The sequence below is a fragment of the Pseudomonas sp. NY15374 genome, from assembly GCF_048068255.1.
GTDB classification, from domain to species: Bacteria; Pseudomonadota; Gammaproteobacteria; order Pseudomonadales; family Pseudomonadaceae; genus Aquipseudomonas; species Aquipseudomonas machongensis.
Window position 1 is genome coordinate 230176 of the sequence record NZ_JBLUPZ010000002.1, and the last position, 57671, is coordinate 287846.

Below are 57671 nucleotides of genomic sequence, written 5' to 3' on the forward strand. Positions count from 1 at the left end.
GGTGAGCAGATCCCCGAAGCGCTGTACCTGACTATCGCCGAAATCATTGCCTTCGCCTGGCAACTGCGTGGCAAGGTACCGGAGAACTTCGACGACTCGGCGCCAGGCGAGCGTGACATCACCCCTGGCAACCCGCTGCTGCCGTAGAGCCATTGAGCTCGCCGGTGCAGGGGCACCTATATCTAACAGCCGGTTTCTATCGCCATATCGCCCGGCTCAGACGGATGACCGGGCCTGCCGCTGTTGAATACGCTGCGCGAGATAAACAACTTGAGTGGTATCCAGCGCCTCAACTTATGGCTGTTCGTTGACCTGGCACAGGCACTACGGCTGATGGACGAGCTGTTACCGCCAGGACCGGTGGTACGGGTCGGAGGCAGCCAATCCTGGCTGAGGGAATGAGGGGAGAAACGGGGCCGCAAAGCGACCCGCGATGACAAGCTCGAATAAGTGCCGTTCGACACTCAGTCGCGCCGATGCAACTTGCTCATCAACTCAGCTTCGGCCTGGGTCAGCCCGCAGCTTTCAGTGAGTTCGGACACGCTTGCGCCCATCCCCACCAACTTGGCCGCCTGGGAGAAGGTGACATTGTTGGGGTCGCGCTGCTCCAGTTGCAGGAGCCTGTCAGGCAGCGGCGCGACCGCCGCGCGCAGTTCATGGATGGCTTCCCCCATGCGCACGGTGACGTTCTGGTAGTCATCCAGGCGTTTGGCCAGGTCCCTGATGCGCTGGTCACGCAGCGCATCGCCCTGGGCCTGCTGACTGGCCAGCTCGCGCTGGCGCTTGCTGTAGTTGAGGAAGAACCACAGGCTCAGCGCCCACAACAGCGCCAGGAGGATTACCGCAGCCTCGAAGATCACCTCAGATGTTCTCCAGCTCCGACCACTCTTCCTCGGTCATCATCTTGTCCAGCTCGACCAGGATCAGCAGCTCGCCGTTCTTGTTGCACACGCCCTGGATGAACTTGGCCGACTCTTCGTTACCGACGTTCGGCGCAGTCTCGATCTCCGACTGACGCAGATAGACCACTTCGGCCACGCTGTCGACCAGGATGCCGACCACCTGCTTGTCCGCCTCGATGATCACGATACGGGTGTTGTCGGTGACGTCCGAGGGCATCAGGCCGAAACGCTGGCGGGTGTCGATCACGGTGACCACGTTGCCGCGCAGGTTGATGATACCAAGCACATAGCTCGGCGCACCCGGCACTGGAGCGATTTCGGTATAGCGCAGGACTTCCTGCACCTGCATGACGTTGATGCCGTAGGACTCGTTGTCCAGACGGAAGGTGACCCACTGCAGGATCGGATCTTCGGAACCTTGTGCAGACGACTTTTTCATTCCCCTAGCCCTCTTGTACCGCCGTTGGCGGTGTGCTCGTTGAGGCCGCGGCAGATGCGGCGCCCATGTCAGTTGTGTTTGGTATTCAGCTGCTTGACCGCACCACTGGCGATCAGCTCGGCCAGCTCGGCGACGTCGAGCAAGGCGCACATGTGTTCAATCACCGTGCCCGCCAGCCACGGGCGTTGACCACGCTGGCTGCGCCACTTGATCTCGGCCGGGTCCAGGCGCAGCGAGCGGCTGACCTGATGCACCGCCAGCCCCCACTCGTAGCCCTGCACGGAAATCACGTACTGCAAGCCTTGGCGGAAATCCTCGCGGTAGCGGTCAGGCATGACCCAGCGTGCGGTGTCCAGCACCTTCAGGTTGCCGGCCTGGCAACTGAGGATGCCGAGGAACCAGTCCGGTTGGCCGAACAGCGGCGTGAGCTCCTGGCCGGCCAGGCTGTAGATCGAACCCAGGCACACCAGCGGCACCGCCAGGGTCAGCCCGGCGACGTCGAACAGCAGGCATTCGAAAGGCTCCGCTGCCCAGGCCGGACGCCCGTCGACGGTAGCCGGCGGCACCGGTGCAGCAGGTGACGGCAGGTGGACTTCGACCAGCGGGGCGACCGGCTCTATGGCTTGGGTCTGGGTCAGCACCGGAATCGAAGCCTCGGCCAGCACTTGCTCTTCGACCACGCTGACCACCGGCTCCACCGGCGGCAGCAGCGTCGGCAGGATCCTGGGCGCAGGCTCGGCAAAGGGTTTGAGCGCCACCACCGACTCAGGCTGGCGGACGGCATCGCGGGCTTGTTCTTCACGAACCGCAGCGGCGAATTCGTCGCTGGGCTCGGCTGCCTGTGGCTGCACTGTCGGCAGCGGCGCCTCAGGCACTTCAACCGGCTCGGTGGCTTCCTGCAACAGGCCGTCGAGGTACGACTGCAAGGCCAGTTGCGGCTTGCTGGTGATCTGCGGGGCACGGTTCATCAGGCCACCTGCAATGCGTTGCGGTAGGTCAGCAGGTGCTTGAGCAGCGCCCGGTAGGCGATCACACCGCGGCTCTTGCCGTCGAACTGCGAGGGCGTGACACCGTTGCGGCTGGCATCGCGCAGGCGCGTGTCGACCGGAATGTAACCCTGCCAGACCTGCTCGCCGTAGGTGTCGCGCAGCACTTTGAGCGTGCCGAGCGAGGCCTGGGTACGGCGGTCGAACAGGGTCGGGACGATCTGGAAGGGTAGCGCCTGCTTGCGTGAGCGGTTGATCATCGCCAGGGTGCCGACCATCCGCTCCAGGCCCTTGACCGCGAGGAACTCGGTCTGCACCGGGATCACCAGTTGTTGGCTGGCCGCCAGGGCGTTGACCATCAGCACACCCAGCAAGGGCGGGCTGTCGATCAGGGCAAAGTCGAAATCCTGCCACAGCTGCGCCAGACTCTTGGCGATTACCAGGCCCAGGCCATTCTGGCCCGGCGACTGGCGCTCCAGCACCGCCAGTGCAGTGCTCGAGGGCAGCAACGAGATACGCTCATGGCTGGTCGGCAGCAGCAACTGCCCCGGCAGCCCTTCGGGCACCACGCCCTTGTGCAGGAACAGGTCGTAGCAGCTGTGCTCCAGGGCGTCGGGATTGTGCCCGAAATAGCTGGTCATCGAGCCGTGCGGGTCGAGGTCGACGACGACCACGCGCTTGCCCGCCTCGGCCAGCAGGCCGGCCAGGGCGATGGTGGTGGTGGTCTTGCCGACGCCACCTTTTTGATTGGCTACTGCCCAGACTCTCATCGTGCGTTGCTTCCTCCCAGCATGGGCGAAATGTCCCGCCGGGAACGGTTCTATAGATTCGGTGACGGAGATTTGACGGGATTGCTCCCGACCGTCGTGGCTGGCGTAGCTGGTGCACTTTGTGTGCCAGCACGGCGCAACGCTGCGTCCGGGGTGGCGTTGGCGCTGCCGGAGCCAGTCAGGCTGCGGCGCACTTCGAGATTGCGCGAAATCACCAGCACCACGCGACGATTGCGCGCCCGGCCATCGGCGGTATCGTTGCTGGCGACCGGTTGATACTCGCCGTAACCCACCGAGGCCATGCGCGCCGGGTTCACCCCTTCCATTGCCAGCAAGCGCACGATGCTCGCCGCGCGCGCCGACGACAACTCCCAGTTGGTCGGGTACTGGGCAGTGCGGATCGGCAGATTGTCGGTGAAGCCTTCGACATGCACCGGGTTGGCGAACGGCTTGAGGATCCGGGCCACCTTCTCGATGATCTCGAAGGCGATGTCGCTTGGCATGGCATCGCCGCTGCCGAACAACAATGCCGAGTTGAGTTCGATCTCCACCCACAGCTCATTGCCACGCACGGTCATCTGGTTCGACTTGATCAAGTCGCCGAAGGCATCGGCCACCTGGTCGGTGATGGTCTTGAGCGGGTCGACGCTGGTCTGTCCCAGGCCTGCATCGACCTGGTCACTGTCCTTGATCAAGGGTTCTGCCGGCTTGATCGTCAGCGGGCGCTCATCGCCGATCGGGATCGGCTTGAGGCTGCGCTCGGGGTCGTTGAACACTCCGATCAGCGCCTGGGAAATGACCTTGTACTTGCCCTCGTTGATCGAGGAAATCGAGTACATCACCACGAAAAAGGCGAACAGCAAGGTGATGAAGTCGGCGTACGAGACCAGCCAGCGCTCGTGGTTCTCATGCTCCTCGGTATGGCGACGACGACGCATGGCTTACTCCATGAAGCCTTGCAGCTTCAGCTCGATCGAGCGTGGGTTCTCGCCTTCGGCGATCGACAGCAGCCCCTCGAGCAGCATCTCGCGATAACGCGACTGGCGCATGACGATGGCCTTGAGCTTGTTGGCCACCGGCAGCAGGATCAGGTTGGCACTGGCCACACCATAGATGGTGGCGACGAAGGCCACGGCGATGCCGTTACCCAGTTGCGACGGATCGGCCAGGTTGCCCATCACATGGATCAAGCCCATCACCGCACCGATGATACCGATGGTCGGCGCGTAGCCGCCCATGCTCTCGAAGACCTTGGCAGCCTGGATGTCACGGCTCTCCTGGGTGAGGAAGTCGACCTCGAGAATGCTGCGGATCGACTCAGGCTCCGCGCCGTCGACCAGCAACTGCAAACCTTTGCGTGCGTATGGGTCCGGTTCGGCATCGGCGACGCCCTCCAGCCCCAGCAGGCCTTCCTTGCGCGCAGTCAGGCTCCAGTTGACGACACGATCGATGCCGCCAGCCAGGTCGACCCGAGGCGGGAAGAAGATCCAGCGCAGGATCTGCAACGCACGCTTGAACGCCGACAGCGGCGACTGCAGCAGCGCCGCGGCCAGGGTGCCGCCGATGACGATCAGCCCGGCAGGGCCGTTGAGCAGCGCACCGACATGCCCGCCTTCGAGGAAGTTGCCGCCGACGATGGCGACGAACGCCAGGATCAGGCCGATAAGGCTAAGAACATCCATCAGACACAGGCCTCTACCAGGTGCTTGCCGATCTCGTCCAGGCTGTACACGGCGTCGGCCAGGTTGGCTTTGACGATCGCCATGGGCATGCCGTAGATCACGCAGCTTGCCTCGTCCTGGGCCCATACGGTGCTGCCGCCCTGCTTGAGCAGGCGAGCACCTTCGCGTCCGTCGGCACCCATGCCGGTCAGCACGACCGACAGCACCTTGTCACCGTAGGTCTTGGCCGCCGAGCCGAAGGTGATGTCCACGCAGGGTTTGTAGTTCAGGCGTTCGTCCCCCGGCAGGATCTTCACCGTGCCACGGCCATCGACCATCATCTGCTTGCCTCCCGGGGCCAGCAGCGCGAGGCCTGGACGCAGCACATCACCGTCCTCGGCCTCCTTGACGCTGATCTTGCACAGCTTGTCGAGGCGCTCGGCAAAGGCCTTGGTGAACGCCGCAGGCATGTGCTGAATCAGCACGATGGGGGCCGGGAAGTTGGCGGGCAGTTGCGTCAGCACCCGCTGCAGGGCAACCGGGCCGCCTGTGGAGGTGCCGATGGCCACCAGCTTGTAGGGCTTGCGCTTGGGCGCCGGCGAATGGCTGGCGGCAGGCGCAACGCTGCGTACCGGCGCCGCAGGGCGTGTCGGTGCAGCGCTGCCCAAGGTGCTGGCCGGGACGTGGCTGGTGCTCGACGCAGCGCTGGCAACCGGGCTTGGCGCGTGGCTGGCGAAGCTGCTGAAACGGCGATTGCTGCGCGAGATGGTATGGACCTTCTCGCACAGCATCTGCTTGACCTTCTCGGGGTTGCGCGAAATATCCTCGAAGTTCTTCGGCAGGTAGTCCACCGCCCCTGCGTCCAGCGCATCGAGGGTGACACGCGCACCTTCGTGGGTGAGCGAAGAGAACATCAGGACCGGTGTCGGGCAGCGCTGCATGATGTGCCGCACGGCGGTAATGCCGTCCATCATCGGCATCTCGTAGTCCATGGTGATCACGTCAGGCTTGAGCGCCAGCGCCTGATCGATCGCTTCCTTGCCGTTGGTCGCGGTGCCGACCACCTGGATGGTCGGGTCCGCCGAGAGGATTTCCGAGACACGGCGGCGGAAGAAACCGGAATCATCCACCACCAGGACCTTGACTGCCATAAACACTCCGTTAGGCGGCGCAACCGCCAGGTCGCGCCGCCGAAATCAAATACGCCGGGCGGCATAACGCTTGAGCATGCTCGGGACGTCGAGGATCAGCGCGATACGACCGTCACCGGTGATGGTGGCGCCGGACATGCCCGGGGTGCCCTGCAGCATCTTGCCCAGCGGCTTGATCACCACCTCTTCCTGGCCCACCAACTGGTCGACCACGAAGCCGATGCGCTGAGTACCGACCGACAGGATCACCACATGCCCTTCGAGCTGCTCCTCGTGCTGCTGGTCCTGGACCAGCCAGCGCTTGAGGTAGAACAGCGGCAGCGCCTTGTCGCGCACGATCACCACTTCCTGGCCATCGACCACGTTGGTGCGCGACAGGTCGAGATGGAAGATCTCGTTGACGTTGACCAGCGGGAAGGCGAACGCCTGGTTGGCCAGCATCACCATCAGCGTCGGCATGATTGCCAGCGTCAGCGGCACCTTGATGACGATCTTCGAGCCCTGGCCCTTGGCCGAGAAGATGTTGATCGAGCCATTGAGCTGGGAAATCTTGGTCTTCACCACATCCATGCCCACACCGCGGCCGGACACGTCGGAGATCTCGGTCTTGGTCGAGAAGCCCGGGGCGAAGATCAGGTTGTAGCAATCCGACTCGCTCAGGCGGTCGGCTGCATCCTTGTCCATCAGGCCCTTCTCGACCGCCTTGGCGCGCAGGACGTTCGGGTCCATGCCTTTGCCGTCGTCGGAGATCGACAGCAGGATATGGTCACCCTCCTGCTCGGCCGACAGCACCACCCGACCGGTACGCGCCTTGCCGGAGGCCTCGCGTTCCTCGGGGGTCTCGACGCCATGATCGACCGCGTTGCGCACCAAGTGCACCAGCGGGTCGGCCAGGGCCTCGACCAGGTTCTTGTCCAGGTCGGTCTCTTCGCCGACCAGCTCCAGGTTGATCTCTTTCTTGAGCTGGCGGGCCAAGTCGCGTACCAGGCGCGGGAAGCGGCCGAAGACCTTCTTGATCGGCTGCATGCGAGTCTTCATGACCGCGGTCTGCAGGTCGGCAGTGACCACGTCGAGGTTGGACACGGCCTTGGACATGGCCTCGTCGCCGCTGTTCAGGCCCAGGCGCACCAGGCGGTTACGCACCAGCACCAGTTCGCCAACCATGTTCATGATTTCATCCAGGCGCGCAGTATCGACCCGCACCGTGGTTTCCGCCTCGCTGGCGCCGTGCTTGTCGGCAGCCGGCGCTGCAGCGCGTGCCGGTGCCGGAGCAGCGGCCGGCTTGGCAGCCGCGGCGGGGGCAGGCGCCGGCTTGGCGACAGGCTTGCTTTCGACCTTGGCAGCAGGCGCGGCAGCCACGGCAACGGCAGGCGCTTCAGCCGCGACGGCATCGCCACTGAACTTGCCCTTGCCATGCAGTTGGTCCAGCAGGGCCTCGAACTCGTTGTCGGTGATGTGATCGCCGACAGGTTCGGCCGCTGGCGCAGTGGCGGTGGCTTCGACGCTCGGCAGTGCATCGGCGGCAAAAGCGCCCTTGCCATGCAACTGATCGAGCAGCGCCTCGAACTCTTCGTCGGTGATCTCGTCACCGGCCGGCGTCGCGACTGCAGCCTCCGGCTCGCTCGCCGCGACTTCCGGCGAGAACTGACCCTTGCCATGCAGTTGGTCGAGCAGCGACTCGAACTCGGCGTCGGTGATCTCGTCGGCACTGCCGGAAACGGCTTCGCCCTGCGACTGCTCGGCCGCCTCGGCCTGGGCCTTGACCGCGTCGAGGGAGTCAAGCAGTTGCTCGAACTCGGTATCGGTGATGTCCGCCTCGGCAGCCGGGGCCTCGACGACCGCCGCCACGGCAACCGGTGCCACGGCATCGGCGCTGGCCGGTTCGGCCAGGCGCGACAGCGCGGCGAGCAGCTCTGGCGTAGCCGGGGTGATGTCGCTGCGCTCGCGAACCTGGCCAAACATGCTGTTGACCGTGTCGAGCGCTTCGAGCACCACATCCATCAGTTCGGCATCGACCCGGCGCTCTCCCTTGCGCAGGATGTCGAAGACGTTCTCGGCAATGTGGCAGCACTCCACCAGCTCATTGAGCTGAAGGAAGCCGGCGCCCCCTTTTACAGTGTGAAAACCGCGAAAGATCGCATTGAGCAGGTCCGCATCATCAGGTCGGCTTTCCAGCTCGACCAGTTGCTCGGACAGTTGCTCGAGGATTTCGCCGGCTTCTACCAGGAAATCCTGAAGGATTTCTTCATCGGCGCCGAAGCTCATTAAACGTGCTCCCTAAAAACCCAGGCTGGACAGCAGATCGTCGACATCGTCCTGACCGGACACGACGTCTTCACGCTTATCGGCATGAATCTGCGGACCTTCACCCCGAGTTGGATGTTTTTCTTCATCTTTTTCAGCGCGCAATTGATCGTGGTCATGTTCGATGCCGGCAAAGCGGTCGACTTGACTTGCCATCAACACGAGCTTGAGCAGATTGCTTTCGACTTCGGTGACCAGCGCGGTCACCCGCTTGATCACCTGCCCGGTCAGGTCCTGATAGTCCTGAGCCAGGAGAATATCGTTGAGATGGCCGGCCACCTTGCGGTTACCTTCGGCGCTGTGCGTCAGGAAACTGTCGACGCGCTTGACCAACTCACGAAATTCAGGCGCTGCCACCTCGCGGCGCATGAAGCGCTGCCAGTCGGCAGACAGGTTCTGGGCTTCGGATGCCAGATCGTTGAGCACAGGCGTGCTTTGCTCGACCAGGTCCATGGTGCGATTGGCCGCGTTCTCGGTCAGCCGGACCACGTAGGACAGCCGTTCGGTGGCGTCGGTGATCTGCGACACTTCCTCGGCCTGCGGCATGCGCGGATCGATCTGGAAACTGACGATAGCGCTGTGCAGCTCGCGAGTGAGCTTGCCCACTTCCTGATAAAGGCCGCGGTCACGGGTCTGGTTGAGCTGGTGAATCAGCTGCACCGCCTCGCCGAACTGGCCGCGTTCCAGGCTTTGCACCAGCTGCTCGGCGTGCTTCTTCAGGGTCGACTCGAACTCCCCCAGAGAATCGTTTCTTGATTCCATAGCGCCCCCAGACATGGCTCAGCCGTTGACGCGTTCGAAGATCTTTTCGATCTTTTCTTTGAGTACCTGCGCGGTGAAAGGCTTGACCACATAGCCGTTGACCCCGGCCTGGGCCGCCTCGATGATCTGGTCGCGCTTGGCCTCGGCGGTCACCATCAGCACCGGCATGCCCTTGAGACGGTCGTGGGCGCGCACCTTGCGCAGCAGGTCGATGCCGGACATGCCAGGCATGTTCCAGTCGGTCACCAGGAAGTCGTAGTGACCGCTTTCGAGCATCGGCAGAGCCGTGGTGCCATCGTCGGCTTCGTCGGTGTTGGTGAAGCCCAGATCACGCAACAGGTTCTTGATGATCCGCCGCATCGTCGAGAAGTCGTCAACGATGAGGATTTTCATATCTTTGTTCAATTAGACCTCCAAGCAGTCTTAAACGCGCTCGTCTCACAAGCGCGCGCTCAATCAATTCGGCACCACGTAAAACGACTGCATCGAACCCGGGTTCACCGCGCTCGCCATTCACCCAACCGACTGCGCAGACGCGCCGCGCACTGGCTGTGCAACTGGCTGACACGCGATTCGCTGACCCCCAGCACTTCCCCGATTTCCTTGAGGTTCAACTCTTCGTCGTAGTACAGCGCCAGGACCAGGCGCTCGCGCTCCGGCAGGTTGGCGATCGCATCGGTCAGTGCAGCCTGGAAGCGTTCGTCTTCCAGGTCACGCGACGGCTCGACCTGGCCGCTGACACCGTCCTCGTGCAGCCCTTCGTGTTCGCCGTCCTGCAGCAGGTCGTCGAAACTGAACAGGCGGCTGCCCAAGGTATCGTTCAGAATCCCGTAATAATCGTCGAGACCCAATTGGAGTTCGGCAGCAACCTCGTGATCTTTAGCGTCACGACCGGTTCTTGCTTCGACGGCGCGAATCGCGTCACTGACCATGCGCGTGTTGCGGTGCACCGAACGCGGCGCCCAGTCGCCCTTGCGCACCTCGTCGAGCATGGCGCCACGGATACGGATGCCGGCATAGGTCTCGAAGCTCGCACCCTTGCTGGCGTCGTACTTGTTGGCCACTTCCAGCAGGCCGATCATGCCGGCCTGGATCAGGTCCTCGACCTGCACGTTGGCCGGCAGGCGTGCCAACAGGTGATAGGCAATCCGCTTGACCAGCGGGGCATAGCGCTCGACCAGCTCGTACTGAGCGTCCTTGGACGCCTTGCTGTACATCTTGAATCCGCTCGCACTCATAGCACCGGCCCCGCACTGGTGGGCTGTACCAGGCGCTCGACGAAGAACTCCAGGTGCCCGCGCGGGTTGGCCGGCAGCGGCCAGCTGTCGACCTTCTGCGCAATGGCCTTGAACGCCAGGGCGCATTTGGAGCGCGGGAAGGCCTCGTACACTGCGCGCTGCTTCTGCACCGCCTTGCGCACGCATTCGTCGTACGGCACGGCGCCCACGTACTGCAAAGCCACGTCGAGGAAGCGGTCGGTAACCTTGGTCAGCTTGGCGAACAGGTTGCGCCCTTCCTGAGGGCTCTGCGCCATGTTGGCCAGGACGCGGAAACGATTCATGCCGTAATCGCGGTTGAGCAGCTTGATCAGGGCGTAGGCGTCGGTGATCGAGGTGGGCTCGTCGCACACCACCAGCAACACTTCCTGCGCCGCGCGAACGAAACTGACCACCGAGTCACCGATACCTGCAGCGGTGTCGATCACCAATACATCGAGGTTGTCGCCGATCTCGCTGAACGCCTGGATCAGCCCGGCATGCTGGGCTGGCGCCAGGTGCACCATGCTCTGGGTACCCGAGGCCGCCGGCACGATGCGCACGCCGCCCGGCCCCTGCAACAGCACGTCGCGCAGCTCGCAGCGTCCTTCGATGACGTCGGCCAGGGTACGTTTGGGGGTCAACCCCAGCAGCACGTCGACGTTGGCCAGACCCAGGTCGGCGTCCAGCAGCATGACCCGGCGGCCGAGTTCAGCCAGCGCCAGGGACAGGTTCACTGAAACGTTGGTCTTGCCGACGCCACCTTTGCCACCGGTGACGGCGATCACCTGTACGGGATGCATGCTACCCATGTCTGTTCTTTACCTTGTCTCGCGTGGGACCTGCCCACTTGAAGGGCCGCTGTCGACCCCCTGCGCCGTTCATCTTCAACCCGCGCGCTTATCGGGATTGTGGTAGAGATCAGCGAACATGTCGGCCATGGCCTCTTCGCTGGGCTCTTCCTGCAACTGCACGCTGACCGCGCGGCTCACCAACTGATGCTTGCGCGGCAACTGCAGGTCGTCAGGAATGCGCGGACCATCGGTGAGATAGGCCACGGGCAGTTCGTGACTGATGGCCAGGCTCAGCACTTCGCCGAGGCTGCCCGTTTCATCGAGCTTGGTCAGGATGCAACCGGCCAGGCCACAGCGCTTGTAGCTGTGATAGGCGGCGGTCAGCACCTGTTTCTGGCTGGTGGTGGCCAGTACCAGGTAGTTCTTGGCGGCGATGCCGCGGCTGGCGAGCGATTCGAGCTGCATGCGCAGCGCCGGATCGCTGGCCTGAAGGCCGGCGGTGTCGATCAGCACCACGCGCTTGCGCAGCAGTGGTTCCAGGGCCTGGGCCAGCGACTGGCCCGGATCGACATAGGTCACCGGCACATTGAGAATGCGCCCGAGGGTCTTGAGCTGCTCCTGGGCACCGATGCGGTAGCTGTCCATGCTCACCAGCGCCAGGTGCTGCGAGCCGTACTTGAGCACATAGCGCGCGGCGAGCTTGGCCAGGGTGGTGGTCTTGCCCATGCCGGCCGGGCCGACCATGGCGATGACCCCGCCCTCCTCGATCGGCTCTACCTCAGGCACCTCGATCAGGCGCGCCAGGTGTGCCAGGACCATGCGCCAAGCCTGACGCGGGTCTTCGATCTCACCGGCCCGCTCAAGCAGATCACGAGCGATCGGGCCAGACAGCCCCAGGCGCTGCAAGCGACGCCAGAGGTTGGCCTGCTGCGGCTTGTTGCCCTGCAATTGGCCCCAGGCAAGCGAGCCAAGCTGCACTTCGAGCAGCTCGCGCAAGCCCGAAAGCTCCGAACGCATGGCGTCGAAGACGCGCTTGTCGACCGTCGGGGCCGCAGGGGCCGGCGCAGGCGCCGGAACATCCACATGCGGCTCGACCAGCGGCTCGGACGCGGTCAGCGACAGGCCGGCAAACAATTGCCGGTTGCCGAGTTCGGCGTCACCACGCCCATCCAGCTCGGCCTGGGCGGTGGCGATGCGCGAATGGGTCTTGCGCAGCTCGTCCTCGAGCTCGACATTCGGCACGCGTGGGGCCAGGGCGGACAGCTTGTAGTCCAGCGCGGCCGTCAGTTCGACACCGCCGGCGATACGCCGGTTGCCGATGATTGCGGCATCGGCGCCAAGCTCATCACGGACCAGCTTCATGGCCTGACGCATATCGGCGGCGAAAAAACGCTTAACTTGCATAACCCACTACCTCAGCCGTTAGGGCCCACGGTGGCAACGATGGTGACTTGCTTGTTGTCCGGTATTTCCTGGTACGCCAGCACATGCAGGTTGGGCACGGCCAGACGACCGAATCTCGACAGCATGGCACGGATCGGGCCGGCGACCAGGAGGATGGCCGGCTGGCCTTGCATCTCCTGGCGCTGCGCCGCCTCGATCAGCGAACGCTGCAGCTTCTCGGCCATGCTCGGTTCAAGAAGAACACCGTCTTCCTGACCCTGCCCGGCCCTTTGCAGACTATTGAGCAAGATCTGTTCCAACCTTGGCTCAAGGGTGATCACAGGCAGCTCGGACTCAACGCCGACAATGCTTTGCACGATGGCGCGTGACAAGCCGACCCGCACCGACGCCACCAACGCGGCGGTATCTTGACTCTTGGCGGCATTGTTGGCGATGGCCTCGGCAATGCTGCGGATGTCACGCACGGGCACCTGCTCGGCAAGCAGGGCCTGCAGGACCTTGAGCAACCCCGACAAGGAAATGACACCTGGCACCAATTCCTCGGCAAGTTTCGGCGATGCCTTGGACAGCACCTGCAGCAACTGCTGGACCTCTTCATGGCCGATCAGCTCGTGGCAGTGCTTCTGCAGGATCTGGTTGAGGTGAGTAGCGACCACGGTGCTGGCATCGACCACCGTGTAACCCAAGGACTGCGCCTGGGCGCGCTGGGCCACATCGATCCACACCGCCTCCAGGCCAAAGGCCGGGTCGCGCGCGGCGATACCATTGAGAGTGCCGAACACCTGTCCAGGGTTGATCGCCAGCTCGCGGTCGGGGTAGATCTCGGCCTCGGCCAGGATCACCCCCATCAGCGTCAGGCGATAGGCACTGGGCTGCAGGTCGAGGTTGTCGCGAATGTGCACGGTGGGCATGAGAAAGCCCAGGTCTTGCGAGAGTTTCTTGCGCACGCCCTTGATCCGCGCCAGCAACTGGCCGCCCTGGTTGCGGTCGACCAGCGGAATCAGGCGATAGCCGACTTCCAGGCCGATCATGTCGATCGGCGTGACGTCGTCCCAGCCCAGCTCCTTGGTTTCCATGGCGCGCTGCGGCGATGGCAGCAGATCCTGTTGGCGCTGCGCTTCCTGCACAGCCAGGAGCTTGGCCTTCTGCTGCTTCTTCCACACCATGTAGGCGCCGCCGCCGGCCAGCACGCCGAGGCTGAGGAAGGCGATGTGTGGCATACCCGGCACCAGCCCCATCACCACCATCAGCGCGCCGGAAACGGCTAGCGCCTTGGGCGAATCGAACATCTGCCGGTTGATCAGCTTGCCCATGTCCTCGGAGCCCGAGGCGCGGGTGACCATGATCGCGGCCGCAGTGGACAGCAGCAGCGAGGGCAACTGCGCCACCAAACCGTCACCGATGGTCAACAAAGCGTACACCTTGCCGGCGTCGCTGAAGGTCATGCCATGCTGCAGCATGCCGATGAGCATGCCGCCGATGAGGTTGATGAACAGGATGAGCAGGCCGGCGATGGCGTCACCACGCACGAACTTGCTGGCACCGTCCATCGAACCATAGAACTCGGCCTCCTGGGCGACCTCGGCACGACGCGCCTTGGCCTGGGCCTGGTCGATCAGGCCGGCGTTGAGGTCGGCGTCGATGGCCATCTGCTTGCCGGGCATGGCGTCGAGGGTGAAGCGCGCGCTCACCTCGGAAATACGCCCGGCACCCTTGGTCACCACGACAAAGTTGATGATCATCAGGATGGCGAAGACCACCGCACCGACCACGTAGTTGCCGCCGATCACCACCTCACCGAAGGCCTGGATCACCTTGCCCGCCGCTCCGTGGCCCTCCTGGCCGTGGAGCATGACCACGCGGGTCGAGGCGACGTTGAGCGCCAGGCGCAGCAGCGTCGCCACCAGCAGGATGGTCGGGAACGCGGCGAAGTCCAGCGGGCGCAGGGCGTAGACGCAGACCAGCAGGACCACGATCGACAGCGCGATGTTGAAGGTGAAGAACACATCGAGCAGGAACGGCGGGATGGGCAACATCATCATTGCCAGCATCACCAGCAGCAACAGCGGCACACCCAGGTTCCCCCGACCGAGACCGGCCAGGTTGTTACGGGCGTTGCTGATTAACTGTGCGCGATCCACCGGGTATCCTCTTCAAGCAAAACTTTGACGCCTGGACGGCGCTTGGGCGTGGCTTTGCAAGAAGCTTTCCAACTTTGCCGGGGTATGGGGCCAGGCGCTCTGTTGCGGTGTTTTCGCGATCCACGGCGGTGTTCTTTTCGCGGGCAAGCCCGCGCCTACAGAATCAACTGTCGCGCTGCAGGTCCGGCGGGATCGGCAGATCCTTCTTCAGCGGCTCGGGCGGCTTGCCCTTGCCCGAGCGGTACTGGCGAATCTGGAACACGTACGCCAGCACCTGCGCCACTGCCAGGTACAGACCGGCCGGAATCTCGTGCTCAAGCTCCGTGGAGTAGTAGATCGCCCGTGCCAGCGCCGGCGATTCGAGGATCTGTACCTTGTGCTCCTGGCCGATCTCGCGGATCTTCAAGGCCAGGAAGTCGGTGCCCTTGGCCAGCAGCAGCGGCGCCGCACCGCCCTTCTCCGGGTCGTACTTGAGCGCCACGGCATAGTGCGTCGGGTTGGTGATGATCACATCGGCCTCGGGCACCGCCGCCATCATCCTGCGCTGCGACGCCTCGCGCTGCAGTTGGCGAATGCGCTGCTTCACCTCCGGCTTGCCCTCGGTATCCTTGTATTCGTCGCGCACTTCCTGCTTGGTCATCTTCAGCTTCTTGTGCGTCTGCCAGAGCTGGAACGGCACATCGACGATGGCGATCAGCAGCAGACCCGCCGCCATCCACAAGGCGCTCCAGCCCACCACCTGCACGCTGTGGATGATCGCCTGCTCGAGCGGCTCCTTGGCAATCGCCATCAGCGCCTCGCGGTCGTTGGCCAGCACCACCAGCGCCACCACCAGCACCAGGAAGAACTTGGCCACCGCCTTGAGCAGTTCGGTCAGCGAGTTCAGCGAGAACATGCGCTTGATCCCGGACAGCGGGTTCATCCGGCTGAACTTGGGCTGCAGCAAGGAGCCGGAAAACAGAAAGCCGCCCAGGGCGATAGGGGCCACGAACGATACGACGAACAGCAGCACCAGCACCGGCTGGGTGGCCCAGATGGCCATCTTGCCCGAGGCCATCAGGAAGGCGCCCATGGCCCGCTCGTCGACTATCACTTCGCGCGACAGGCTGAAGTTCACGCGCATCAGCGTCATCAGGGTTTCGGCAAGGTGGCCACCGAAGGCCAGCAAGGCGCCGGCGCCCCCCAGGGTCACCGCGAAGGTGTTGAGCTCTTTGGAACGGGCGATGTCACCCTTTTCCCGTGCGTCGCGCTTGCGCTTCTCGGTAGGTTCCTCTGTCTTGTCCTGACCGCTCTCGCTCTCTGCCATGCTCAGGGCGCCCGTGCCAGCTCACGCAGCCACTGCAAGGCCTCGCTGGCCAGTTGCTGGTAGTGCGAGAGGATGTCGGCAAGCCCGACCCAGAAGATGGCCAGCCCCAGCACCAGGGTCAGCGGGAAACCAATGGAGAAGATGTTCAGCTGTGGCGCGGCTCGGGTCATCACACCAAAGGCGATGTTGATCACCAACAGGGCTGCGATGACTGGCAGGATCAGCACCAGCCCCGCTCCCAGCACCCAGCCCAGGCGTCCGGCGATCTCCCAGAAATGCGCGACCACCAGGGCATTGCCCACCGGCAGCGTGGTGAAGCTTTCGGTCAGTACCTCGATCACCACCAGGTGGCCGTTCATCAGCAGGAACAGCACACTCACCAGCATGGTCAGGAACTGCCCGACCACCGCTACGTTGACGCCGTTGGCCGGGTCGATCATCGAGGCCATCGCCATGCCCAACTGAATCGCCACGATCTGCCCGGCGACGACGAACGCCTGGAACAGCATCTGCAAGGAAAACCCGAACAGCGCGCCGACGATGATCTGTTCGGCGCACAGCAGCACGCCACGCACGCTCAAGGGCTCGAACTCGGGCAGCGGTGGCAGGCCGGGCACGATCACCACGGTGATCGCGACCGCTACATACAGGCGTATGCGCGCCGGCAGCATGCGCGTCCCGAACACCGGCATGGTCATCAGCACCGCTGCCACGCGAAACAGCGGCAGGATGAAGGTGGCGACCCAGGTGCCGATCTGCGCGGCGCTCAGCTCGAGCATGGGCTCATCATCCGATCAACTGCGGAATGCCGCTGTACAGGCCGGTCATGTATTCCATGAACTTCTGCACCAGCCACGGACCGACCACGATCAGGGTGATCAGCATCACCAGCAGGCGCGGCAGGAAACTCAGGGTCTGTTCGTTGATCTGCGTGGCCGCCTGGAAGATCGCCACCAGCAGGCCGACCAGCAGGCTCGGCACCACCAGCACCGCCACCATCAGGGCCGTCAGCCAGAGCGCATCGCGGAACAGGTCGACGGCAACTTCAGGGGTCATCGAAAACTCTCCTTGAGCGGCCTCAGACGCCGCCGAAACTGCCGGCCAGCGTACCCATGATCAGCGCCCAGCCATCGACCAGGACGAACAGCATGATCTTGAACGGCAGCGAGATGATCAGCGGCGACAGCATCATCATACCCATCGCCATCAGCACGCTGGCGACCACCATGTCGATGATCAGGAACGGGATGAAGATCATGAAGCCGATCTGGAACGCGGTCTTGAGCTCGGAGGTGACGAATGCCGGCACCAGGATGGTCAGCGGCACCTGGTCGGGGCCGGCGATGTCGGTGCGCTTGGACAGGCGCATGAACAGGTCCAGATCGCTTTGCCGGGTCTGCGCCAGCATGAAGTCCTTCAGCGGCCCCTGGGCTTTGTCGATGGCCTGTTGCGCGGTCATCTGTTCGTTCAGGTAGGGCTGCAACGCGTCACGATTCACCCGATCGAACACCGGCGCCATGATGAACATGGTCAGGAACAGGGCCATGCCGGTGAGCAACTGGTTCGACGGTGTCTGCTGCAGGCCCAGGGCCTGGCGCAGGATGGAGAAGACGATGATGATGCGGGTGAAGCTGGTCATCAGGATGACGAACGCCGGAATGAAGCTCAGCGCCGTCATGATCAGCAGGATCTGCAGGCTGACCGAATATTCCTGCTGGCCGTCAGGCCCATTGGACAAGGTGATGGCCGGGATCGACAACGGATCGGCGGCCAGGGCCACGGGCGCGGCCAGCAGCAGCGCCAGGGTCAACAGTAAGCGCAGCGCGCCGCTCATCACTTCTTGTCCTTCTGGTCCTTGCCCATCAGCTCGAGCAGCCGCTGGGCGAATTCCGGTGCCGCCTGACGCGCGCCGACAGGCACCTCCACGGGCTCGGCCATGACGTGCAACGCTTCGATGCTGCCAGGGCTGTGGCCGATCAGGATCTGTTCCTTGCCCACCTGCACCAGCAGCAGGCGATCGCGCGGGCCGAGGGCTCGGCTGCCGACGATCTCGATCACCTGCCCGCCGCGCGGCTGTGCCACCTGCAGGCGGCGCAACAACCAGGCGAGCAGGAAGATGGCGCCCACCACCACGAGCAGACCGAAGACCATCTGCGCCAGTTGTCCACCCATGCCGCCGGGCGCGGACGTGCTGGCCGACACCGACGCGGGATCAGCCGCGCCGATCACCACCTCGCTGGCGAGCAATGTGCCCAGGGCGGCGACGCCGCGTATCAGGCCCTTCACTCAGCGCAGCTTCTTGATGCGTTCGCTGGGGCTGATCACGTCGGTCAGGCGAATGCCGAACTTCTCGTTGACCACCACCACTTCGCCATGGGCGATCAGCGTGCCATTGACCAGTACATCCAGCGGTTCGCCTGCCAGGCGATCAAGCTCGATGACCGACCCCTGGTTCAGTTGCAGCAGGTTGCGAATGCTGATTTCCGTGGCGCCCACCTCCATGGAGATGCTCACTGGAATGTCCAGGATCACGTCCAGGTTCGGCCCTTCCAGGCCGACGTTCTCGCTCGGCCGCGGGGAGCTGGCGAACTCTTCCATCGGCAGGCGACCTGCGCCAGAGGAGCGACCATTGTCAGCTGCCAGCAGCGCATCGATGTCCGCCTGGCCGGCATCACCGGTTTCTTCCAGGGCTGCCGCCCACTCATCGGCCAGGGCCTGTTCCTCTGGGGAGGTGATCTCGTTTTCGTTAGCCATAAAGTCCTCGACAGGCTTTCAATTCGTAGTGCGACCGGCTCGCCGTCAGCGGCGCTCGATCGGGTCGATGATCTGCAGCGACAGGGTGCCCTTGTGCGAGCCCAGGCGCGCCTTGAACGACGGCACGCCGTTGGCGCGCAGTACCAGGTGTTCGGGCAGCTCTACCGGAATCACATCGCCCGGCTGCATGTGCAGGATGTCGCGTAGCTTGAGCTGACGACGGGCAACGGTGGCCGAGAGCGGAACATTGACGTCCAGCACGTCCTCGCGCAGGGCCTTGACCCAACGCTCGTCCTGGTCGTCCAGGTCGGACTGGAAACCGGCATCGAGCATTTCGCGCACCGGTTCGATCATCGAATACGGCATGGTCACGTGCAGGTCGCCGCCGCCGCCATCGAGCTCGATGTGGAAGGTCGAGACCACCACCGCCTCGCTGGGCCCGACGATGTTGGCCATGGCCGGGTTGACCTCGGAGTTCATGTATTCGAAGTTCACCGGCATGATCGCCTGCCAGGCTTCCTTGAGGTCGACGAAGCACTGGTCCAGGACCATACGCACCACACGCAGCTCGGTCGGGGTGAACTCACGCCCTTCGATCTTGGCGTGGCGACCGTCGCCACCGAAGAAGTTGTCCACCAGCTTGAACACCAGCTTGGCGTCGAGGATGAACAGCGAGGTGCCGCGCAGCGGCTTGATCTTGACCAGGTTGAGGCTGGTCGGCACGTACAGCGAATGCACGTACTCGCCGAACTTCATCACCTGCACGCCGCCCACCGCCACGTCGGCAGAGCGACGCAGCAGGTTGAACATGCTGATGCGGGTGTAACGGGCGAAGCGCTCGTTGATCATCTCCAGGGTCGGCATGCGACCGCGGACGATCCGGTCCTGGCTGGTCAGGTCGTAGCTCTTGACGCCACCGGGTTCGGCAGCGCTCTCGGTCTGTACCAGCCCATCGTCGACCCCATGCAGCAGGGCATCGATCTCATCCTGGGACAGCAGGTCCTGCACGGCCATCGAGTGTGCTCCTACTGCAATACGAAATTGGTGAACAGCAACTGGTCGATGACCGGCTTGCCGACTTCCTTCTGCGCCACTTCCTGGACCACCGCAGTGGCCTTCTGGCGCAGCATTTCCTGGCCCACGGCACTGCTGGCCAGGCTGTCGAAGCCTTGCCCGGAGAACATCATCACCAGATTGTTGCGAATCACCGGCATGTGCACTTTCAGCGCATCGAGGTCAGCCTGGTTGCGGCCCTGCAGGGTAATGCTCACCTGCATGTAGCGCTGGCGGCCGTTCTGGTTGAAATTGACCACGAAGGCCGGCGCCAGGGGCTCGTAGATCGCCGCTTGCTTGACGCTGGCCACGGCAGGGTCGGCCGCAGGTGCAGGCTCGCTCTTGTGCATGATGAACCAGGTGGCGCCCACCGACAGGCCCACGGCCAGCAGCAAGGCCAGCACCAGCAGCAGGATCAGCTTCAGTTTGCCTTTAGTGGCGGGGTCTTTGACTGCGTCGCTCTTCGCCATGCCAATAATCCGTCGTCCATCGGGGTTTCAAGAAAGGATGACGTGGCTGAGCAAGTGTTATGCCAGATTTGGCCGAGCGGGCTTGAGGAGGTTGCGAGCGCTATAACGGTGTGGCTGACGGGACAGTCCTGGGAGGAGCGGGCTTGCCCGCGAACACGGGCGTAGCCCGTGCCAGGCAGCGCGGTGTATTTTTCGCGGGCAAGCCCGCTCCCACAGGGATTTGGGCTGGCTTCTAGATTTGAGCAAGACAGTTGCTTACAACGGTCCGCACCGGTGTCAGACGCAGCCCCGAATGATCAGGCGTAGTAATCGACCGCACTGTCGCCGATCACCACCTGCTGCTCCACCGGCCGTGAAGCATCGGCCAGCTCACCGTCCTCGCCCGCCTCCCCGGCCCGACGCGCAGCCACACCAGACAGATTCGATCCACCCTGCTGGGCCTGCTGCTGTTGCTGACGCGACTGGTCGGCGACGTTGACGTCAGGCTGGGCCAGCCCCTGCTGGGCGAACAGTTCGCGCAGACGGTACAGCTGGCTGTCGAGCGCATCGCGCACGCCGGCGTGACCACTGATGAAAGTCACCTGGGTGGCCTGGTCCGACGCGACATTGACGCGAATGTCCAGTCGCCCCAGCTCTGCAGGCTCGAGCTGGATGTCGGCCGACTTGAGGTTCTGGCTCGACAGGTACATGACGCGATTGACCAACCCTTCGGTCCAGGCCCCCTGATTCATCGCCAGGGGCTGGTGCAGCGGATTGGTCGGCGGTACGGCATGGGCAGTCTTGGCGGTGACGGCCTGGGTCAGGTTGGCCAGGCGATTGGCGAAGTCGTCCACGCGGGTGTCGCTGTCGGCATGCTTGACGTCCTTCAGACCATTGGACAACAGCTCGGAGAAGCCTTTTTCGCCAGGCTGTGACTGTCCACGCTCGGATTCGCCCTCAGGCTTGACCGCCAGGTTCGCCAAGGTATTGACGTTGGCCTGGGCACTGTCGTCCTGGGCCTGGGTCTTGTCCCCCTGGCCAGAGGCGTGCGTCGAGGTGGTGCCTTTGGCCTGGGCGCTCTGCTCGAGCGCCAGGCGCAAGGTCGGCATGTTCGCCAGGGCGTCGGCCTCGGGATCGAAGTCGCTGTCGGCCTGCTCGGCGACTGGCGGCGCCAGCTCTTCAGGGACCGGTTGCGCAGCAGGCTGCTGGATCGCGGCCTGCAGCACCGGAGCGACGGCTTCGGCCTGGGCCTGGAGCAATTGCGCACCCGCCTGGGCGTCGGTCACCTGCCCCGCCACCAGGCTGGCGTCCAGGGAGCTCGAGTCGCTTGCCTGATTGCCGTCGCTGGAGGCCTGCTGGGTACTGTCACCCGCCTGTTGAGTGCTGTCGCTACCCTGGTTGTTCCTGTCAGCGGCCGATGCGGCCTTGTTGCTGTTGGCTGGCAAGTTCTTGCCATTACCGGCAACCGGCGAAGATCGGTCGTTGCCGCCCTTGCCGCCGGCATTGAAGTCAGGCTTGTCCCTGGGCGCCGGCACAGAGGCCTTGTCGTTGCGCACCGGCATCTTGTCGCTCTGCTGTCGGGCCATCAGCTGGTCGAAGCCGCTGCCCTGATTGCCCGGTGCTTGCGGGGTTTTGTCCGCCGCAGGACTGGTCGCCCGCGAGGTCGCGTTGGCGAGGCCGGCTTGCAACAAGGGATTGGATGCGACAGGCATTGAAACTCTCCACGCCAGTGAACCGAAATAGAATCTGGGTGAAGACAGGCAAAACTCGCGCCAGTTTTGCCGTCAGCCTGCAGAAACCCGCTCGCGCTCGCTACGGTAGAAGCGCTGGACCTCGACGAACTCCTGGTCGATCCGATTGATCAGGTCCTCGATGCCATACAAAGGCTGTTGCCGCACACGCTCCTCGAGCTGCTGGCACAGACTGGCCAGGCCCACTGCGCCCATGTTGCTGCTGCTGCCCTTGAAGCTGTGGGCGGCCATCCCCAACTCGCTGGCGTCCTTGGCCTCGTGCAACTGACTGAGACGGCGCTCGGAGTCTTCCAGGAAGGTTTCCAGCAACTGCAGGTAGCCATCTTCCATGACCTCCTGCAGGTCGCTCAGGACCTTTTGATCGATATGCTCGTGTGTCACTTGCTCACTCCTTGATCAAGCTTGATTATGCCTCAATCGCCGAGGCCGCTCACCAACCGAACTCCACCCGCGCCCGCCGCCCCTGGTCGAGCCATTGAGCCTTGACGCCCAAGCGCTGTACCAACTGTAGCCCACGCCCACTGAAACCTTTTTCCGACGCAGGGCGCGCCAAGACTTTCTCGATATCAAAACCCGTGCCACTGTCGCTGATTTCAACAGTCAGACGACCACCTGTTGCCATGGGTTCCACCCTCAGCGCGATTTGCACGAACCCTTCGGACAACGCCGCCAGGCGCCGACCGCGTTCGCGGTAGTACTCGGCAAATCCCTCGGCATCCTGCTTGAGCCGTGAGTCCAGGCCCAACACCCCGTGCTCCAGCGCATTGGAATACAGCTCACCCAGCACACTGTGCAACACCCCGCTGCTGGGACGCAGACCATGGATTTCCTGGAGGAACTGCAACAGATAAGGCACCGGGTTGAAGCGCTTCAGGCTGTCGGCATGCAGCACCAGCGACAACGACCAATCCAGCGGACTGGAGCGACCGCTGTCGGAATACACCGGCGCCACAGGTGCCAGGCCACCAGGTTCGGCCATGCGGACATCACACAGGCTGATGTCGTCTCGCGGCACACCACCAAAGCGCTCCAGCGCCTGCATCACTTCATCGAACAGTCGCCCAGGGTCGCGGTTGGCCGCCAACACCTCACGCAAGCGCTCCACACCAAACAATCGATCCGTCGCATCGCTGGTATCGACCACGCCATCGGACAGCAGGAACAATCGCTCCCCCGCGGCCAGCGGCAGTATGTCGGTGCGGTCGTCGAACTGCTCGGGCGCCAGGATGCCCAGCGGCAAGTGCCGGGATTGCAGCACCGACAGCACCTCGCCGGCGGCCGACAAACGATAGCCATCGGGCATGCCACCGTTCCACACCTCGACCGTGCCACGCTCGAAACTCAGGTTCAGCAACAGCGCACAACAGAACATGTCCACCGGCAGGATGCGCTTGAGCTTGGCGTTCATCTCGCGCAGCGTCTCGACCAAACCATAGCCCTTGGCGGTCATGCCATAGAACACCTCGGCCAGGGGCATTGCCCCCACGGCCGCCGGCAGGCCGTGACCGGTGAAATCACCCAGCAGCACATGCATGTCGCCCGAAGGCGCGAACGCCGCCAGCAGCAGATCGCCGTTGAACAATGCGTAGGGCGACTGCAGGTAGCGGATATTGCTGCTTCTCAAGCAACCGGAATGGGCGACCTTGTCGAACACCGCTTTGGCTACGCGCTGCTCGTTGAGCAGGTGATGGTGATGCCGGGCCAGTTCGTCGCGCTGCTCCAGTACCGTGGCCTGCAGCCGACGCAGGCGATCCATGGCGCCGATCTTGGCAGCCAGAATCACTGCGCTATACGGCTTGGCCATGAAATCGTCGCCGCCGGCTTCCAGGCAACGCACCAGCCCTTGCTCCTCGTTCATCGAGGTGAGGAAGATGATCGGTATCAGCGCTTCACCGGCCATGGCCTTGATCCGTCGCGCCGCCTCGAATCCATCCATCACCGGCATCAAGGCGTCGAGCAGCACCAGGTCCGGCCTCTGTTCGGCGAACAGCGCAACGGCCTGCTCGCCGTTTTCGGCAGTGACCACCTCGTGTCCCTGGCGCCGCACGATCTGCGCGAGCAGCAAGCGGTCCGCGGCACCGTCCTCGGCGATCAGCACCCTCAATCCCTGTTCGGCGGGCATGAACGGCCTCAGCTGACGTCGAACAATTTTTCGAAGTTGGAAATGGCGAGGATCTTGCGCACATCAGAACTGGTATTGATCACTTTGATATCCGAGTGGTCACCACCGGCGTGATCGCGCAACAGCAGCAGCATGCCCAGTGCGGAGCTGTCCAGGTACGTCGCATCCTTGAGATCCACCACGACCGAGTCCGGGGCCGGATGCTGGCGCTCGTAGGCGTCACGAAATTCCTGATGCTTGCCGAAATCGAAACGGCCCTTGACCTTGATCGTCAGCTGCTTTTCGTCCGGTGAAAAATCAGTTTCGACTGCCATGCGTGCGATTCCTTCGATGATGGCTACGACTCAGGAAGGTTTAGCAGCAGCCCGGCTGGGCCGCAAGCGCAGCGGCTTTGAGCGGTGTCAGCCTGGAAAATGATTCTGCCTGGGCAAGCGCTGTGACAGCTCGTCGAGCAGCTTCTGCTCACGCTTGTCTTCGGCCCGGCGGGCTTCGTCCAGGTAACGCTGCACCAGCTTGCGCAGACCCTCGACCCGGGCGTAGGCCTGTTGCCAGGCGTCGCGGGCATTCTTGAGGTTGTTCTGATGCCAGGTCAGGCTCTGGCGCTGCTGGGTCATGGCCGTTTCCAACTGGCCCAGAAAGCGCTGGTAGTTGACCAACCAACTGCCGCCAACGCCCTGGCTGCCGCGGTTGATCCACTGCAACTGGTAGTCCTCGCGAAAACGCTCAAGCTCGGCGAGCTTTGCCTGCGCCTGGGCCACCAGTTGCTGGAAGTGGCCCATGCGCTGGACAGCCTTGCGCTCGGCCTCCTCGGCCATCTCCACCACCGGCGAAAGGCGCGCGGCACGACTGGGCAGGGCCATGGCCTATCAGCCGCCCGCCGGCGGGGCGAACACCGCGCCCAGCTGCTCGCCGCTCTCGGCCATGCCGACACTTTCGTCCAGCCCCTGGCGCAAGAACGCCACCAGCTTGGACTGCAAGGCAATGGCCAGGTCGGTTTCCGGATCGCCACCGGCCACGTAGGCACCCACGCTGATCAGGTCGCGACTCTGCGACAGGCGCGACCATAGTTGCTTGAACTTCTGCGCCTGGCGCAGATGGTCGGCATCCACCACCTGCGGCATCACCCGGCTGATCGAAGCCTCGATGTCGATCGCCGGATAATGCCCCTCCTCGGCCAGGCGCCGGGACAGCACGAAGTGTCCGTCCAGCACCCCACGTGCCGAATCGGCGATCGGGTCCTGCTGGTCATCCCCCTCGGAAAGCACGGTATAGAACGCAGTGATCGAACCACCCCCCGCCTCACCATTACCCGCGCGCTCGACCAACTTGGGCAACTTGGCGAACACCGACGGCGGATAGCCACGGGTGGCGGGCGGCTCGCCGATGGCCAGGGCGATTTCCCGCTGCGCCTGGGCAAAACGGGTCAACGAATCCATCAACAACAGGACATTCTTGCCCTTGTCGCGGAAATACTCGGCGATGCGCGTGCAATACATGGCTGCGCGCAGTCGCATCAGCGGTGCATCGTCGGCCGGCGAAGCGACCACCACCGAGCGCTTGAGCCCTTCCTCGCCAAGGATGTGCTCGATGAACTCCTTCACCTCGCGGCCCCGCTCACCGATCAGGCCGACCACGATGATGTCGGCCTTGGTGAAGCGGGTCATCATGCCCAGCAGCACCGACTTACCGACACCCGTACCGGCGAACAGACCCAGGCGCTGGCCGCGACCGACAGTCAGCAGGCCGTTGATACTGCGGATACCCACATCCAGCGGCTGACTGATCGGATCACGGTTCAGGGGGTTGATCACCGGGCCATCCAGCGGCACCCAGTCCTCGGCCTTCATCCCGCCCTTGCCATCGAGGGCACGGCCGGCGCCATCGAGCACCCGTCCAAGCATGCTCATGCCCATGGGCAGGCGGCCGCTGTCGTCCAGCGGCACAACCCGCGCCCTGGGGGCGATACCGGCGATACTGCCGACCGGCATGAGAAAGACCTTGCTGCCGGCAAAGCCCATCACTTCGGCCTCTACCTGTACCGGGTGGTAGCTGTCGTCGTTGATCACCATGCAGCGGCTGCCCACTGCGCCGCGCAAGCCCTCGGCTTCGAGGGTGAGACCGACCATGCGCAGCAGACGGCCCTCGACCACCGGCTGCTCCGGCAGATTCACCGCCTCGGCATAGCCGGCCAGGCGCTTGGCGAAACTGGTGCGTTCAAGGCGCATCGGGGCTGTCCAGGTCGACCGACAGATCCGGCGCAGCAGGATGCAGTGATTGGTCGTGGGTCTGCTCGAACAACTGCGCCACAGCCTTCTCCATGCGGGTTTCCATGGTGGCATCGATGCGGCTGTGGGCCGTCTCGATGCGGCAACCGCCTGGCAGCAGCGACTCGTCTTCAAGCAGCTTCCAGCTTTCCTCGTGGCGTTCGCGCAGGGCCTTGGCCAGCTCGAAATCCTGCGGATTGAGGTGGATGCGGATATTGTCTGCGCCCATCGGCAGCAGTTTCAGCGCCTCGCGCAACACATGAGTGATCTGGCTGGAATCGCTGGCCAACTCGCGACCGATCACCTGACGGGCGACATGGGCGACCAGGTGCACGAGGGACTTCTCGATCTGGGTATCCTGCTCGGCGATGGGCTCGAGCAGGTTCGCCATCAATAGCTCCAGGCTCGCCAGCTTGGCCGTCAGTGCCTCTTCGGCCTCCTGGCGCACCTTGAGCTGCGTGCTGTGGAAACCCTCGCGCTCGCCGGTGGCGAAGCCTTCGTTGTAGGCCTCCTGGCGAATCGCTTCGAGCTCTTCGAGGGTCAGCGGCTGGACTTCCTCCAGCGGCACTTCCTCGACTTCCTCGACCACCTCGGGCTCAGGTTCAGGCGCGGGCTCAGGCTCCGGATCGAAGCTGGGCAATGCCCATATATCGACGCCCTCGAGGTCGCGGGCGCGGATCAGGTCGCTGGGATGTTCTTTGGTGGACATGCTGTCATGTTCTCGAAACCATGTTCAGCCAACGCGATCCCCGTGGGAGCGGGCTTGCCCGCGAATGCGTCAGCAGGAGCAACGCGTGGCCTGACCTGGCGCCTTCGCGGGCAAACCCGCTCCCACAGGGTCAGCGCCAGTCAGAACGGTGCGCGAAATCGCTTAGATCATTTCCTCGGCACCCTTGCCACCGAGCACGATCTCGCCGGCCTCGGCCATGCGTCGAGCGATGGTGAGGATTTCCTTCTGCGCCGTTTCCACATCGCTGACCCGCACCGGCCCCTTGGCCTCCAGGTCGTCGCGCAGCAGTTCCGAAGCACGCTTGGACATGTTCTTGAAGATCTTGTCCTTGACCTTCTCGTCCGCGCCCTTGAGCGAGACCACCAGCACGTCCGAGGACACCTCGCGCAGCAGCGCCTGGATACCACGGTCGTCGACGTCGGCCAGGTTGTTGAAGACGAACATCAGGTCTTCGATCTGCTCGGACAGGTCGCTGTCGATATCGCGGATCGCATCCATGAGCTGGCCTTCCACGGAGCTGTCGAGGAAGTTCATGATGTCGGCAGCGCGCTTGATGCCGCCCAGGGTGGTGCGCGCAGCATTGGAGTTGCCCGAGAACTGCTTCTCGAGGATCTGGTTGAGCTCCTTGAGTGCCGCCGGCTGCACGGTGTTCAACGAGGAGACGCGCAGGACGATGTCCAGGCGCACCTTGTGGTCGAAATTGCTCAGCACTTCACCGGCCTGGTCGGGGTCGAGGTAGGCGACCACGATGGCCTGGATCTGCGGGTGCTCATAGCGGATGACATCGGCCACGGCACGCGGCTCCATCCACTTCAGGCTGTCCAGGCCACTGGTGTTGCCACCGAGCAGGATGCGGTCGATCAGGCCGTTGGCCTTGTCCTCGCCGAGCGCCTGGTTGAGCATCTTGCGGATATAGCCGTCGGAGCCGACGCCCAGGCTGGTCTGGTCGCCGACGATCTCGACGAACTCGCTCATCACCTGCTCGACCTGCTCGCGGTGCACGTTGCCCATCTGCGCCATGGCGACGCCAACCCGCTGCACTTCCTTGGGCCCCATGTGCCGCAGGACCTGGGCTGCATCGGTCTCGCCCAGGGACAGCAAGAGAATCGCCGCCTTGTCGACGCGGCTCAGCTTGGCGGTAACGGCTCGGTTGTCACTCATCGGCGTTGATCCACTCTTTCACGACCTGGGCGACACGGCCCGGGTCTTCGGCCACCAGGCCCTTGATTGCGTTCAGTTGCGCCTCATAGCCTTCGCTCGGGCTTGGCAACAGGATACTGCTCGGCCCGCCAAGGCTGACGCGGTCGTTGCCCAGTTCGCCGTCCAGGCCGATCATGCCGCCCAGTTCCATGTCGCTGTCGGTGGCCGCGCTCTTGCCGCCACCGGTGATGTTGTTGAGCACAGGGCGCAGCACGCCGAACACCAGCACCAGGATGAACACCACGCCCAGCACTTGCTTGATGATGTCCCAGAACCAGGGCTGCGAGTAGAACGGGATGTCGGCGAGCACTTCGCCACGGTCGGCGGAGAACGGCACGTTCATCACGGTCACGCTGTCGCCGCGGCTGGCATCGAAGCCGACCGCATCCTGCACCAGGCGGGTAAAGCGCGACAGGTCCTCGGCGCCCCAGGGCGCGCGGGTGGTCTCGCCGTTGGCATCGACCTTGACCTGATCGTCCACGACCACGGCCACCGACAGGCGGGTCAGGCGACCTTGCTGCTGGCGGGTATGGCTGATGGAGCGGTCCAGTTCGAAGTTCTTGGTGCTCTGCTGACGCTTGTCGGACGGATACGGCGCGAGCATCGGCTGGCCGGTGGCCGGGTCCATGATCTGCTGGCCGTTGGCATCGACCAGCGGCTGGCCGGGGGCGATGGCACCGGCCGGGGTACCGGTACCGGCGGCGTTCTCAGGTGCAGCAGCACCGGCTGGCGGCTGGTTGCTCAGCGCGCCGGGAACACCCTGCGGGCCCTGGCTGCTGGCACGCTGCTCGTTGACCGACTGCTCGCTGCGCAGCGCCGGCTGGTCAGGGTTGAACTGCTCGGAGGTGGATTCGACGGCGTTGAAGTCGACGTCGGCGGAGACCTCGGCCTTGTAGCGGTCGTTGCCCAGCACCGGCTGCAGGATGTTGTGCACACGCTGGGTGAGCAGGCCTTCCATGCGGCGGGTGTAGTCGAACTGCTTGCCGGCCATGGTCAGCGAGGTGTCCTGCAACTGATCGGACAGCAGATTGCCCTTCTGGTCGACCACGGTGACCTGCGACTTGTCCAGTTCCGGCACGCTGGTGGCGACCAGGTTGACGATGGCCATCACCTGACCGGCTTCCAGGTTGCGGCCTGGGAACATTTCGACCAGTACCGAAGCACTCGGGCGGCGCTCGTCACGCACGAACACCGAGCTTTTCGGAATGGCCAGGTGCACGCGAGCAGCCTTGATGTTGTTCAGGCTGGAGATCGTACGCGCCAATTCGCCTTCCAGGCCGCGACGGTAACGGGTCGCCTCCATGAACTGGCTGGTGCCCAGGCCCTGGTCCTTGTCGAGGATCTCGAAACCGATGTTGCCATCGCTTGGCGCCACGCCGGCGGCGGCCAGTTTCATGCGGGCACGGGAGAGGTCATCGGCCTTGACCAGCAGCGCGCCGGAATTGGGTTCGACGGTGTAGGGAATATCAGCGGCGGCCAGGGTTTCCATGACCTGCTTGGTGTCCATGCCGGCCAGGCTGCCATACAGCGGACGGTAGTCCGGCTGCTGCGACCAGAGCACCACGGCAAAGCCGATGGCCACGCTGGCAGCCAGCCCGACCAGCAGGCCGACCTGACGCAGCATGGGCATCTGCGAGATGTTTTCCAGGAACGCCATGCCGAACAGCGGCGGCTTGGCCACGGGCGGGCCACTCTTGGCGGGGGCGTTATCGACGACTGCTTCGGCCATGACTCAATTCGTCCTCAAACCGGCATCTGCATGATGTCCTGGTACGCCTGGACCAGCTTGTTGCGCACTTGGGTCAGGGCCTGGAACGACACGCTGGCCTTCTGCGAGGCGATCATCACGTCGGTGAGGTCGACACCGCTCTTGCCGATCTCGAAGGCGTTGGCCAACTGGCTCGATGCCTGCTGGGTATCGCTGACCTTGTTGATGGCCTGGCCGAGCATGTCGGCAAAGCTGCTCTGGCCCGGGGCGAGCTCAGGCGCAGCGGCGACCTTGGGCAGCGACATGGCATCGGCCTGCATCGCGCGCATGTCCAACATCAGACGATTGAATTCAACACCTTGGCTCATGAACTTCTCTCTCCGGCGGCCGCATTTTTTTGACACTGATGCAGCGGGTAAAACGGTTAAAGCAACAAAGGTGCCAGCCTTCGCAAAGTCGCTCCGCAAAGGCACTCACCCGTACAGGCTGGCCTCGACATCCATCCCCGCATCGCGCATCTGCGCCAGCTTGTAGCGCAGCGTACGCGGGCTGATGCCCAACCGTTCGGCAGCCTCCTTGCGACGCCCACGTTCGGCGCGCAAGGTATCGATGATCATCTGGAACTCATGACGACGCATATCGTCGCCCAGGCCACTGGACTCAGAAGCCGATTCGAGCGATGATGGCCCTGTGATATCACTGCTTGCTGGTGACAAGGGAATGGCGCCCGCTAGACAGAAATCCGCCGCCTCGATCACCCCACCCTGCTGCAGGATCAGCGCTCGCTGCAGCGCGTTGTCCAGCTCGCGCACGTTGCCAGGCCATGCGTGCGCCTGCAGGCATGCCCGCGCTTCGGTCGACAGGCGAACCGGCGCATGCTTCATCTTGCCGACATGCTTGGCCAGCAGGCGCTCGGCCAGCGGTAGGATATCGGCGCTGCGCTCGCGCAGTGGACGCCAGGCCAGCGGGAAGACCGAAAGACGGTAGTACAGGTCCTCACGGAAGCGCCCGGCAGCGACTTCGCCAGCCAGGTCACGGTTGGTGGTGGCCAGCACGCGAATGTCCAGGCTGATCGGCTTGCGCCCGCCGACCCGCTCGACCTCCCGCTCCTGCAGCACGCGCAGCAGCTTGGCCTGCAGGCCCAGCGGCATTTCGGAAATCTCGTCGAGCAACAGGGTGCCGCCATCGGCTTGCTCGAACTTGCCCGCCTGGGCCGCGATGGCACCGGTGAACGCGCCTTTTTCGTGACCGAAAAGCGTGGCTTCGAGCATGTTGTCTGGAATCGCCGCACAGTTGATCGCCACGAATGGCTGCGCGGCGCGCGCCGAGCGCTGATGAATGTAACGCGCCAGCACTTCCTTGCCGGTACCCGACTCGCCCGAGATCAACACCGTGGAGTCGCTGCGCGCCACGCGGGCAGCCAGCTCGAGCAGTTGCCGACTGGCCGGCTCACTGGCCACCGGCCCCTCCTCTTCGGCACCCAGGTGCCCAGCGGCATGACGATCGACCAGACTCAGCAACGCCTTGGGCTCGAACGGCTTGACCAGGTAGTCGGCAGCGCCCTGACGCATCGCCTCCACCGCACGCTCCACTGCAGCATGCGCAGTCATCAGCAGCACGGGCAGTTGCGGGTGGTGGCGACGCAGTTGCGCAAGCAGTTGATGGCCATCCATCCCCGGCATGTTCACATCACTGACCACTAGCCCGAAGGCCTCTTCGGCCACGGCGTCCAGCGCTTCTTCTGCACTGCCCACGGCGCGGTAGTCGAATCCGCCGATCTCCAGGGTATCGCCCAATGCCTGGCGCAAGGCACGATCGTCCTCGACCAACAAAACCTTGACCATCACTGCACCTCCGTCGATTGCCCGCCGATCAGCGGCAGCACCACCCGCACGCAAGTGCCACGCCCGACTTTCGAGCGCAGCTCAAGACTGCCCTGATGCGCCTTGACCACCGCCTTGACCACCGCCAGGCCGAGGCCGGTACCGGTGGCCTTGGTCGTCAGGAACGGCTCGCCCAGGCGCGCCAGCAACTGCGCGTCGATCCCGCTGCCAGCGTCACTGACGCACAGGTGCAGGCTCTGCCCGCGACGCAACAGGTGTACTTTCAGGCGCGCGGGCTCCGAGCTTGCCTGCAGCGCGTTCTCGATCAGATTGAGCAAGGCGCCAACCAGGGTGTCGCGATTGCACAGCAACTCGCCCAAGTGCGTATCGCACTGCCAGCGCACCGCATGCCCCTGCACATGGGACTGCGCAGCCTGTTGCAGCGCCTGGAACAATGCCTTTGGGGTCAGCCGGTCATTGAGCGGCAACTCGCCACGGGCGAACACCAGCATGTCGCGCACCTGATGCTCCAGCTCGTGCAGACGCTCCTTCAGACTGCCGGCGAAGCGCTGACGGGTTTCCAGAGCCAGGCCGCCCTGATCGTCGGCCAGATGGCTGGCATAAAGCATGGCCGCCGACAGGGGCGTGCGAATCTGATGCGCCAGCGAGGCAACCATGCGCCCCAACGACGACAGACGCTCGTGACGCGCCAGTTGTCCCTGCAGGCGACGGGTTTCGGTCAGGTCGTTGAGCAGCACCAACTGACCGGGCTCGGCATCCAGCGAACGGGTGGCAATGGACAAGCGTCGACCGTCACGCAGCGACACCTCGTGGCCGTCATCCTCTCGCGGCGCGAAGCTGCGAGCGATGACCTGGCGCCAGAGTTCACCGACCAACGGCGCACCGAGCAACTCACAGGCGGCAGGGTTGGCTTCGCGCACATAGCCCTGGCCGTCGATGACGATCACCCCGCCAGGCAGCAGATCCAGCAAATGCTGCAGGCGGTTGGCCAGACGCTCCTTCTCACCCAGCTCGGCCATGCGCTGTGCGCTGACCACCTCCAGCTCGCCCTTGAGCTCGCTGACGCGGGCCTCGAGCATGTTGTACGACTCACTGAGCTGGGAGGAAACCTGGTTGAACAGGGCGAACGCCTGCTCGAGCCCCTGTCGACTTTCCTGTTCGACCGGGGTGCGTCCCTGCTGCTCAGGGGCTCGGGAGATGTGGGCGGCCTGGGGCATCGTGCTCTCTCGCATGGCTGACCGTCATAAAAACGGTACTTTGCCTGCGGTGTAGCAATAGCCGTGCCGGGGATGGGGATTCTGAAAACACGCCAGCCCCTTGCAGGCGCAACGCGAGGTTGCGCCTGCAAGGGGCTGGGCTTCAGTCTTCGGCCTGGTCTTCGCCGCCCTGGCGACTCATGCCGTACTTGCGCATCTTCTCGACAAGCGTGGTTCGACGGATGCGCAGGCGTTCGGCGGCGCGGGCAACGATACCGTTGGCGTCGTCCAGGGCTTGCTGGATCAGCCCCTGCTCAAGGCTGCCGAGATAGTCCTTCAGGTCCAGGCCTTCCGGCGGCAGCATGGCGTGGCTGGAGAAGTTCGGCGCATGGCCGTTGATCGCCACGCGCTCTTCGAGATCGCTGCGCAAGCTGTCGACCAACTGCTCGTCTTCGTCATCGACGTAGCGGAATTTTTTAGGCAGCTCGGCAACGCCGATCACCCCGTACGGATGCATGATCGCCATACGCTCGACCAGGTTGGCCAGCTCACGGACGTTGCCCGGCCAGCCATGCCGGCACAGCGACATGATCGAAGCCGAGTTGAAACGGATGGAGCCGCGCTTCTCGTGCTCCATGCGCGAGATCAGCTCGTTCATCAGCAGCGGAATGTCCTCGACACGCTCGCGCAGCGGCGCCATTTCGATGGGGAAGACATTCAGGCGATAGTACAGGTCTTCGCGGAAGGTCCCCTCCTCGATCATGGTCTCGAGGTTTTTGTGGGTCGCCGCGATGATGCGCACGTCGATGCTCTGGGTCTTGTTGCTGCCAACCCGCTCGAAGGTACGCTCCTGCAGCACGCGCAGCAGCTTGACCTGCATCGGCAACGGCATGTCGCCGATCTCGTCGAGGAACAGGGTACCGCCGTTGGCCAGCTCGAAACGCCCCGCACGGCTGGTGATCGCCCCGGTGAAGGCGCCCTTCTCGTGTCCGAACAGCTCGCTTTCGAGCAGCTCGGCAGGGATCGCCCCGCAATTGACTGGCACGAACGGCGCTTCACGGCGCTTGGAGTGATAGTGCAGGTTGCGCGCGACAACTTCCTTGCCCGTGCCGGACTCACCGAGGATCAGCACGCTGGCATCGGTGTCGGCCACCTGCTGCATCATCTGCCGCACATGCTGGATCGCGCGGCTGGTGCCAACCAGGCTGCGGAACAGGTTGGGTTCGCGCTGACGACCGCGCTCGCGCGCCTGGTCGTACATCTCACGGTAGACCTGGGCACGGTGCAGCGAATCGAGCAACTGGCTATAGCTGGGCGGCATCTCCAGGTTGGACAGCACGCGCCGGCGCAGGTCTTCAGGGAACTCGGCGGAAGAAATTTCACCTAGAAGCAGAACTGGAAGGAACTCATCCCACGCAGCCACTGTCTTAAGCAGGCCGAGGACACTTGCCGGTGCATTCACAGCCCCGATCAGCACACACAGGACTTCCCTGCTCGAAGACAACGCCTCTACCGACTGCTGCCAGTCCGCACTGGAGCAGGAGAGGTTCTCTTCGCCGAGAAAATTCAGGACCACCGCCAGATCGCGGCGGCGTTCGCTGTCGTCATCGATCAGGAGGATCTTGGTTTCACGCCACATTCAATACTAACTTCCCTAGTCATATCGGCGCCCGCAGGCGTGCACGACATCATTCCGACTGAAATGGTCAGTGTTCGGACGTCTGAAATTCGAAAACAGCCACTAGTTAAGTCAAAAAACAGCACACAGTCAAATTAATGGCGCGCAGCTTCTTGCATTGCCCAGCGATCAGCTGAACAGATGGTATACCTTTGTCGCGTTTTTTGCCTGACGTATCTGCGTCATCTCGTCGACTATCGATTGACGTTCACCACTTGCAAATTCAATCAATTGCCGATACACCGCCAGCAATTCATCCAGACTGCTCCTGACCTGCGCATCGTTTTCCTGCGCTTCGGCCAGGATATCCTCGACGCACACGCGACATGCCAGGTCGAGCTTGCCCACCGCATCCCAGTCGCGCTCAGCGAACGCTGCCAGCAAGGCATCGCGGGTCTCTTCGATACGTGCAATCACTTCGCTCATGTGCGCCTCCTGGAATTACTCTGCCGGCACCTGTTCGCCGATGGCGTCCCAGCCTTCCTTGACCGTGATCAGCAGGCGCGCCACTTCGTCGATGATCGCCGGGTCACTGTGGACGTTGGCTTCGATCAGGCGACGACTCATGTACTGGTACAGATTGTCGAGGTCGGTCAGGCTGTCGGCGTGATTCTCCAGATCCAGCCCTTCGCGCAGGCCGCCAATGATGTCGATGGCCTTGCCGATCAGAATGCCCTTCTGGGCGACGTCCTTGCGCGCGATCGCGCCCTTGGCCTGGGCCATCCGGTCAAGACCGCCCTGCATCAGCATCTGCACCAGACGGTGCGGACTGGCTTCGGAAGTCTGCGCAGCACCGTTGACTTTCTGGTACTGCCGAAGGGCCAACATCGGGTTCATGGAACTACCTCATTGCAGCGAAAAGGTTGCGTATACCTGCTGTATCGCCAGCTCGTCAAAAAACTTTAGCCATGAAACACAAAGCCCGGGACACCTGCAAGGTGCCGCCGGGCTTTTGTCGCCGTTTAGCGATCAGCCTTTCTTGGCCTGGGCATTCATCGCATCGAAGATCGAGACGATCTGCTCGCCCTGCTTCTTCATCAAGCCCAGGGCGGTGTCGAGCGCTGCGTACTTCTTGGTCAGCGAGGTGGTCAGCAGCTCGGTACGACGGTCCAGCGCAGCCTGCTGGTCCTGCAGGTTCTTGGTCACCTTGTCGAGCGCCGTCTTGCGCGAATCCAGCGAACCGCCGGTCTTGACGTAGGGATCGAGGGCCTTGGTCATCCGGTCGAAAACGCCACCGTCGGCAGTGAACAGCCCCTGGATCTCCGAGCCAAGCTTCTTGTCGTTCAGTGCAGCGGTGAACTTGGTGCTGTTGAACTCAAGCGTGCCGTCTTTCTGGGTGTTGATACCCAGCTGGCTGAGGGTATTGAGCTGGGTGCCCGAACCGGCTTCGGCGATCACCTTGCCGATGTCGCTCAGCAACGAGCGCGTGGTCGGATCGTTGGTCAACGGGCCCAGGCTGGTCACGTTACCGGAAGAGTCCTTGGTCGGTGTCGTCAGGGCGGTAACAGCCTTGCGCAGGGTGTTGTAAGCATCGACAAACGACTGAACCGATTTCTTCAGGCCATCGTTATCGAGCGTCACACTCACCTTGACCCCGGTCGTGGCAGTGGGCGAGGTGGTGCCGGTAAGCTCGAGGCTCAGGCCACTGACCGCGTTGTCGACGACGTTCTTGGAGCTGGTCAGCTTCAAACCGTCGACGGAGAACTCGGCATCCTGTGCCAGGGCGTCGATGAAGCCGCCCCCCGCACCCACCATCTTCTGCGTGCCATCGATGGTGAGCTCAGGGATACCGCCGACGGAAATGTCACTGCCCTTGCCGGTCGTGGTAGAGCCGAACACCAGCCGCGAACCGCCCGCCTCGTTGACGACGTTGGCGGTGATGCCTTCCTTGCTCAGCTCCTTGTTGATCTGGTCGCGCACGCTTTGCAGCGTGGAACCGGCAGCAACATTGACCTTGTAGGTCTTCCCGTTCTGGCTGATGGTCAGCTCACCTTCGCTGATCGCTGAGGTTCCCCCACCAGCGAACTGCTGGCTGGCGACCTTGGAACCAGTGGCCAGTTGGCTTACCCGGATATCGTAGGTACCGGCAACCGCACTGTTGGTGGTCTTGATCTTGACCACGCTTTCGTTGGCGGAAGTACCGGCAAAGGCGTTGAAGGAAGGCGCATCCTTGTCGTTGAGCTTCTTCATGGCGTCCTGGAACGCCGTGAGAGCGCTACGCAGGGAGCCAATGCCCGAGAGGATCGCCGAGTTATTGCTCGACTGCCGAGCAATCTGGTTGGACTTGGCCGAAGTATCGGACTTCACCAACGCGTCGACGATCTTGCTGATCTCGAGGCCGTAGCCCACGCCTGTGCTAGGAGTAATTGCTGCCATGTCCTGCCCCTCTCTTCAACGCGCCCGCCTCGCTCCTGCAAGGCCGGCATGATTCGTAACGCGCAATGCTCGCCGCCGGTCAGACCTTGGCGTTGAACAGTACACTTTTGACATCGCGCAGGCTTTCGGCGATCCGCAGGGCCTCCTCGGAGGGAATCTGACGGATCAGCTCGCCGGTTTCGCTGGCGATGACCTTGACGACAATCTTGCCGGATTCTTCATCCGTGGAAAACTCAAGATTACGTCGGGTTTCTTTCAGGAATTGCTCGATCTGCGAGACGGCGTTCTTGACGTTGTCAGTGTCGTGCACCTTGACCGCGTCCTTCTTGCCACCCTCGGCGGATGCTTCCAACGGCCGCGAGACCGGCTTGTCGGCAACCTGCTCGGCCGAACGTGCGGCCGGATAAGACAGGTTCAGCTTGACGCTCATGTCCATGTCCACCACCTCGTAATGAAAAGGCGGGGGAGCGCCGCAAGTGCACTCCCCCGCCAGCAGCTATCAGGCAGATTAGCCCAGCAGCTTCAGAACTGCCGACGGCAGCTGGTTGGCCTGAGCCAGAACCGAGGTCGAAGCTTGCTGCAGGGTCTGCTGCTTGGTCAGCTGGGCAGTTTCGGCAGCGAAGTCGGTGTCCTGTACACGGCCACGAGCAGCTTCGGCGTTCTCGTTGATGTTCTGCAGGTTGTTGATGGTGCTGGTCAGACGGTTCTGGGCGGCACCCAGGTCAGCACGGTTGGTGTTGATTGCCTGCAGGGCCTCGTCGATGGCGCTGATGGCGGCGGTGAAGGTCTGCTCGGCGGCGGTGCTGTTGGCACCGGTGATGCTCTTGCCAGCCAGGGCAGTCAGGGCGGCGCCAGTACCGGTGGTTTTCATCGCGGCGCTGAGCGTCACGGTGATCTGGTTGGCAGAGCCGGAGTTGGAGCCGACCTGGAAGGTCATGACGCCAGCGGTACCGTCCAGCAGGTTCTTGCCGTTCAGCTGGGTGGAGTCGGCGATACGGTCGATTTCCGACAGCATCGACTGGAACTCTTTGTCCAGAGCGTCACGGTCTTGCTGGCTGTTGGAGTCGTTTCGGGACTGGACGGCCAGTTCACGCATACGCTGCAGGATGTTGGTCTGCTCTTGCATCGCGCCTTCAGCGGTCTGGGCGATGGAGATACCGTCGTTGGCGTTCTTGATTGCCATGGTCTGACCGCGGATCTGCGAGGTCATGCGGGTAGCGATCTGCAGGCCGGCGGCGTCGTCTTTGGCGCTGTTGATTTTCAGGCCGGACGACAGACGGGTCATCGAGGTGCTCAGAGCGTCGGAAGCACGGCTCAGGTTTTTCTGAACGCCCAGAGAGGTGGTGTTGGTGTTAACGGTCAAAGCCATGACGAATTCCTCGTTGGATTGGGTACTGCGGCTTCCGGCCCTGGCGTTTGCCGGGTGTGTGGCCTAGAGAACCTTCGTAATGGTTATCGTCGTCGTGGCGGTTTGCTTTAGGGGGTTTTGCGATTTTTTTTAGTGGCACGCTGCCACCCCAATGAAATCAAGGGTTTGACGCCAGAAATACAGCGTCCGCCGGGGCCCGCAGAACTGCCAATAGACCGCAGAAATGCAAAAGCGCCGAACGGTTACCCGTGCGGCGCTTTTGCAGATGCAGCGACAATGCTCAATCAGTGCGTTCGATGATCGCCGAACCCCACGACAAGCCGACGCCAAAGCCACTGAGAGCAACACGCTTGTGGGTCGAACCCAGCACATGCTTCTCCAGCAGCAACGGAATGCTGGAGGAAACGGTGTTGCCGGTCTCGACCATGTCCTTGACGAACTTGCCCCTGTGCGCGCCCTCATCGAAGCGCGCCGACACCGCATCGACGATGGCCGCGCTGCCCTGGTGCAGGCAATACAGGTCGATGTCGTCAGCCTTGAGCTGGCTGGCCTCGAGCAACTGGTTCAGATGCGCCGGTACCTTGACCAGGGCGAAGTTGTAGACCTGACGACCGTTCATGAAGAACTTGCCATCGGTGGTGCGCAGGTGCTCGGCACCGGCACCGTCGCTACCGAACAGCGACTTGCCCAGTTGCCAGGCCGCGCCCTCGCCCATCCAGGTCGCGGTGGCGGCGTCACCGAACAGCATGGTGGTATTGCGGTCCTCAGGGTCGACGATCTTCGAGTACGGATCGGCGGTGATCAGCAGGCCGTTCTTCAGGCCCGCAGCTTCCATGAAGCCCTTCATCGCGTACAGGCCGTAGACATAGCCCGAGCACCCGAGCGAAACGTCGAACGCCGCAACATGGGTCGCAAGCCCCAGCTTGTGCTGGACGATGGCTGCGGTGTGCGGCAGGCCCTCGGCGTCGCCATTCTGGGTGACGACGATCACCGCATCGATGCTGGCAGGGTCGAGCGAAGGATTGGCGGCGAACAGATTGCGCGCGGCCTCGACACACAGGTCGGAAGTTTCCTGCTCGCTGTCCTTGCGCGGCAAGAACGTGGAGCCGATCTTGCCGAAGATGAAATCCTGGTCCTTGCCGAATTTGGCGCCCTGGGCGTAGTTGTCTACCCCTTGAGTCGGCAGGTAACTGGCGATGCTTTTAATGCCAATCATGTGGCTTCCCGTTCAATAACAGCGAAGTAGCCCACGGCGTACGCAACGACGAAACGCCAGGAAACACGGGACGCCCCTGTTCCTGACCACGTTGATGGCTGCGCGACGGCGGCTCCTAGTTTGGACAATATACAGTGAAGATGCGCGAAGTGACTCTCAAGTCACGCGTTTTTTGTCGAATGGACACCGCAGCGTCACATCCTCACTGCGGGTCACTCCCTCAATCGGGTAACCAGGCGCGGCGCCAGCTCTCCAGTCGCGTCCCTTCGAGCAGCCACTGCCCACGCACCGCCGCCTGCAACGCATCACCCAATGCCGCCGACGCGTCGCGGTCGGACAAGTGCAGACGGATCGCCTGCAGCCACTCGTCGGGCTGGTTGCCCGCACGCGACAGCGGCAAGGCATCGCCTGCGGCAAAGCCCGGCACTCGACTGCAGATCACCGGATGACCACAGGCCGCGTGCTGCAACACGCGCATGTCGCCAGAGCAGGCGTTTTCCATCGAGTCGGCCATGGGCACCAGAGCCAGATCCAGATTCAACGCGGCCAGGGCCTCGCCGAGATGCCCTGGCTCGACCGCTGCGTGCAACTCGCTGACGAACGGCTTCAAGCTACCGGGACACTCACCCAGCACCACCCACTCGACTTCACCAGACAAGGCCGGCACTACCTGTTCGAGCATCTCGTCGCCCTTGCCGGCGATCCAGCCAAGACGTGGCAAGTCTCCTGCGCGTCGCTCGCCCTTCAGGCGGCCCCAGCCGACCGGCAAGGCGCTCTCCAACACCCGGATATCGTGGTGCAGCCCCTGCAGCCGCTCGGCCAGCGCAGGGGTCGACACCAGCACCCGGTCAGCGTGCATCAACGCCGCCTGCAGGCGCTGCAGCAGATCCTCGCTGGACTGAAACTGTGCAAGCTCGGGATAACGGTCGAGCACCACCACTTTCAGCGCCCGGGAGAATGCACTCAGCCGACGCAGGGTCAGCAGCCCTGCATCATCCAGCGGTCGCTGCAGGATCACGCTGGTCGGGGCAAAACGCTCCAGCTCCACCGCAGACAACAGCCCGACGGTCGCGGCGCCGTCGAGCAACGCGTTTTCGCACAGCGCACCCAGCGGATGGATCAGACGCGACAGAGCCTGCTCATCCTGCTCGGCAATGCAAGCCAACACCCGCGGCACCTTGCCGAGCAGCGGTCGCCAGCTCAGGTCATTGCTTTGCAGCACGAAACCTTGCCCGGCACGCAGCGAGAAATTGCCGTTGTAGGCCGGGTCATGTGCCAGACGCGGCAACCAACGTGCATACAACGCGTCGTGCTGCTCTTCGTTGGCCAGCGCATCGCGTGGCGCATCCAGCAGCAAGCGCGCATGCGGCGTCCAGACATTCAGATAGCCAGCCTGATGCAGTTTCAGGCACAGGTCGACATCGGCCCAGGACGCCAGTAACTCGCTGGCATCGAAGCCACCTGCCTCGTGGAACAGTTCGCGCCGCAGCATCAGGCACTCGCCACCGACTGCAGCGAAGTTCTGCTCCAGCGCCAGGCGCGCCATGTAGCCTGCAGACTGCGCAGGCAGACCGGCGAACGCCGGCCCCACAGAGCCGTCGATCCCGAGCAGCAAGCCAGCCTGGCGTACCGTGCCGTCACCCGCCAGCAACTTGCCACCGACGGCACCGACTTCGGGGCGTTGGGCATGATTGAGCAGCGCCGGTAACCAGTTGCCATCGAGCACCGCGGCGCGGCCGTCGAGCCAGACCAGATAATCACCCCGCGCCTCCTGCGCAGCCGCGTTGCACAACGCAGCCCAAGGCTGGCCTGGCATGTAGCGCAGCACCTGGAAGCGCCCATCGCCGATCTGCCCGACCATGTCCAGCCATTCGAGCAGCGCCGGGTCTTCGCTGCCCGCCTCGATCAGCAACACCTCGAACTGCTCATGGGCGGTGTGCGTCAGCAGGGTTTCCAGGCAACGCTGGAAGTCGACCAGTTGTCCGCGCAACGGCACCATGATGCTCACGGACGCGACATGTGCATGGCCGTAGTCGATGCGATAACCACCCGGCACGTCGTCAAGGGCGAAGACCCGCGCCCGTTCATAGCCGCGCAGGCGCAGGTGATGCTCGATGACCGCCTGCTCGTCGGCACAGGCCGCCAGCGGCCCGCCATTGCCGATCAACAGAGGCTCGGCGACATGCATGACACTGCCCAACCCGCGCTCAAGCAACAAACTCAACTGAAGGCCAAGTTCGAAGGCTCGCCCGCAGTCGCTGGCGAACCCTGCCGCCAGCGCCTCGCGCCGATAGATCCAGTGTCGCGACAAGCTGCCCGGCATGGCCAGTAGCAGGTCGAGGTTAAGGTCCGGGCGCAGCGCCAGGTCGATTTCCCCTCCCTCGCGGCGCAGCCCTTCGTCGGCGTACACCGCCTGGCAGTCATCGGCCGCATCGAGCAAACGCACCGCCAGCGCCAGCAGCCCGCTGGCGACGATGGTCTCGCCAGCCTCGACCAGCAGGTACCAGTCACTTGCGCTATCGCTCAGCAGCGTGTTGATCGTCGCCACCGGATCACGTGGATCGCAGGCATGCCATTGCACACCGACACGCTGCGGGTCGCACTCACCCAGCACATGCACCTGCAACTGTCGATACAGGCCACGGTCAAGACTCTCCAGGGTCTGCAGCATTGCCTGGCGGTCAGCATGATCACGCACCAGCACGGCAAGCTTGGGCGCCTGTGGCCCGGACAACTCCTGCTGCAGGCGCTGTACCTGGGCGGGCAGCGGATAGCGCTGACGCAGCCAGTCGAGCATGCCGTGCCGGTTGCCCGCGGCTTCACGCACGGCTGCGTCCTGGGTCTTGGCGATGAAGGTATCCAACTGCTGCCAGAACGATGCGGTGCGTTGCACATAACGCTGCAGGCCATCGCCAACGGTGGCCCGGGCCTGTTCGAGGGCGTGCGGCTGGTCGGCCATGGCAAAGCCGACGCAACCGAAGAAGCTGTTGTCGAGCACCTGCTGATCCACGCCATGCCCCGGCATGAACAGCACAGGGCAACCACACAGCACCGCGATCACGCAGGTCATCGACCATTCGTAGGTGTACAGCACCTCGGCATGGCGCAGCACCTCGGCCAGCTCCACCAGGCTCAGGGCATTGGCCACGCTGAGCAGGCGAATGCCGGCAGGCAACTGGTCGTAGTCGATCATCTCCAGCGGGTGGCGGTTCTGGTAGAGGTAGGCGCCCTCGCGAGCACAATCGGCCGCGCCGGCGGCGAACAATTCGATGTCAATGGTGGGCAGGCACAGCAGGTCGACGTTGACATCGCCACGGGCCTCGGCAAGGCGTTCGGCGTAGTAGAAGATCAAGTCGGTCGCCGCCGCATTCATGCTCTTGCCGCTGATGAAGCTCTCGAAGTTGAGCATGTAGCGCGCCACCACTGGGCACTCCAGCGGGTTGCCGCTGACCACTTCGGGATAGACCGCGATCGGCACCTTGCCCTCGGCCAGGTGGCGGCGGGCGACGGCCGGGTCGAACAGCGGCGTCTTCAGGTCTGGATTGACCACATCGGTGCCGTAGATGTATGCCTCGCGGCCATTGAGGTTGAGCATGTGGCAGAGGTAGTGCATCGAAACGATACCGGAGGAGGTATCGCGGTAGGCAGGCGCCAGCAGGTAGTAGGGATGCCCCGGCTTGGTGAACATCAGGCGCAGGCGCGTCAGCGCCTGTTCGAGCGAAAGAGCATCCAGCTGCGCAGCGGTCGACATTGGGGGGCGAACTCCAGGATCTGGACAGGCCGCTGACCATCAGGGTGGCGGCCTGTCAATAATTTGCCAGCGGGCATGAAAAAGCCGGGCTTAACCCGGCTTTTTTGCAATTAGCGCGCCAGTCACCCCAGCTGTGCCAGCCACTGCGGCGCACCCGCGGCGCTCTGACCGTCGAGCCGCGCAACCCCCTGGAACGCGCCGGGCCATTGCTCGGCCAGCGCCTGCACAGCTTGCCCGGCAGGCACCACCAGCTCGTTGCCCATAAGCCTGGCACGCGGCGTCCACACTACCATCAGGCCGTTGCTGCGTACCGCCAGGCACAGGGCCAGGTCTGCCGCACCCGTTGCCGGCAGGCCACCGCACTGCTCGAACGTCTCGCGGCCGATCATCAGGCAATCGCCGGACACCGCCGGGCAATCACGGACCGACAGCGGCCAGCGCGCCGCGGCGCTGCGTGCCACCGAGGCACCGGCCCACGGTGCATTGACCTGCCCGCCGTCGAGCAGCTCGTAGCCAGCATGCAGCAGGACTTCGCCACGCCCCCACAAGCTGGCCCCGACGATCCCCACCTCGGGGCGCTGGGCCTCGTTGAGCAGCGACTCGATCCAGGCTGGAGTGATCACGTGGCAGCGCTCGGACAGCAGCACCAGGTAATCGCCACGCGCCTGCCCGGCGGCCAGCGCCAGCAGTTGCTCGCGCGAGGCATGCGCCTCACCGGCAATCAGCCGCACGCGTGTGCCAAAGGTCTGGGCAATTGCCGCCTGCCCTGCGCTGTCGTGCCCCGGCAAGGCCACCACCACTTCGAAGCGCGGGTAACGGGTGCGCTGGAAGATCCCGGTCAGCGACACCTGCAGTTGCGCGGTATCGCCCTCGCCCGCCAGCAGGATGCTGACCAGCGGCGTGGCGGTATGACGGAAATCGATGGTCAGGCCTGCACTGCCCTGGTCGCTGATCTGAGCGCGGTAGCCCAGCTCGGTCAGGTGGCGGTTGAGGACCTTGGCCGCTTCGTCGGTCAATGCCTGCTCGGGCTGCTGACCGATGACCAGGTAGTCGTCCATGTGCGCGAGACAGCCGACACCCTGCTGCTGGACCAGACGCAGCAACAGGTCGTACTCCAGCGCATGACGATAGGACTCGCTGTAGCCCCCCAGATCGACCACGGCCTGGCGACGCACCAGCCAGTGCCGCGACATCAGGCCTGGTTGGCTGCGCAGCAGGTCCAGGTCACTGCCCGGACGAGTCACGTCAAGCAGACGGCCTTCGCTGTCGCGCTGCACCTCATCGGCAGCGATCGCCTGGCAGCCCGGCGCCTGGGCCAGCTCGACAGCCAGGCGCAACAGGCCACCAGCCAGCAGCACGTCGCCAGCATCGAGCAGCAGCAGCCACTCGCTGGAAAGCTGCTTCACCACCTGGTTCAGGTGGGTCGCCCAGTTGCCTTCGTTGACCTGGATGAAATGCAGGGTATCGCGCGCGGTGGTGATGGCCGGGGGCTTGCCGCCCTTGAGCACCACCAGCTTGAAGTTGCGCAGGCCGCTGGCCAGCAGGCTGTCGAAGGTGGCCTGCAGCGCCTGGTCGTCGTTTTCCAGGTCCAGCACCACGAAGGCGATCTGCGCAGCCGGGTGGCGCGCCAGGAAGCTCTGCGCGCGAGCACGGTCGGCTTCAGCCGGGGTCGCGGCAGCAATGGCGGCCAACACCTTGCCGGACGGCGTCGTCTCGAGCAATGCGCGGGCATCAGGTGCCGGAACGCTGCCCAGGCGCGCCAGCCAGTCCTGCATTTCGCGAACATGGTGGGTGTCTTTGGCGCCGGTCAGCAGCGGCACCAGGCGCTGACATACGTCCTGGTTGAACAGGCCCAGGCCCAGCGCTTGCAGGTAGCGCTGCTGCAGACTGTCGTTGGTGTCGTTCGGATGCACTTGCAGCAGGTCGTGCTGGCGCACCCAGGCGCCTTCGAGCGCATGCAGATGACGCTCACCAGTCGGCCAGGCATGGCAGAGAAACTCGATTTCGCTCAGACGCTGGAACAGCTTGCCGTTGTAGTACGGCAGCTCGACATACTGGCGCGGCTCGAAGGTCTGTTCAGGGTCGTCGATCACGCTGGCCCAGTCGGAGCTGAACAGCAGCGGCGCCTCGCCCTGATCGTAGCTGCTGCGCACGAAGCGGTTGAGCACCACGAAACCTTCTTCGCCGGCACACACACCCGCCGCTTCATCCCACTGGCGCAGGCTGCGCACGGTCTGGGTCAGGCGCTCTTCGCGGGCGGCTGCGCCCAGGTCGTTGCTCAGCAGTTCGCAGACCACATCGGTCTGCTCGAGGCTGCCGATCTCGCCTTGCAGCAAGATCGCGTAGCCCAGCGCCACACGCCAGCCTGCGGCGTCCAGCGCTTGCGGCAGGCCTGCCAGCGCGTTCTGCAGGGTAGCGACACGCAGCACCGCGCGCCAAGCCTGTTGCCCGCTGTGACCATAACGGCGCACGCGCGCCAGAGCGTCTTCTGCGGCCTCGGGCGCGGCGAATGCACCCAGCTTGTGGTAGCTGAGCTTGCAGTTGCCCGCGGCATAGGCCAGGGCATGCCCCTGTACACCCTTCACCTGGGGCTGTGCAGCCAGATAGGCAGCAGCCTTGCCCAGCGCAACGGCGAGAACGAAGTCGGCATCCAGCGCCAGGCAGACGAAAGGCGTTTTCACCCGCTCGAGCAGTTCGCCGAGTTGGCCTGCCGGCTCCAGCGCCAGGCACGGAATGCCCTGACCGGCGTAGTAATGGAGTGCGCGGGCGCGGTGATCCGCCTGGTCATGCCCAAGCAGGACAACGGTCACGTCGGTGTGCGAGCCGGTTGCGGTATCGATCATAAGGCACCTGTTCAAGAGTTCGGTTCTGCGCAAGGCCTGGGCCCAGCGCCTGGATTTCAGTCAGCCAACCAGGCGTTGGCCCAGTGCTGCAGATGATGTTCGGTGAGGACGTAGTCGCTCAGTACCGCCTCGCGCAGAGCATCGCCCTGGCGATAGCTGGCAGCCGGGTCGTCGAGGTGCATGCGGATCGCTTCCAGCCACTGCGCCGTGGTGTTGTCCGCCACCCGGGTGCACGGCAGGTAGCCGGCATAGGCCTTGGTGTCCGTGCAGATGACCGGGAAACCGCAAGCGCCGTATTCGAGCAGCCGCAGGTTGCTCTTGCAGTCGTTGAACAGATTCTGCTCCAACGGCGCCAGGGCCAGGTCGAGGTTAAGGCTGGCCAGCTTGCGCGGGTAGTCACCGAACGAAATGGCCGGGTGAAACTCCTTCACGTAAGGCTGCAGCATCTCGGGGCACATGCCGAAGAACACCCAGTCGACTTCGTCGGCCAGTGTACGCACCACCTCCAGCAGCAGTTCCAGGTCACCGCGGTGGCTGGTGCCGCCCGCCCAGCCTACACGCGGCCGCGCGCTGGTCTGACGCTCACTGCGCAGGCCCGTCCACAAGGAGGCGGCGAGCATGTTGGGGACCACACGGATGTCGCTGTGCATGCTCGACAGGGCATCGGCCAGCGGTTCGGTAGAGACCACCACGCGATCGCACAGGCCGATGGCTTCGCTGACCAGCTCGCGCATGTTGCGCGGCAGGTTGCGGGCGTGATCGTTCTTCTTCGGCGGATCGATGATGTAGTCGTCCAGCTCGTAGATGCGCCGGGTGTTGGAGAAACGCTTGAAGCGAGCGATATCGCGCAGGCTCGCCGGGGTGTAGCGGCACTGCAGGATCACCACATCAGGTTTTTCCCGCTCCAGCTCGATCAGGCTCGGTGCGCTGTAGTCGATGCGCCCCTGGATCCAGCCGGCCTTTTCCAGCTCGGCGAACGGCTGCGATACACGGTAGTGACCGATGGCGGAGGTGCTGCTGGGCAGCCCCATCACTGACGGCATGGCGCGCGCAATGAACGGATCCCAACCACCGCGCAGGCCCGGCTCGAAGTTGAAGTTCGGCAGCTTCAGGCTGAGGTTGCGATTGTAGGCGGGATCGAAAGCAACCCATGCCAGCCAGCGTTCATAGAGCCGCTCCTGATCGGCCAGCAGGCTTTGCGGTGCGGGCTGTTCCTGAGCGGGCACCGGCACCTGGGCGACCCGCGAGAACGGCGTCCACACCGACAGGTAGCCCGCTTCGCGCGCCCGCAGGCACAAATCGGCATCGAACAGCGATACCTCGAACGCCGCGGTATCCAGCCCACCCAGCTCGGCGAACAACGCTGCGCGCACCAGCAGGCAGTCAAGGCCCAGGGCGCTCCAGTTCTGCACCAGGCTCAGGCGGTTCATGTAGCCATCGGCATTCACCGCACAGCTCAGGAACGGCGTGCCGGCAGTGCCGTTCATGCCCATCACCAGGCCGGCCGAGAGCACCGAACCATTGTTGTCGAACAGCTTGGGGCCAACCATGCCGACTTCCGGGCGCTGCCCCAGATGCATCAATTCCTGCAGCCATTGGCCGTCGAACAGCACGCAAGTGGCATCGAGCAGCAGCAGGTATTCACCGCGCGCCTGACGGCTGGCCTCGTTGAGGCTCTGCGCCCGCCCGGTGGCATCCGCCTGGCAAACGCGCAATTGATCACTGCCCAACCCCTGCAGGCCGCCCAGCCAGTCGCGCACCTCGGGGGATGTCTCGCTGCTGGCCACCAGCAACACTTCGAAATCAGCGTAGGCGGTATGGGCGAACAGCGATTCCACGCAGCGCATCAGCACCGCCAGCTCGCCCGCGGCGTGGATGAGGATCGACACACTGGCGGCTTGGGGGTGCAGGTAGGTGACCCGCGTCATCATGCTGCCTTCGATACTCGAAACCCGCGCCTGCACGCCCAGGCGCTCGAAGTGTGCTTGCAGCACACGCGGGGCCTGCACATGCGCCTGCGCATCGTTGAGCCAGTCGGCGTAGCTGTGGTGACACTGCACCAGCACTTCGGCGATGTGCTCGACTACCTGCAGGCCGTGGGCCTCGACCATGCGCCAGAGCAGATCGTGCGGTGCCAGGCTGGCAAAGCCTGCGTCGAAGCCGCCCAGTTCTTGCAGCGCCTGGGTGTTGAAGGCGAGCAGCCGACCGACATAGGGCAGGCTGCGCATCAGGTCGAGGTTGAAATCAGGCTTGAAGATCGGGCTGGAGGGCGCCAGGTTGTCGTTGGCACCTTCATCTATGTAGAGGCACAGGCTGTCGTCACGCAAGGCCATGCGCTCGGCCATGATCACCAGGGCGTGAGGGTGCAGGCGGTCACCGGCGCGCAACAGCAGCAACCAGTCGAACTCAGTGGTAGCGGCCAGCCACTGGTCGAGCTCGGCGAAGCCTTCTGCCTGGCATTCCAGGTGCCGGGCCTCACCCTGCACCTGCGCGGCCAATGCCGATGGGCCCAGCACCAGTGTGCGACGGGCGGGATAGGATTGCTCCTGCAGGCTCTGCAGGGTGGTACGCAGGGCCCTGTCGTCCCCTTGTGCGGCGAACACTGCTACGGCAATACGTGGTTGCCTCGGCCATTGCTCGATGCGCTTGGGTAACAGGCTGACCTGACCTGCCGACAATTGGCGCGACTCGAGCCATTCGGCGTACAGCTCACCAAAGCTGAGGCTGTCGGTGCCGATCTGCTGGGTGAAGTTGGCCATCTGCCCGGAGAAGAACCGACGCAGGTCGACCTCGTCCCAGACCTGGTCAGGCGCACCGGTGTAATCGCTCAACGGCAGGCTGCGCACCCAGCCATCGGCAGGGGCTGGCTCGCCGGTCGACTCGGCAAGCATCTGCATCAGCCATTCGGTCTCGATCTTGGCCGCCTCGACCATTGCCCCCTGATGGCTCAAACGCCCCGGGTACACCCGCTCCAGGCTCAGCACCTGGTCCAGGCTGCACAGGTGGCCGCGGCGCAGCAGGCAGGCGTATAGGGCGATGTCCAGACGCGCGGCAAAGCCGTGTCCATCCTGAACCAGTGCCGGCAGGTAGGCTTGCACTTCGCGGCGGCGCATCAGCGCATGGCTGATCCCGCCAAACAAATTGGGCACGCCATCGGCAACGCCTTCGAGCAGGTCGGTGCCATTGATCACGGCACTGTTCACGGAAATGACGAAATTCAGCCAACGCGCCGGAAGCAGCACATCGTCGGCTGCGCACAGCAGGCGCTGGCAGATGACCATGCTGACCTTGGCGTGATCGCTGAGGACCCTTGCCTGCTGGCTGATGCAGGCGCCGAACAGTACGTCGTCGTCACAGAGAAACTTGATCAGCTCGCCCGACGATTGCTCCAGGCAGCGCTGCAGGTTGCGGGCAAAACCCAGGCGCTCGGGGTTGCGCACGTGACGCAAGGGCACCGTGCAACCGGCACGCAGCTCTTCGCAGATTGCAGCGATCTGGTCACCGCGACTGTCGTCGCAGACCACGATCTCCAGATTCGGGTAATCCTGGCCGATGGCGCTGACCAGCGTGGCGCGAAAGAACTCGGGATTGAACGCGGGGATGGCGATACTGACGAGGGGTTGTGCGTTCACTAGGACTCACTCAAGCGATTGAACCGCGGGACCGGCTGCCACCCGGTCCGGCGCTGACCGGCGGGTGGCGAGGCAGGCTCGTGGGACGATCACCCCGCGATCACCCGCACCTGGGTTCAGATGTAGTTGACCAGCGACAGGCCGGCGATCTTGGCATACGACTGCAGCGAAGCCTGGAGCATGTTGGTCTGCATCTGCAGGCGCAGCATCACCGTGGCCGGGTCGCTTTCGCGGATCGAGCTTTGGGTCTTGGCGTTCTCGTTGCCCAGTGCTTCGTTGGTTTCGGCCTGGACATCCAGCGCCGCGCCGCGACCACCGATGGCGCTGATCGAGGAGCTTACCTGGTTGGTGGCACTGGCGATGTTGCCGATTGCCGAGTCCAGCGAGGCGAGGAAGTTCTGGCGCGCCTTGGGGTCGCTGTCCATCGGCACGCTCAACGCGGTGCGCAGTTGGCCAATGGTGTTGAGCATGTTCTGGTTCTGGTGGGTGTCGACCTTGATCGCGAACGAGTCACCCGCATTGGGTGCACCGGACAACTGGAAGCTCACGCCGGAGGCCGTGGCGGTGTTGCCCGCCAGGGTGCCGGTGGAGATCGGCCGGCTGTTGTCGGTGAGCGGCGCTGCATACAGCTCGAAGTCGGTAGCGCTGGTGAACTTGAGCACCGCGCCGCCACCTGGGAACGAGGCGTTGTACTGCGCCTGGTTGCTGATGGTGGCGTTATTGACCTGAGTGCCGGACGTGTTGCCCGGGCTGCGCGAGCCAGCGATGGCGTCGGGCTTGGAGCTCAGGTTGAAGGTGTGGCCGGCAATCGCGGCATCCGGGTTGTCGCCCGGCTGCAGGGTGATCTTCAGGCGCAGGTCGACACCGCGGAAGGAGATCGTGCCATTCTCGGCATTCGGGTTATAGGTCCCGCCCTGTGAGGCTTCCAGGGTCACGTCGTTGTTGCCCGAATCGAGGATTCGGTACTGAGTGCTGCTGAGGAACTCGACGCGGTACGGCTCGCCACTGCGGAAGCGGTCGTTGAACGTCGCGCTGCCGGACACCTGGCCGTTGGACAGGCTGACCCGACCATCGTCCACCGCTGGAGCGGTCAGGGTGGTCTGGCTGCGGCTGGTGTTGAGGGCCTGCTCGAAGGCATCGAAACCGGTCTCGTTGGCCGCCAGGCTGAGCATGTCGCCCACCTGCAGTTTCAGCTGGCCTTGGTCGCCCTGGTAGCTGTAGGTACCGTCAGCGTTGCGCACGTAGGGCGGGGTGTCGCCCTTGGAACCGGAGAACAGGTACTTGCCGTTCTCGTCCTTGCTGTTCATCAGCGAGAACAACTGCTCTTCCAGCGAACCCAGCTCGTCGGCGTTGGCCTTGCGGTCGGCGTCGGTGAAACCGGCGTTGCCCGAGCTGATCGCCAGCTCGTTGACCCGCTGCAGCACCTTGCCGATGGCATCGAGGGTGCTTTCAGAGGTGCTCAGCGAGTTGCGCACATTGGTGATGTTGCTCTTGTACTGGTCGAGCATGTTCTGTTGCTGCTCGAGCTGCAGCAGGCGCGAGGCGCCCACCGGATCGTCGGCTGCAGTACGCACGCGGATGCCGTCGCTGGATTCCTGCTGGGTTTTCACCACGTTGGAAAAGCCGCGCTGATAGTTGGCGCTGCTGGTGTTGTAGAACTGCGAAGTGGAAATGCGCACGGTCTACGGCTCCTTAAAGGCTGTTGATCAAGGTGGCGAAGGTTTCCTGGGCCGCCTTGATGATTTGCGACGACGCGGTGTAGTACTGCTGGAACTTGATGAGGTTGCCGGTCTCTTCGTCGATCGACACCCCAGAGACGGCGTTGCGCCCATCGAGCGCCGACTTCTGCAGGGCATTGGTGGCGTCGGAGTCCATGCTTGCCTGGCCGGCCTTGCCGCCGACGTTGGACACGAGCTTGGCGTAGGCATCGGTCATGCTGATGCCCTTGCCGTCGGCGCCGACTTCCACGGTGGACTTGGTCTGCAGGTCGATCACCGACTTGGCGTTGCGGTTATCGGACGAGCCTGCGCCGGTCAGCGAGACGGTGAAACTGTCACCGTTCTTCGGCGCGCCCGCGACGTCCATCTCGAAGGTGAACGAGCGCTGGGTGGCGCCGTCCATGATCGGGTTACCGGCGCCATCGACCATCGGCACCGAGAGCTGCAGCTTGTTGCTCTGGCCGGGCACGATGGTGCCGGTGCCGATGGAGTTGCCCTTGGCGTCGTACAGGGTGTAGCCCTGGGGGGACGCGGAGTCGTCGCCGAACACCAGCTTGACCGGGGTCGAATATTTCAGGCCGGTCTGCAACTGAGTGCGATCGGTGGCGTTGTAGATGTCGAGCTTGGAGGTCAGGTTCGGCTGGGTGATCTGCCCGGTGCCCTTGTTGCCCGAGCCGCTCACTGCACCCAACGGCGCGGACAGCGCCAGGCGCTTGGGATCGGTGAGCACCGACTCGATACCGGCTGCGGCGTTGCGGGTCGGGGTGATCTTGAAGCTGTCGCCAGCGGCAACGGCGCCACCATTGAGCGAGAGGCTGAAGCCATCGATCACTTTCGGTGGGTTGTCGTTAAGGTCGAAGTTGCCCATGTCGGTGCCTTCGGGCAGCTTGCGCACGTTGTAGCCGGTGGCACTGGTGAAGGTCACCTGGTAGTCGCTGGTGCCGAGCTTACCGGTGTCCTTGATGGTCACATCGAGGTTGCCGGAGCCTGCACTGTTGCCCTGGCGGGCGATACTGCGCTCGCTGATGGCCTTGGCGCTGTTGATGTCGCCGAACAGCAGCGCGCCGAATTCACCATTCTTGTCGACGCCCTGGCCGAGCTGGCTGTTGATCGCATCGGACACCACCAGTGCCACCCGGCCCAGCTCGTTGAGCGCAGGGTCCAGGGTGTCCTTGCGGTAGCGCAGCAGGCCACCGAGCTCGCCACCGGTGGTGGAATCGGTGATATCCATCTTGGTGCTGCCGCGGTTGATCATCAGGCTCATGCGCGTCGGATCGTTGCGGTTTGGCGCGACCTCGAGGGTCTGGGTGGTCTTGCCCAGCACCAATGCCTGGCCGTTGGGCAGGTAGATGTCGTAGTTGCCTTCGCGCTCCACCACCTGGCTGCCGATCAGCTTGTTCAGTTCGCGCACGGCGCCGTCACGCTGGTCGAGCAGATCGTTCGGCTGGCCCTGGATCGCCGACACGCGGGAGATCTGGTCGTTGTACTGGGCGATGGTCGAGGTGAGCTTGTTCACCTGATCGGCAATCGACGCCATGTTGGCGTTGATGTTGCTGTTCTGCTGATTGAGTTGCGTGGACAGGGTGTTGAAACGCTTGGCCAGCGATTGCGCGCTGGTCAGCAGCAACTGGCGAGAGGCATCTTCGTTGGGCTTGGCCGCAGCGTCCTGCATGGCGGTGAAGAAGCTTTTCAGGGCAGCCGTGATACCGGTGTCAGCGCTCGACAGGGCAGTGTCGAGCGGATTGATCTGGTTCAGGTACGAGTTGGCATCGCTGGACAGCGAGGTGGTGGTGCGCAGCTGGTTCTCGAGGAACGAGTTGTACACCCGGCGCACGTCGGCCAGCGTGGTGCCGCTGCCGATGAAGACGTTGCCGTTCTGCTGCGAGCCTTTGGTCTTCTGCACGTTCTGCTGGCGCGAGTAACTGTCCACATCGGCGTTGGCGATGTTGTTACCCAGGGTGTACATCCCCGACTGCGCGGCACCCAGCCCCGACATGCCAATATTGATCAAGCTCGCCATGATTCGCTGCCCTTAAAGTTGCGTGGTGGTCCCGAGCATTGCGTAGCTCGTGTCCGACTTCATCTGTCTTGCGATCTGCGAGATCTTGCTGGCGTAGTTCGGGTCGGTGGCATACCCGGCCTTCTGCAGCTCTCGCACAAACTGTTCTGGGTTATCGGCCGCCTTCACCGCATCTTGATAGCGCGCGTTGTTCTGCAGCAGGCTGACCAGGTCGTGGAAACTGTCCTGATAAGAGTCGTAGGAACGGAACGCGGCCGTCTCCTTGACGAACTGACCGTTGCGGAACTCGCTGGTGATCGCCCTCGCCTCGCCGCCCTGCCAATTGCCGGTGGCCTTGATGCCGAACAGGTTGTGGCTGCTGCTGCCATCGGTGTTGCGCATGACCGATTTGCCCCAGCCGGTTTCCAGGGCGGCCTGGGCCACCAGGTAACGCGGGTCGATACCGATGCGCTTGGCGGCCTGCTCGGCCATCGGCAGCATGGTGGCGACGAACTCGTCGCTGTCGGCGAAGGCTTTCTTCGGCGCCAGCGGCGGCTGGGCCACCGCGCGCCCGAGAATCTGCATGCCACGCCCTGGCGCGGCGAAGGCCTGGGCCGGCTCCCAGTCACCGGTGGCCACGCCACCGGGCGGGATGTCGCCACGGCCCGGCAACGCCGCGGTGTTGGTCGCCGCAGGATTGCCCGCCGACGGCACGATGCCGGCGAGCAGACGATCGGTGAGCTTGCCCGGCAGCGCCAGACGCCGCGCATTGAGCGCCGCAACGTCGTTGCGAGTGGACGTCGATTCGGCGGCGTGGGCAGGTGCGACCACTTTCGTGCCCCACAGCGCCGGCGCATTGCCGTCGATACGCGGGAACGGACTGGTGTTCGGGCGCACACCCTTGTTCTTCGACAGCTGACGCACCAGTACGTCCTGCAGGCCGATACCGCCGCCTTCACGGGACATGCTCACGGCCAACTGCTGGTCGTACATGTCGCGGTATTGCTTGACCGTCTCGGTATTCATCGGATCGTCGGCAGCCAGCACATCGCCGGCCTTGCGCGAGGCCTTGAGCATTTCGCCGATGAACAGCGACTCGAACTCCTGGGCCACCTTGCGGATGTTGGCATCGCTGTCACGGTCCCCGTGCTTGAGCGAGCTCAGACGGTTGAGGTCGGTGTAGGCGCCGCTGTCGGCGGAACTTGAAACCAGGCTCTTCGGATTCATCGCCAGCGTCCTCAGATCACGATCAGGTCGGCCTGCAAGGCGCCGGCCTGTTTCAGGGCTTCGAGGATCGCCATCAGGTCGCCCGGTGCCGCGCCGACCTGGTTCACCGCACGGACGATTTCATCCAGCGTGGTCCCCGGGCCGAACTTGAACATCGGCTTGGCTTCCTGTTGCGCATTGATCCGCGACCGTGGCACCACGGCGGTCTGGCCGTTGGAGAACGGCCCCGGCTGGCTGACGATCGGGTCTTCGGTGATGGTCACGGTCAGGCTGCCGTGGGTGACGGCGGCCGGCGATACCTTGACGTTCTGGCCGATGACGATGGTGCCGGTACGCGAGTTGATGATGACCTTGGCCACGGCCTGGCCCGGATCGATCTCCAGGTTCTCGAGAATCGACAGGTAGTCGACCCGCTGGCTCGGGTCCATGGGCGCGGTGACGCGCACCGAACCGCCGTCCAGCGCCTGGGCAACGCCCGGGCCGAGCAGTTCGTTGACCTTGTCGACGATGCGCTTGGCGGTGGTGAAATCAGGACGGTTGAGGTTCAGGGTCAGGCTGTTGCCCTGGTTGAAGCCGCTCGGCACCGCTCGCTCGACCGAAGCGCCGCCAGGGATGCGACCGGCCGACGGCACGTTGACGGTGATCTTCGAGCCATCGCGACCTTCGGCATCGAAACCACCGACCACCAGGTTGCCCTGGGCAATGGCGTAGACGTTGCCATCGATCCCTTTGAGCGGGGTCATCAGCAGGCTGCCGCCACGCAGGCTCTTGGAGTTGCCGATCGAGGACACGGTGATGTCGATCACCTGGCCAGGCTTGGCGAAGGCCGGCAGGTCGGCGTGCACCGACACTGCAGCGACGTTCTTCAACTGCACGTTGCCCGAACCTGGCGGCACCTTGATGCCGAACTGCGACAGCATGTTGTTGAAGGTCTGCAGGGTGAACGGGGTCTGGGTGGTCTGGTCACCGGTGCCGTTGAGCCCCACCACCAGGCCGTAGCCGATCAACTGGTTGGCGCGCACGCCGGAAATGCTGGCGATATCCTTCAGGCGCTCGGCGTGGGCGCCGAACGCGAAGGACAGGAGCAAGGTCGCGGCAATCAACTGCCTGGCGTTGAACATGGTCATCCGTACTCAGAAGGGCCAAAGCGGGCTCATGAAGAAGCGGTCCAGCCACCCGGGCTGGCTGGCATCGGCGAAGGAGCCGGTGCCCGAATAGGTGATGCGCGCGTCGGCCACACGCGTGGACGGCACGGTGTTGTCGGTGGCGATATCATCGGCGCGGATCAGACCGGCGATACGCACCAGCTCTTCCCCGGTATTGAGGGTCATCCACTTCTCGCCGCGCACGGCGATGATGCCGTTGGGCAGTACATCGGCCACCGTCACGGTGATCGAGCCGGTCAGGGTGTTGCCCTGGCTGGCCTGGCTGGCGCCCTTGGTGGCACGCTCGCCCTTGTACCCCGCGTTGAGCGACAGGTCGCCGCCGCCGAACGGGTTGTTGGTGTTGGGGGTGGTGCCAAACAGCGAGGTCAGGCCGATATTGGCGTTGCTGTCTTTCTGGATCTGGGAGCCGGCGTTCTTGCTCGCCGAGGTACGCTCGTTGAGGGTGATGGTGATGATGTCACCGACACGAAACGCCTTGCGATCGCCATACATGTTCTGCTCGAACCCGGCCTGGTAGATCGAACCGTTGTTGGCCGCCGACGGCAAAGGTGTCCGCGGCAGTACAGGCGCGTAGTACGGGTCGTTGGGCTTTGCCGTCGGCGCAACGCAACCGGCCAGCAACACAGCCCCTCCCAGGGCGACGACGGACAACAGACGATTCATGACGCTTACCTCACGGTGTAACAGGCGCTGCAACAGCGGCCGGGTAGCTAGAGCCAGGACTTACAGTTGCTGGGTGACGAACGACAACATCTGGTCGGCGGTGGAGATGACCTTGGAGTTCATCTCGTAGGCGCGCTGGGTGGTGATCATGTTCACCAGCTCTTCGACGGTGCTGACGTTGGAGTTTTCCAGGGTCTGCTGCAGGGTGGTGCCGAAACCGTTCAGGCCCGGGGTACCGACCTGCGGCGCACCGCTGGCAGCGGTCTCGAAGAACAGGTTGTTGCCAATCGCCTGCAGGCCGGCCGGGTTGATGAAGTCCGCGGTCTGGATGTTGCCGATGATCTGCGCGGCCGGGTTGCCGGTGGTGGTGATCGACACGGTGCCGTCCTGGCCGACGGTGAAGGTCTGCGCCTCCGGCGGCACGACGATGGCAGGCTCCAGGGCGAAACCGTTGGCAGTCACGACCTGGCCATCGGAGTTCAGGTGGAAGGTGCCGTCACGGGTGTAGGAGACAGTGCCATCGGGCTGCAGGACCTGGAAGAAACCACGACCATTGACCGCGAGATCCAGCGGGTTTTCGGTGGTCTGCAGGCTGCCGGTCTGGAAGTTCTTCTGGGTGCCGACGATGCGAACACCGGTACCGACCTGCAGGCCCGACGGCAGCTCGCTGTCCTGGGTCGACTGGGCACCAGGCTGGCGCTTGGTCTGGTACAACAGGTCCTGGAACTCGGCACGGTCACGCTTGAAACCGGTGGTCGAGACGTTGGCCAGGTTGTTGGAGATGACCGTCAGGTTGGTGTCCTGTGCGGACAGGCCGGTTTTAGCGACCCAGAGAGCCGGAAGCATTTAGTGTTCTCCTCGTGCGCCTGTTTTACGGCACCCGTTCAAAAGTGATTAGCTGATTTGCAAAACCCGAGCCATGGCTTCGTCGCCCTGCTCGGCTGTTTTCATCATCTTGACGTGCAGTTCGAACTGGCGAGAAAGGGCCAGCACCGAAGTCATCTCTTCGACGGCATTGACGTTGCTGCCTTCGAGGAAGCCCGACACCACGCGGACATTGACGTCCGCATCGGCCGGCTGGCCGCT

Annotated in this window: 52 protein-coding genes (2 of these 52 only partly in view); 1 reads left to right on the plus strand and 51 read right to left on the minus strand. The window is 63.7% G+C overall.

The features are described from left to right. Positions 1–147: the 3' portion of an EscU/YscU/HrcU family type III secretion system export apparatus switch protein gene (locus ACNFHO_RS05345; RefSeq protein ID WP_054895570.1), read on the plus strand. It extends 180 nt beyond the left edge of the window; 147 of the gene's 327 nt are visible here — the last part of the coding sequence; its start codon lies beyond the left edge, outside the window; the stop codon is at positions 145–147. A 317-nt stretch (positions 148–464) separates the two neighbouring features. Here ACNFHO_RS05345 and ACNFHO_RS05350 read toward each other — a convergent pair whose 3' ends face one another. The 51 genes from ACNFHO_RS05350 to ACNFHO_RS05600 form a co-directional block, all read right to left on the minus strand. Next, positions 465–860 carry a DUF2802 domain-containing protein gene (locus ACNFHO_RS05350; RefSeq protein WP_054895569.1) on the minus strand — a complete coding sequence of 132 codons (396 nt, stop codon included), beginning with the start codon at positions 858–860 and terminating at the stop codon, positions 465–467. 1 nt (position 861) lies between these two features. Continuing rightward, positions 862–1341 (minus strand): chemotaxis protein CheW, encoded by a 480-nt coding sequence (locus ACNFHO_RS05355; RefSeq protein WP_016393802.1) that lies wholly within the window; start codon positions 1339–1341, stop codon positions 862–864. 68 nt (positions 1342–1409) lie between these two features. After that, positions 1410–2309, minus strand: a complete 900-nt coding sequence (locus ACNFHO_RS05360; protein ID WP_063545672.1) for a CheW domain-containing protein — start codon at positions 2307–2309, stop codon at positions 1410–1412. Beyond that, complete coding sequence (locus tag ACNFHO_RS05365) at positions 2309–3097, minus strand: ParA family protein (RefSeq protein ID WP_054895567.1); 789 nt, start codon at positions 3095–3097, stop codon at positions 2309–2311. Before ACNFHO_RS05365 ends, ACNFHO_RS05360 begins: the two co-directional genes overlap by 1 nt. Positions 3098–3147: 50 nt before the next feature. Further along, positions 3148–4035, minus strand: a complete 888-nt coding sequence (gene motD / locus ACNFHO_RS05370) for a flagellar motor protein MotD (RefSeq protein WP_054895566.1) — start codon at positions 4033–4035, stop codon at positions 3148–3150. A gap of 3 nt (positions 4036–4038) precedes the next feature. Then, the gene (locus tag ACNFHO_RS05375; protein WP_054895565.1) at positions 4039–4779 is read right to left on the minus strand and encodes a flagellar motor protein; all 741 of its coding nucleotides are present in this window, start codon (positions 4777–4779) and stop codon (positions 4039–4041) included. Then, positions 4779–5909, minus strand: a complete 1131-nt coding sequence (locus ACNFHO_RS05380; RefSeq protein WP_416765545.1) for a protein-glutamate methylesterase/protein-glutamine glutaminase — start codon at positions 5907–5909, stop codon at positions 4779–4781. Before ACNFHO_RS05380 ends, ACNFHO_RS05375 begins: the two co-directional genes overlap by 1 nt. Before the next feature lie 45 nt (positions 5910–5954). Further along, on the minus strand, positions 5955–8174 hold the full coding sequence (locus ACNFHO_RS05385) for a chemotaxis protein CheA (RefSeq protein WP_416765546.1): 2220 nt from the start codon (positions 8172–8174) through the stop codon (positions 5955–5957). A 12-nt stretch (positions 8175–8186) separates the two neighbouring features. After that, positions 8187–8975 carry a protein phosphatase CheZ gene (locus tag ACNFHO_RS05390; RefSeq protein WP_054895562.1) on the minus strand — a complete coding sequence of 263 codons (789 nt, stop codon included), beginning with the start codon at positions 8973–8975 and terminating at the stop codon, positions 8187–8189. Between the two features lie 18 nt (positions 8976–8993). Beyond that, entirely contained in the window at positions 8994–9368 is a 375-nt protein-coding gene (locus ACNFHO_RS05395) for a chemotaxis response regulator CheY (protein ID WP_104881405.1), read from the minus strand. A gap of 104 nt (positions 9369–9472) precedes the next feature. After that, positions 9473–10213 (minus strand): RNA polymerase sigma factor FliA, encoded by a 741-nt coding sequence (gene fliA, locus ACNFHO_RS05400; protein WP_054895561.1) that lies wholly within the window; start codon positions 10211–10213, stop codon positions 9473–9475. After that, the gene (gene fleN / locus ACNFHO_RS05405; protein ID WP_016393812.1) at positions 10210–11043 is read right to left on the minus strand and encodes a flagellar synthesis regulator FleN; all 834 of its coding nucleotides are present in this window, start codon (positions 11041–11043) and stop codon (positions 10210–10212) included. Before fleN ends, fliA begins: the two co-directional genes overlap by 4 nt. 75 nt (positions 11044–11118) lie before the next feature. Then, the gene (gene flhF, locus ACNFHO_RS05410) at positions 11119–12429 is read right to left on the minus strand and encodes a flagellar biosynthesis protein FlhF (RefSeq protein WP_054895560.1); all 1311 of its coding nucleotides are present in this window, start codon (positions 12427–12429) and stop codon (positions 11119–11121) included. A gap of 11 nt (positions 12430–12440) precedes the next feature. Beyond that, positions 12441–14570, minus strand: coding sequence for a flagellar biosynthesis protein FlhA (flhA, locus tag ACNFHO_RS05415; RefSeq protein WP_063545676.1), 2130 nt, complete (start codon positions 14568–14570; stop codon positions 12441–12443). 163 nt (positions 14571–14733) lie between these two features. Next, positions 14734–15876, minus strand: coding sequence for a flagellar biosynthesis protein FlhB (flhB, locus tag ACNFHO_RS05420; protein WP_063545677.1), 1143 nt, complete (start codon positions 15874–15876; stop codon positions 14734–14736). Positions 15877–15878: 2 nt separating this feature from the next. Beyond that, positions 15879–16655 carry a flagellar biosynthetic protein FliR gene (fliR, locus tag ACNFHO_RS05425; protein WP_054891868.1) on the minus strand — a complete coding sequence of 259 codons (777 nt, stop codon included), beginning with the start codon at positions 16653–16655 and terminating at the stop codon, positions 15879–15881. Between the two features lie 7 nt (positions 16656–16662). Beyond that, the gene (gene fliQ, locus ACNFHO_RS05430) at positions 16663–16932 is read right to left on the minus strand and encodes a flagellar biosynthesis protein FliQ (protein ID WP_054891869.1); all 270 of its coding nucleotides are present in this window, start codon (positions 16930–16932) and stop codon (positions 16663–16665) included. A 22-nt stretch (positions 16933–16954) separates the two neighbouring features. Beyond that, positions 16955–17710, minus strand: coding sequence for a flagellar type III secretion system pore protein FliP (fliP, locus tag ACNFHO_RS05435; protein ID WP_054891870.1), 756 nt, complete (start codon positions 17708–17710; stop codon positions 16955–16957). Then, the gene (fliO, locus tag ACNFHO_RS05440; RefSeq protein WP_054891871.1) at positions 17710–18162 is read right to left on the minus strand and encodes a flagellar biosynthetic protein FliO; all 453 of its coding nucleotides are present in this window, start codon (positions 18160–18162) and stop codon (positions 17710–17712) included. Before fliO ends, fliP begins: the two co-directional genes overlap by 1 nt. Beyond that, positions 18163–18630 carry a flagellar motor switch protein FliN gene (gene fliN, locus ACNFHO_RS05445; protein WP_054891872.1) on the minus strand — a complete coding sequence of 156 codons (468 nt, stop codon included), beginning with the start codon at positions 18628–18630 and terminating at the stop codon, positions 18163–18165. It lies immediately after the preceding gene. Positions 18631–18675: 45 nt separating this feature from the next. Continuing rightward, positions 18676–19644, minus strand: coding sequence for a flagellar motor switch protein FliM (gene fliM, locus ACNFHO_RS05450; RefSeq protein ID WP_054891873.1), 969 nt, complete (start codon positions 19642–19644; stop codon positions 18676–18678). A gap of 11 nt (positions 19645–19655) precedes the next feature. Next, positions 19656–20153 carry a flagellar basal body-associated protein FliL gene (gene fliL / locus ACNFHO_RS05455; RefSeq protein ID WP_054891874.1) on the minus strand — a complete coding sequence of 166 codons (498 nt, stop codon included), beginning with the start codon at positions 20151–20153 and terminating at the stop codon, positions 19656–19658. Positions 20154–20449: 296 nt separating this feature from the next. Continuing rightward, positions 20450–21844: a flagellar hook-length control protein FliK gene (locus tag ACNFHO_RS05460; protein ID WP_416765551.1), complete on the minus strand. Its 1395-nt coding sequence runs from the start codon at positions 21842–21844 to the stop codon at positions 20450–20452. A 72-nt stretch (positions 21845–21916) separates the two neighbouring features. After that, positions 21917–22264: an Hpt domain-containing protein gene (locus tag ACNFHO_RS05465; protein ID WP_054891876.1), complete on the minus strand. Its 348-nt coding sequence runs from the start codon at positions 22262–22264 to the stop codon at positions 21917–21919. Positions 22265–22313: 49 nt separating this feature from the next. Continuing rightward, positions 22314–24005: a SpoIIE family protein phosphatase gene (locus ACNFHO_RS05470; RefSeq protein WP_416765553.1), complete on the minus strand. Its 1692-nt coding sequence runs from the start codon at positions 24003–24005 to the stop codon at positions 22314–22316. 8 nt (positions 24006–24013) lie between these two features. Further along, positions 24014–24319: an STAS domain-containing protein gene (locus ACNFHO_RS05475; RefSeq protein WP_054891878.1), complete on the minus strand. Its 306-nt coding sequence runs from the start codon at positions 24317–24319 to the stop codon at positions 24014–24016. 87 nt (positions 24320–24406) lie between these two features. Then, positions 24407–24865 (minus strand): flagellar export protein FliJ, encoded by a 459-nt coding sequence (gene fliJ, locus ACNFHO_RS05480; RefSeq protein ID WP_054891879.1) that lies wholly within the window; start codon positions 24863–24865, stop codon positions 24407–24409. Positions 24866–24871: 6 nt separating this feature from the next. Further along, positions 24872–26230 carry a flagellar protein export ATPase FliI gene (fliI, locus tag ACNFHO_RS05485; RefSeq protein ID WP_416765556.1) on the minus strand — a complete coding sequence of 453 codons (1359 nt, stop codon included), beginning with the start codon at positions 26228–26230 and terminating at the stop codon, positions 24872–24874. Then, on the minus strand, positions 26220–26978 hold the full coding sequence (gene fliH, locus ACNFHO_RS05490) for a flagellar assembly protein FliH (protein WP_063545684.1): 759 nt from the start codon (positions 26976–26978) through the stop codon (positions 26220–26222). Before fliH ends, fliI begins: the two co-directional genes overlap by 11 nt. Positions 26979–27140: 162 nt before the next feature. Continuing rightward, on the minus strand, positions 27141–28160 hold the full coding sequence (fliG, locus tag ACNFHO_RS05495; protein WP_054891882.1) for a flagellar motor switch protein FliG: 1020 nt from the start codon (positions 28158–28160) through the stop codon (positions 27141–27143). Next, the gene (fliF, locus tag ACNFHO_RS05500) at positions 28153–29928 is read right to left on the minus strand and encodes a flagellar basal-body MS-ring/collar protein FliF (RefSeq protein WP_054891883.1); all 1776 of its coding nucleotides are present in this window, start codon (positions 29926–29928) and stop codon (positions 28153–28155) included. Before fliF ends, fliG begins: the two co-directional genes overlap by 8 nt. Before the next feature lie 14 nt (positions 29929–29942). Further along, entirely contained in the window at positions 29943–30275 is a 333-nt protein-coding gene (gene fliE, locus ACNFHO_RS05505; RefSeq protein WP_054891884.1) for a flagellar hook-basal body complex protein FliE, read from the minus strand. A 105-nt stretch (positions 30276–30380) separates the two neighbouring features. Then, positions 30381–31754, minus strand: a complete 1374-nt coding sequence (locus ACNFHO_RS05510) for a sigma-54-dependent transcriptional regulator (RefSeq protein ID WP_416765558.1) — start codon at positions 31752–31754, stop codon at positions 30381–30383. Then, positions 31751–32968 carry a sensor histidine kinase gene (locus ACNFHO_RS05515; RefSeq protein WP_112898863.1) on the minus strand — a complete coding sequence of 406 codons (1218 nt, stop codon included), beginning with the start codon at positions 32966–32968 and terminating at the stop codon, positions 31751–31753. The genes ACNFHO_RS05510 and ACNFHO_RS05515 overlap by 4 nt, the downstream gene beginning before the upstream one ends. A gap of 142 nt (positions 32969–33110) precedes the next feature. Further along, positions 33111–34586, minus strand: a complete 1476-nt coding sequence (fleQ, locus tag ACNFHO_RS05520; protein ID WP_054891886.1) for a transcriptional regulator FleQ — start codon at positions 34584–34586, stop codon at positions 33111–33113. A 168-nt stretch (positions 34587–34754) separates the two neighbouring features. Further along, entirely contained in the window at positions 34755–35051 is a 297-nt protein-coding gene (fliT, locus tag ACNFHO_RS05525) for a flagellar protein FliT (protein WP_054891887.1), read from the minus strand. A gap of 15 nt (positions 35052–35066) precedes the next feature. Beyond that, positions 35067–35462 carry a flagellar export chaperone FliS gene (fliS, locus tag ACNFHO_RS05530; RefSeq protein WP_054891888.1) on the minus strand — a complete coding sequence of 132 codons (396 nt, stop codon included), beginning with the start codon at positions 35460–35462 and terminating at the stop codon, positions 35067–35069. Positions 35463–35594: 132 nt separating this feature from the next. Then, positions 35595–37001 (minus strand): flagellar filament capping protein FliD, encoded by a 1407-nt coding sequence (fliD, locus tag ACNFHO_RS05535; RefSeq protein WP_063545687.1) that lies wholly within the window; start codon positions 36999–37001, stop codon positions 35595–35597. A gap of 79 nt (positions 37002–37080) precedes the next feature. Continuing rightward, a complete protein-coding gene (locus ACNFHO_RS05540) occupies positions 37081–37437 on the minus strand; it encodes a flagellar protein FlaG (protein ID WP_054891890.1) in 357 nt (118 codons plus the stop codon). A gap of 72 nt (positions 37438–37509) precedes the next feature. After that, positions 37510–38370: a flagellin domain-containing protein gene (locus ACNFHO_RS05545; protein ID WP_063545688.1), complete on the minus strand. Its 861-nt coding sequence runs from the start codon at positions 38368–38370 to the stop codon at positions 37510–37512. A gap of 280 nt (positions 38371–38650) precedes the next feature. Next, complete coding sequence (locus ACNFHO_RS05550) at positions 38651–39586, minus strand: ketoacyl-ACP synthase III (protein ID WP_416765562.1); 936 nt, start codon at positions 39584–39586, stop codon at positions 38651–38653. Between the two features lie 220 nt (positions 39587–39806). Continuing rightward, complete coding sequence (locus tag ACNFHO_RS05555) at positions 39807–43337, minus strand: glycosyltransferase family 2 protein (RefSeq protein ID WP_416765564.1); 3531 nt, start codon at positions 43335–43337, stop codon at positions 39807–39809. Positions 43338–43459: 122 nt separating this feature from the next. Then, a complete protein-coding gene (locus tag ACNFHO_RS05560; protein WP_416765895.1) occupies positions 43460–46180 on the minus strand; it encodes a glycosyl transferase in 2721 nt (906 codons plus the stop codon). 56 nt (positions 46181–46236) lie between these two features. Continuing rightward, positions 46237–49812 (minus strand): glycosyltransferase, encoded by a 3576-nt coding sequence (locus tag ACNFHO_RS05565; RefSeq protein ID WP_416765566.1) that lies wholly within the window; start codon positions 49810–49812, stop codon positions 46237–46239. A 116-nt stretch (positions 49813–49928) separates the two neighbouring features. Continuing rightward, on the minus strand, positions 49929–51491 hold the full coding sequence (locus ACNFHO_RS05570; protein WP_063545692.1) for a flagellar hook-associated protein 3: 1563 nt from the start codon (positions 51489–51491) through the stop codon (positions 49929–49931). A 13-nt stretch (positions 51492–51504) separates the two neighbouring features. Then, positions 51505–53550: a flagellar hook-associated protein FlgK gene (gene flgK, locus ACNFHO_RS05575; RefSeq protein WP_063545693.1), complete on the minus strand. Its 2046-nt coding sequence runs from the start codon at positions 53548–53550 to the stop codon at positions 51505–51507. Between the two features lie 12 nt (positions 53551–53562). Continuing rightward, positions 53563–54756 (minus strand): flagellar assembly peptidoglycan hydrolase FlgJ, encoded by a 1194-nt coding sequence (flgJ, locus tag ACNFHO_RS05580; protein ID WP_416765568.1) that lies wholly within the window; start codon positions 54754–54756, stop codon positions 53563–53565. Between the two features lie 11 nt (positions 54757–54767). Next, positions 54768–55877, minus strand: a complete 1110-nt coding sequence (locus tag ACNFHO_RS05585; protein WP_054891996.1) for a flagellar basal body P-ring protein FlgI — start codon at positions 55875–55877, stop codon at positions 54768–54770. Positions 55878–55889: 12 nt separating this feature from the next. Continuing rightward, positions 55890–56585: a flagellar basal body L-ring protein FlgH gene (gene flgH, locus ACNFHO_RS05590; protein ID WP_054891899.1), complete on the minus strand. Its 696-nt coding sequence runs from the start codon at positions 56583–56585 to the stop codon at positions 55890–55892. Between the two features lie 60 nt (positions 56586–56645). Beyond that, positions 56646–57431, minus strand: coding sequence for a flagellar basal-body rod protein FlgG (gene flgG / locus ACNFHO_RS05595; protein ID WP_063545695.1), 786 nt, complete (start codon positions 57429–57431; stop codon positions 56646–56648). Between the two features lie 48 nt (positions 57432–57479). Next, positions 57480–57671 carry the end of a flagellar basal body rod protein FlgF gene (locus ACNFHO_RS05600; protein ID WP_054891901.1) on the minus strand. The gene runs 549 nt beyond the window's last position, so the window shows 192 of its 741 coding nt (coding positions 550–741); its start codon lies beyond the right edge, outside the window; its stop codon occupies positions 57480–57482.

Coding starts and splice junctions, on each gene's coding strand:
- ACNFHO_RS05395 (WP_104881405.1), bottom strand. CDS start 9,368: ATGAAAATCCTCATCGTTGACGACTTCTCGACGATGCGGCGGATCATC.
- fliT (WP_054891887.1), bottom strand. CDS start 35,051: ATGAGCGAAGTGATTGCACGTATCGAAGAGACCCGCGATGCCTTGCTG.
- fliQ (WP_054891869.1), bottom strand. CDS start 16,932: ATGACCCCTGAAGTTGCCGTCGACCTGTTCCGCGATGCGCTCTGGCTG.
- flgG (WP_063545695.1), bottom strand. CDS start 57,431: ATGCTTCCGGCTCTCTGGGTCGCTAAAACCGGCCTGTCCGCACAGGAC.
- ACNFHO_RS05355 (WP_016393802.1), bottom strand. CDS start 1,341: ATGAAAAAGTCGTCTGCACAAGGTTCCGAAGATCCGATCCTGCAGTGG.
- fliI (WP_416765556.1), bottom strand. CDS start 26,230: ATGCGCCTTGAACGCACCAGTTTCGCCAAGCGCCTGGCCGGCTATGCC.
- flgH (WP_054891899.1), bottom strand. CDS start 56,585: ATGAATCGTCTGTTGTCCGTCGTCGCCCTGGGAGGGGCTGTGTTGCTG.
- motD (WP_054895566.1), bottom strand. CDS start 4,035: ATGCGTCGTCGTCGCCATACCGAGGAGCATGAGAACCACGAGCGCTGG.
- ACNFHO_RS05365 (WP_054895567.1), bottom strand. CDS start 3,097: ATGAGAGTCTGGGCAGTAGCCAATCAAAAAGGTGGCGTCGGCAAGACC.
- ACNFHO_RS05515 (WP_112898863.1), bottom strand. CDS start 32,968: ATGCCCCAGGCCGCCCACATCTCCCGAGCCCCTGAGCAGCAGGGACGC.
- fliJ (WP_054891879.1), bottom strand. CDS start 24,865: ATGGCCCTGCCCAGTCGTGCCGCGCGCCTTTCGCCGGTGGTGGAGATG.
- ACNFHO_RS05390 (WP_054895562.1), bottom strand. CDS start 8,975: ATGGAATCAAGAAACGATTCTCTGGGGGAGTTCGAGTCGACCCTGAAG.
- fleQ (WP_054891886.1), bottom strand. CDS start 34,586: ATGTGGCGTGAAACCAAGATCCTCCTGATCGATGACGACAGCGAACGC.
- fliF (WP_054891883.1), bottom strand. CDS start 29,928: ATGGCCGAAGCAGTCGTCGATAACGCCCCCGCCAAGAGTGGCCCGCCC.
- flhF (WP_054895560.1), bottom strand. CDS start 12,429: ATGCAAGTTAAGCGTTTTTTCGCCGCCGATATGCGTCAGGCCATGAAG.
- ACNFHO_RS05470 (WP_416765553.1), bottom strand. CDS start 24,005: ATGCCCGCCGAACAGGGATTGAGGGTGCTGATCGCCGAGGACGGTGCC.
- fliA (WP_054895561.1), bottom strand. CDS start 10,213: ATGAGTGCGAGCGGATTCAAGATGTACAGCAAGGCGTCCAAGGACGCT.
- ACNFHO_RS05385 (WP_416765546.1), bottom strand. CDS start 8,174: ATGAGCTTCGGCGCCGATGAAGAAATCCTTCAGGATTTCCTGGTAGAA.
- ACNFHO_RS05585 (WP_054891996.1), bottom strand. CDS start 55,877: ATGTTCAACGCCAGGCAGTTGATTGCCGCGACCTTGCTCCTGTCCTTC.
- ACNFHO_RS05555 (WP_416765564.1), bottom strand. CDS start 43,337: ATGTCGACCGCTGCGCAGCTGGATGCTCTTTCGCTCGAACAGGCGCTG.
- flgK (WP_063545693.1), bottom strand. CDS start 53,550: ATGGCGAGCTTGATCAATATTGGCATGTCGGGGCTGGGTGCCGCGCAG.
- fliN (WP_054891872.1), bottom strand. CDS start 18,630: ATGGCTAACGAAAACGAGATCACCTCCCCAGAGGAACAGGCCCTGGCC.
- ACNFHO_RS05545 (WP_063545688.1), bottom strand. CDS start 38,370: ATGGCTTTGACCGTTAACACCAACACCACCTCTCTGGGCGTTCAGAAA.
- fliR (WP_054891868.1), bottom strand. CDS start 16,655: ATGCTCGAGCTGAGCGCCGCGCAGATCGGCACCTGGGTCGCCACCTTC.
- fliE (WP_054891884.1), bottom strand. CDS start 30,275: ATGAGCCAAGGTGTTGAATTCAATCGTCTGATGTTGGACATGCGCGCG.
- fleN (WP_016393812.1), bottom strand. CDS start 11,043: ATGGGTAGCATGCATCCCGTACAGGTGATCGCCGTCACCGGTGGCAAA.
- fliM (WP_054891873.1), bottom strand. CDS start 19,644: ATGGCCGTGCAGGACCTGCTGTCCCAGGATGAGATCGATGCCCTGCTG.
- ACNFHO_RS05460 (WP_416765551.1), bottom strand. CDS start 21,844: ATGCCTGTCGCATCCAATCCCTTGTTGCAAGCCGGCCTCGCCAACGCG.
- ACNFHO_RS05540 (WP_054891890.1), bottom strand. CDS start 37,437: ATGGACATGAGCGTCAAGCTGAACCTGTCTTATCCGGCCGCACGTTCG.
- ACNFHO_RS05375 (WP_054895565.1), bottom strand. CDS start 4,779: ATGGATGTTCTTAGCCTTATCGGCCTGATCCTGGCGTTCGTCGCCATC.
- ACNFHO_RS05560 (WP_416765895.1), bottom strand. CDS start 46,180: ATGATCGATACCGCAACCGGCTCGCACACCGACGTGACCGTTGTCCTG.
- fliP (WP_054891870.1), bottom strand. CDS start 17,710: ATGAGCGGCGCGCTGCGCTTACTGTTGACCCTGGCGCTGCTGCTGGCC.
- fliD (WP_063545687.1), bottom strand. CDS start 37,001: ATGGCAGCAATTACTCCTAGCACAGGCGTGGGCTACGGCCTCGAGATC.
- ACNFHO_RS05475 (WP_054891878.1), bottom strand. CDS start 24,319: ATGGCAGTCGAAACTGATTTTTCACCGGACGAAAAGCAGCTGACGATC.
- fliL (WP_054891874.1), bottom strand. CDS start 20,153: ATGGCGAAGAGCGACGCAGTCAAAGACCCCGCCACTAAAGGCAAACTG.
- ACNFHO_RS05550 (WP_416765562.1), bottom strand. CDS start 39,586: ATGATTGGCATTAAAAGCATCGCCAGTTACCTGCCGACTCAAGGGGTA.
- flhB (WP_063545677.1), bottom strand. CDS start 15,876: ATGGCAGAGAGCGAGAGCGGTCAGGACAAGACAGAGGAACCTACCGAG.
- fliH (WP_063545684.1), bottom strand. CDS start 26,978: ATGTCCACCAAAGAACATCCCAGCGACCTGATCCGCGCCCGCGACCTC.
- ACNFHO_RS05360 (WP_063545672.1), bottom strand. CDS start 2,309: ATGAACCGTGCCCCGCAGATCACCAGCAAGCCGCAACTGGCCTTGCAG.
- fliG (WP_054891882.1), bottom strand. CDS start 28,160: ATGAGTGACAACCGAGCCGTTACCGCCAAGCTGAGCCGCGTCGACAAG.
- ACNFHO_RS05380 (WP_416765545.1), bottom strand. CDS start 5,909: ATGGCAGTCAAGGTCCTGGTGGTGGATGATTCCGGTTTCTTCCGCCGC.
- flgJ (WP_416765568.1), bottom strand. CDS start 54,756: ATGAATCCGAAGAGCCTGGTTTCAAGTTCCGCCGACAGCGGCGCCTAC.
- fliS (WP_054891888.1), bottom strand. CDS start 35,462: ATGAACCCGATGTTGGCCCTTCGGCAGTACCAGAAAGTCAACGGTGCT.